Origin of the sequence: Pacificibacter maritimus, assembly GCF_003814915.1 — a bacterium.
GTDB lineage: Bacteria > Pseudomonadota > Alphaproteobacteria > Rhodobacterales > Rhodobacteraceae > Celeribacter > Celeribacter maritimus.
This window is the reverse complement of sequence record NZ_RKQK01000004.1, coordinates 171,364-229,034: the sequence shown is the minus strand read 5'-3', so window position 1 is coordinate 229,034 and position 57,671 is coordinate 171,364. Positions and strand designations below refer to the sequence as shown.

Annotated in this window: 54 protein-coding genes and 2 tRNA genes (2 of these 56 only partly in view); 25 read left to right on the top strand and 31 right to left on the bottom strand. The window is 50.6% G+C overall.

All coding sequences use genetic code 11. The features are described 5' to 3' along the window. On the top strand, positions 1–89 hold the 3' portion of the coding sequence (locus tag EDD53_RS12605; protein WP_123793786.1) for an alkane 1-monooxygenase. Its footprint begins 1,051 nt before the window's first position; only the last 89 of its 1,140 coding nucleotides appear in the window; the start codon falls outside the window, past its left edge; its stop codon occupies positions 87–89. 232 nt (positions 90–321) lie between these two features. Here the strand turns inward: EDD53_RS12605 and EDD53_RS12600 are convergent, their stop codons facing one another. The 3 genes from EDD53_RS12600 to EDD53_RS12590 all read right to left on the bottom strand — a co-directional run bounded on the left by EDD53_RS12600 (position 322) and on the right by EDD53_RS12590 (position 2,811). Further along, entirely contained in the window at positions 322–1,422 is a 1,101-nt protein-coding gene (locus EDD53_RS12600) for a site-specific DNA-methyltransferase (protein WP_123793784.1), read from the bottom strand. Positions 1,423–1,557: 135 nt separating this feature from the next. Then, a complete protein-coding gene (locus EDD53_RS12595) occupies positions 1,558–2,172 on the bottom strand; it encodes a ribonuclease HII (RefSeq protein ID WP_123793782.1) in 615 nt (204 codons plus the stop codon). Between the two features lie 123 nt (positions 2,173–2,295). Further along, positions 2,296–2,811: a hypothetical protein gene (locus EDD53_RS12590; protein WP_123793781.1), complete on the bottom strand. Its 516-nt coding sequence runs from the start codon at positions 2,809–2,811 to the stop codon at positions 2,296–2,298. Positions 2,812–2,841: 30 nt separating this feature from the next. Between EDD53_RS12590 and EDD53_RS14875 the strand changes: the two genes are divergently transcribed. From EDD53_RS14875 to EDD53_RS12580, 3 genes are read left to right on the top strand one after another with little or no spacing between them, the layout of a single operon-like run. Next, on the top strand, positions 2,842–2,991 hold the full coding sequence (locus tag EDD53_RS14875; protein ID WP_170162757.1) for a hypothetical protein: 150 nt from the start codon (positions 2,842–2,844) through the stop codon (positions 2,989–2,991). Next, complete coding sequence (locus EDD53_RS12585) at positions 2,988–3,290, top strand: hypothetical protein (RefSeq protein WP_246002388.1); 303 nt, start codon at positions 2,988–2,990, stop codon at positions 3,288–3,290. Before EDD53_RS14875 ends, EDD53_RS12585 begins: the two co-directional genes overlap by 4 nt. Next, the gene (locus EDD53_RS12580; protein ID WP_123793779.1) at positions 3,262–3,963 is read left to right on the top strand and encodes a winged helix-turn-helix domain-containing protein; all 702 of its coding nucleotides are present in this window, start codon (positions 3,262–3,264) and stop codon (positions 3,961–3,963) included. The genes EDD53_RS12585 and EDD53_RS12580 overlap by 29 nt, the downstream gene beginning before the upstream one ends. A gap of 17 nt (positions 3,964–3,980) precedes the next feature. Here EDD53_RS12580 and EDD53_RS12575 read toward each other — a convergent pair whose 3' ends face one another. From EDD53_RS12575 to glpD, 9 genes are all read right to left on the bottom strand, one after another. Next, positions 3,981–5,129 (bottom strand): iron-containing alcohol dehydrogenase, encoded by a 1,149-nt coding sequence (locus EDD53_RS12575; protein ID WP_123793777.1) that lies wholly within the window; start codon positions 5,127–5,129, stop codon positions 3,981–3,983. A gap of 4 nt (positions 5,130–5,133) precedes the next feature. Continuing rightward, on the bottom strand, positions 5,134–6,621 hold the full coding sequence (gene glpK, locus EDD53_RS12570; protein ID WP_123793775.1) for a glycerol kinase GlpK: 1,488 nt from the start codon (positions 6,619–6,621) through the stop codon (positions 5,134–5,136). 155 nt (positions 6,622–6,776) lie between these two features. Further along, positions 6,777–8,498 carry an ABC transporter substrate-binding protein gene (locus EDD53_RS12565; protein WP_123793773.1) on the bottom strand — a complete coding sequence of 574 codons (1,722 nt, stop codon included), beginning with the start codon at positions 8,496–8,498 and terminating at the stop codon, positions 6,777–6,779. 79 nt (positions 8,499–8,577) lie between these two features. Beyond that, entirely contained in the window at positions 8,578–8,850 is a 273-nt protein-coding gene (locus EDD53_RS12560; RefSeq protein WP_123793771.1) for a DUF2160 domain-containing protein, read from the bottom strand. A 15-nt stretch (positions 8,851–8,865) separates the two neighbouring features. Continuing rightward, complete coding sequence (locus EDD53_RS12555; protein WP_123793769.1) at positions 8,866–9,702, bottom strand: carbohydrate ABC transporter permease; 837 nt, start codon at positions 9,700–9,702, stop codon at positions 8,866–8,868. Between the two features lie 3 nt (positions 9,703–9,705). Beyond that, the gene (locus EDD53_RS12550; RefSeq protein ID WP_123793767.1) at positions 9,706–10,575 is read right to left on the bottom strand and encodes a carbohydrate ABC transporter permease; all 870 of its coding nucleotides are present in this window, start codon (positions 10,573–10,575) and stop codon (positions 9,706–9,708) included. After that, positions 10,575–11,651: an ABC transporter ATP-binding protein gene (locus EDD53_RS12545; RefSeq protein WP_123793765.1), complete on the bottom strand. Its 1,077-nt coding sequence runs from the start codon at positions 11,649–11,651 to the stop codon at positions 10,575–10,577. The genes EDD53_RS12550 and EDD53_RS12545 overlap by 1 nt, the downstream gene beginning before the upstream one ends. 11 nt (positions 11,652–11,662) lie before the next feature. Then, a complete protein-coding gene (locus EDD53_RS12540) occupies positions 11,663–12,751 on the bottom strand; it encodes an ABC transporter ATP-binding protein (RefSeq protein WP_123793763.1) in 1,089 nt (362 codons plus the stop codon). Positions 12,752–12,754: 3 nt separating this feature from the next. Beyond that, positions 12,755–14,350, bottom strand: coding sequence for a glycerol-3-phosphate dehydrogenase (gene glpD, locus EDD53_RS12535; RefSeq protein ID WP_123793761.1), 1,596 nt, complete (start codon positions 14,348–14,350; stop codon positions 12,755–12,757). A 259-nt stretch (positions 14,351–14,609) separates the two neighbouring features. Between glpD and EDD53_RS12530 the strand changes: the two genes are divergently transcribed. After that, positions 14,610–15,368 carry a DeoR/GlpR family DNA-binding transcription regulator gene (locus EDD53_RS12530; protein ID WP_123793759.1) on the top strand — a complete coding sequence of 253 codons (759 nt, stop codon included), beginning with the start codon at positions 14,610–14,612 and terminating at the stop codon, positions 15,366–15,368. Between the two features lie 43 nt (positions 15,369–15,411). Here EDD53_RS12530 and EDD53_RS12525 read toward each other — a convergent pair whose 3' ends face one another. The 9 genes from EDD53_RS12525 to EDD53_RS12490 form a co-directional block, all read right to left on the bottom strand. Beyond that, positions 15,412–16,419 (bottom strand): LacI family DNA-binding transcriptional regulator, encoded by a 1,008-nt coding sequence (locus EDD53_RS12525; protein ID WP_246002386.1) that lies wholly within the window; start codon positions 16,417–16,419, stop codon positions 15,412–15,414. A 163-nt stretch (positions 16,420–16,582) separates the two neighbouring features. Continuing rightward, a complete protein-coding gene (locus EDD53_RS12520) occupies positions 16,583–16,906 on the bottom strand; it encodes a hypothetical protein (RefSeq protein ID WP_123793757.1) in 324 nt (107 codons plus the stop codon). Next, a complete protein-coding gene (locus EDD53_RS12515) occupies positions 16,903–17,787 on the bottom strand; it encodes an NAD(P)-dependent oxidoreductase (RefSeq protein WP_123793756.1) in 885 nt (294 codons plus the stop codon). Before EDD53_RS12515 ends, EDD53_RS12520 begins: the two co-directional genes overlap by 4 nt. 243 nt (positions 17,788–18,030) lie before the next feature. Further along, positions 18,031–19,011, bottom strand: coding sequence for a DctP family TRAP transporter solute-binding subunit (locus EDD53_RS12510; protein WP_123793754.1), 981 nt, complete (start codon positions 19,009–19,011; stop codon positions 18,031–18,033). A gap of 20 nt (positions 19,012–19,031) precedes the next feature. Further along, positions 19,032–20,312, bottom strand: a complete 1,281-nt coding sequence (locus EDD53_RS12505; RefSeq protein ID WP_123793752.1) for a TRAP transporter large permease subunit — start codon at positions 20,310–20,312, stop codon at positions 19,032–19,034. Continuing rightward, a complete protein-coding gene (locus EDD53_RS12500; RefSeq protein ID WP_246002385.1) occupies positions 20,312–20,803 on the bottom strand; it encodes a TRAP transporter small permease in 492 nt (163 codons plus the stop codon). Before EDD53_RS12500 ends, EDD53_RS12505 begins: the two co-directional genes overlap by 1 nt. Positions 20,804–21,035: 232 nt before the next feature. After that, entirely contained in the window at positions 21,036–21,455 is a 420-nt protein-coding gene (locus EDD53_RS12495) for a GlcG/HbpS family heme-binding protein (protein WP_123793750.1), read from the bottom strand. Positions 21,456–22,056: 601 nt separating this feature from the next. Continuing rightward, positions 22,057–22,191 carry a hypothetical protein gene (locus EDD53_RS15060; RefSeq protein WP_281277955.1) on the bottom strand — a complete coding sequence of 45 codons (135 nt, stop codon included), beginning with the start codon at positions 22,189–22,191 and terminating at the stop codon, positions 22,057–22,059. A gap of 400 nt (positions 22,192–22,591) precedes the next feature. Next, positions 22,592–22,668: transfer RNA gene (locus tag EDD53_RS12490), tRNA-Arg, on the bottom strand. A 273-nt stretch (positions 22,669–22,941) separates the two neighbouring features. On the opposite strand from EDD53_RS12490, the gene EDD53_RS12485 reads away from it, so the two are divergent. The 7 genes from EDD53_RS12485 (at position 22,942) to EDD53_RS12455 (ending at position 32,796) form a co-directional block, all read left to right on the top strand. Continuing rightward, entirely contained in the window at positions 22,942–23,991 is a 1,050-nt protein-coding gene (locus tag EDD53_RS12485) for a LacI family DNA-binding transcriptional regulator (RefSeq protein ID WP_123793748.1), read from the top strand. Positions 23,992–24,115: 124 nt separating this feature from the next. After that, on the top strand, positions 24,116–25,963 hold the full coding sequence (ilvD, locus tag EDD53_RS12480) for a dihydroxy-acid dehydratase (RefSeq protein WP_123793746.1): 1,848 nt from the start codon (positions 24,116–24,118) through the stop codon (positions 25,961–25,963). 227 nt (positions 25,964–26,190) lie between these two features. Further along, positions 26,191–27,444 carry a sarcosine oxidase subunit beta family protein gene (locus EDD53_RS12475; RefSeq protein WP_123793744.1) on the top strand — a complete coding sequence of 418 codons (1,254 nt, stop codon included), beginning with the start codon at positions 26,191–26,193 and terminating at the stop codon, positions 27,442–27,444. A 10-nt stretch (positions 27,445–27,454) separates the two neighbouring features. Then, positions 27,455–27,757 (top strand): sarcosine oxidase subunit delta, encoded by a 303-nt coding sequence (locus EDD53_RS12470; protein ID WP_123793742.1) that lies wholly within the window; start codon positions 27,455–27,457, stop codon positions 27,755–27,757. Continuing rightward, entirely contained in the window at positions 27,754–30,762 is a 3,009-nt protein-coding gene (locus tag EDD53_RS12465; RefSeq protein ID WP_123793740.1) for a sarcosine oxidase subunit alpha, read from the top strand. The genes EDD53_RS12470 and EDD53_RS12465 overlap by 4 nt, the downstream gene beginning before the upstream one ends. After that, positions 30,759–31,310: a sarcosine oxidase subunit gamma gene (locus EDD53_RS12460; RefSeq protein ID WP_123793738.1), complete on the top strand. Its 552-nt coding sequence runs from the start codon at positions 30,759–30,761 to the stop codon at positions 31,308–31,310. Before EDD53_RS12465 ends, EDD53_RS12460 begins: the two co-directional genes overlap by 4 nt. Positions 31,311–31,386: 76 nt before the next feature. Beyond that, entirely contained in the window at positions 31,387–32,796 is a 1,410-nt protein-coding gene (locus EDD53_RS12455) for an L-serine ammonia-lyase (RefSeq protein ID WP_123793736.1), read from the top strand. 88 nt (positions 32,797–32,884) lie between these two features. Here EDD53_RS12455 and choV read toward each other — a convergent pair whose 3' ends face one another. From choV to choX, 3 genes are all read right to left on the bottom strand, one after another. Next, positions 32,885–33,907 (bottom strand): choline ABC transporter ATP-binding protein, encoded by a 1,023-nt coding sequence (gene choV / locus EDD53_RS12450; protein WP_123793734.1) that lies wholly within the window; start codon positions 33,905–33,907, stop codon positions 32,885–32,887. Continuing rightward, the gene (gene choW / locus EDD53_RS12445) at positions 33,904–34,737 is read right to left on the bottom strand and encodes a choline ABC transporter permease subunit (protein ID WP_123793732.1); all 834 of its coding nucleotides are present in this window, start codon (positions 34,735–34,737) and stop codon (positions 33,904–33,906) included. Before choW ends, choV begins: the two co-directional genes overlap by 4 nt. A 146-nt stretch (positions 34,738–34,883) precedes the next feature. Then, positions 34,884–35,804 (bottom strand): choline ABC transporter substrate-binding protein, encoded by a 921-nt coding sequence (gene choX, locus EDD53_RS12440; RefSeq protein ID WP_123793730.1) that lies wholly within the window; start codon positions 35,802–35,804, stop codon positions 34,884–34,886. Between the two features lie 42 nt (positions 35,805–35,846). On the opposite strand from choX, the gene betI reads away from it, so the two are divergent. The 4 genes from betI to betA are packed head-to-tail and all read left to right on the top strand — an operon-like array spanning position 35,847 to position 41,123. Further along, a complete protein-coding gene (betI, locus tag EDD53_RS12435) occupies positions 35,847–36,473 on the top strand; it encodes a transcriptional regulator BetI (protein WP_246002383.1) in 627 nt (208 codons plus the stop codon). Beyond that, entirely contained in the window at positions 36,470–37,978 is a 1,509-nt protein-coding gene (betC, locus tag EDD53_RS12430; RefSeq protein WP_123793728.1) for a choline-sulfatase, read from the top strand. Before betI ends, betC begins: the two co-directional genes overlap by 4 nt. Positions 37,979–38,010: 32 nt before the next feature. Next, positions 38,011–39,462 carry a betaine-aldehyde dehydrogenase gene (gene betB, locus EDD53_RS12425; RefSeq protein ID WP_123793726.1) on the top strand — a complete coding sequence of 484 codons (1,452 nt, stop codon included), beginning with the start codon at positions 38,011–38,013 and terminating at the stop codon, positions 39,460–39,462. Between the two features lie 11 nt (positions 39,463–39,473). Continuing rightward, entirely contained in the window at positions 39,474–41,123 is a 1,650-nt protein-coding gene (gene betA / locus EDD53_RS12420; protein ID WP_123793724.1) for a choline dehydrogenase, read from the top strand. On the opposite strand, the gene EDD53_RS12415 is transcribed toward betA, so the two are convergent. Beyond that, positions 41,120–42,148 (bottom strand): GlxA family transcriptional regulator, encoded by a 1,029-nt coding sequence (locus EDD53_RS12415; protein WP_123793722.1) that lies wholly within the window; start codon positions 42,146–42,148, stop codon positions 41,120–41,122. The two genes, betA and EDD53_RS12415, sit on opposite strands and share 4 nt — an antisense overlap. A gap of 171 nt (positions 42,149–42,319) precedes the next feature. Here EDD53_RS12415 and EDD53_RS12410 point away from each other — a divergent pair, with 171 nt between their 5' ends. Next, entirely contained in the window at positions 42,320–44,881 is a 2,562-nt protein-coding gene (locus EDD53_RS12410) for a GcvT family protein (protein WP_123793720.1), read from the top strand. A gap of 274 nt (positions 44,882–45,155) precedes the next feature. Here EDD53_RS12410 and EDD53_RS12405 read toward each other — a convergent pair whose 3' ends face one another. Continuing rightward, complete coding sequence (locus EDD53_RS12405) at positions 45,156–46,046, bottom strand: LysR family transcriptional regulator (RefSeq protein ID WP_123793718.1); 891 nt, start codon at positions 46,044–46,046, stop codon at positions 45,156–45,158. 139 nt (positions 46,047–46,185) lie between these two features. On the opposite strand from EDD53_RS12405, the gene EDD53_RS12400 reads away from it, so the two are divergent. Together EDD53_RS12400 and EDD53_RS12395 are read left to right on the top strand one after the other, a co-directional pair. Next, positions 46,186–47,424, top strand: coding sequence for an aromatic ring-hydroxylating oxygenase subunit alpha (locus EDD53_RS12400; RefSeq protein ID WP_123793716.1), 1,239 nt, complete (start codon positions 46,186–46,188; stop codon positions 47,422–47,424). Positions 47,425–47,428: 4 nt separating this feature from the next. Continuing rightward, on the top strand, positions 47,429–48,502 hold the full coding sequence (locus tag EDD53_RS12395; RefSeq protein WP_123793714.1) for an FAD-binding oxidoreductase: 1,074 nt from the start codon (positions 47,429–47,431) through the stop codon (positions 48,500–48,502). 102 nt (positions 48,503–48,604) lie between these two features. On the opposite strand, the gene EDD53_RS12390 is transcribed toward EDD53_RS12395, so the two are convergent. Continuing rightward, positions 48,605–48,680: transfer RNA gene (locus EDD53_RS12390), tRNA-Lys, on the bottom strand. Positions 48,681–48,783: 103 nt separating this feature from the next. Between EDD53_RS12390 and dapF the strand changes: the two genes are divergently transcribed. The 3 genes from dapF to EDD53_RS12375 are packed head-to-tail and all read left to right on the top strand — an operon-like array spanning position 48,784 to position 51,535. Then, on the top strand, positions 48,784–49,638 hold the full coding sequence (dapF, locus tag EDD53_RS12385) for a diaminopimelate epimerase (RefSeq protein ID WP_123793712.1): 855 nt from the start codon (positions 48,784–48,786) through the stop codon (positions 49,636–49,638). Further along, on the top strand, positions 49,635–50,897 hold the full coding sequence (gene mtaB, locus EDD53_RS12380) for a tRNA (N(6)-L-threonylcarbamoyladenosine(37)-C(2))-methylthiotransferase MtaB (RefSeq protein ID WP_123793710.1): 1,263 nt from the start codon (positions 49,635–49,637) through the stop codon (positions 50,895–50,897). The genes dapF and mtaB overlap by 4 nt, the downstream gene beginning before the upstream one ends. After that, entirely contained in the window at positions 50,894–51,535 is a 642-nt protein-coding gene (locus EDD53_RS12375; RefSeq protein WP_123793708.1) for a glutathione S-transferase, read from the top strand. Before mtaB ends, EDD53_RS12375 begins: the two co-directional genes overlap by 4 nt. A 22-nt stretch (positions 51,536–51,557) precedes the next feature. Here EDD53_RS12375 and EDD53_RS12370 read toward each other — a convergent pair whose 3' ends face one another. After that, on the bottom strand, positions 51,558–52,196 hold the full coding sequence (locus EDD53_RS12370) for an outer membrane protein (protein WP_123793937.1): 639 nt from the start codon (positions 52,194–52,196) through the stop codon (positions 51,558–51,560). 311 nt (positions 52,197–52,507) lie between these two features. Here EDD53_RS12370 and petA point away from each other — a divergent pair, with 311 nt between their 5' ends. Genes petA through EDD53_RS12355 form a run of 3 tightly spaced genes read left to right on the top strand, consistent with a single transcriptional unit; the run spans position 52,508 to position 55,217 of the window. After that, a complete protein-coding gene (gene petA / locus EDD53_RS12365; RefSeq protein ID WP_123793706.1) occupies positions 52,508–53,071 on the top strand; it encodes a ubiquinol-cytochrome c reductase iron-sulfur subunit in 564 nt (187 codons plus the stop codon). An 11-nt stretch (positions 53,072–53,082) separates the two neighbouring features. Then, the gene (gene petB / locus EDD53_RS12360) at positions 53,083–54,408 is read left to right on the top strand and encodes a cytochrome b (protein ID WP_123793704.1); all 1,326 of its coding nucleotides are present in this window, start codon (positions 53,083–53,085) and stop codon (positions 54,406–54,408) included. Between the two features lie 17 nt (positions 54,409–54,425). Continuing rightward, a complete protein-coding gene (locus EDD53_RS12355) occupies positions 54,426–55,217 on the top strand; it encodes a cytochrome c1 (protein WP_123793702.1) in 792 nt (263 codons plus the stop codon). 58 nt (positions 55,218–55,275) lie between these two features. Here the strand turns inward: EDD53_RS12355 and EDD53_RS12350 are convergent, their stop codons facing one another. The 3 genes in view from EDD53_RS12350 to EDD53_RS12340 are tightly spaced (each overlapping or abutting the next) and all read right to left on the bottom strand, a layout consistent with a single transcriptional unit that may run on beyond the window. Beyond that, complete coding sequence (locus EDD53_RS12350) at positions 55,276–55,968, bottom strand: thiamine ABC transporter ATP-binding protein (RefSeq protein ID WP_123793700.1); 693 nt, start codon at positions 55,966–55,968, stop codon at positions 55,276–55,278. Next, a complete protein-coding gene (locus EDD53_RS12345; RefSeq protein ID WP_123793698.1) occupies positions 55,961–57,505 on the bottom strand; it encodes a thiamine/thiamine pyrophosphate ABC transporter permease ThiP in 1,545 nt (514 codons plus the stop codon). Before EDD53_RS12345 ends, EDD53_RS12350 begins: the two co-directional genes overlap by 8 nt. Next, positions 57,481–57,671, bottom strand: partial view of a thiamine ABC transporter substrate-binding protein gene (locus tag EDD53_RS12340; RefSeq protein ID WP_123793697.1) — the 3' end only. Its footprint extends 784 nt past the window's final position; the window shows 191 of its 975 coding nt (coding positions 785–975); its start codon lies beyond the right edge, outside the window — the gene reads right to left on this strand; it ends in the stop codon at positions 57,481–57,483. Before EDD53_RS12340 ends, EDD53_RS12345 begins: the two co-directional genes overlap by 25 nt.

The following is a 57,671-nucleotide window of genomic DNA, read 5'->3' as shown; positions in this document are numbered from 1 at the left end:
CGTGGCGCAAGCAATATTACCCAGACATTGCGACTTTTAAAGAGTGGGAGCCCTACAAAAAGGGCACCAATCCTTTGCCCCGCCTATAATGAAAAAAGCCCCGCCATAAGGCGGGGCAAGGGGATGCCGTGGAAGTCAGACCACAGGCATCAGGCGGTAACTATTTGGCGAAAAACAGACCCTAATCCAGCCCAATAGGGCCGCGGATCGCGCGAATTATACGCGCTGTCCTTGCAGGTTGGAGTCTGTCTTGCGCTATTCTATATGCAAGCAGTTTCGGGGTGACCGCGCAGGGTCAGCCCCTGATTTTCGGGATATGTCTTAGTTCATTTCCGCGCGGATTTGTTGGCGTAACAAATCGATTGGCACGTTTTGCCCATCGCGTTTGTAAGTCCAATAGGTCCATCCATTGCAGCTTGGCGCGCCTTCAAGATGTGCGCCAACTTGGTGGATAGAGCCTTTGACATCATTCCCCACGAGCGTGCCATCAGCACGCACCTTGGCTTTGTGGCGACCATTGAGCGATGACAATTCTTCACCCGGACGCAACATGCCGCGTTCGACCAATTGGCCGAATGGAACACGTGGTTCTGCACGTTTCGAAGTCGAGACTTTCAAAGCCTCTGTATCGAATTTGCGGATGGATTTGAGACGCTTTTCAGCAACCTTACGGTATTTTTCTTCGCGTTCGATACCGATGTAATCACGCCCCAACATTTTCGCTACAGCGCCAGTGGTTCCCGTGCCAAAGAATGGATCAAGTACAACATCGCCGGGATTGGTCGTGGCAATCAAAAGGCGGTGCAACAGGCTTTGTGGTTTTTGCGTTGGATGGGCTTTATCACCATCTTCGTTTTTCAAACGCTCGCCGCCATTACAAATTGGCAAAACCCAATCTGAGCGCATTTGAATGCCTTCATTGAGGGCTTTCAAAGCTTCGTAGTTAAAGGTGTATTTTGCGCCTTCGTTTTTCGATGCCCAGATCAATGTCTCATGTGCATTCGTGAACCGTTTGCCGCGAAAATTCGGCATTGGGTTGGACTTGCGCCAGACAACATCGTTGAGCAACCAATACCCTTGGTTTTGTAATTCAGCACCAAGGCGGAAGACGTTATGGTATGATCCGATAACCCAGATAGCGCCATTTGGTTTCAAAATGCGACGCGCTGCTTTCAGCCACTCACGGGTAAAATCATCGTAGATTTTAAAGCTATCGAATTGATCCCAAGAATCATCAACCGCATCAACTTTGGAATTATCTGGGCGATGTAAATCGCCGCGCAGTTGTAAATTATAGGGGGGGTCCGCAAAAATCAGATCAACTGATTCTTCAGGAAGACTGTTCATTGCCTCGATGCAATCACCGGACATAATTGTATTGATCGGAAGCGCGGGCGCCTCCTTGCGTGTATTTTTAGTCATGCTCTGCCTCACAGAAACGCCCTTACGAGCGATACAATCGCACCATTTTTGGTGTCGTTATGTACCTTCTAAAATGAGTCAAAGGGGATTCGAGGTCAATTTCTTTATTGAATCAGAGGGTTATAAAAAAGCTTGCTACAACATATTGTGTATAGGTTTGAACGAACGTCTATGGTGAGGGGTCACACCAAATTTGCTCAAGCCTTCCATATGCAGTTTGGTGCCATAACCTGCATTTTTTTCCCATCCATAGCCGGGGTACTGTTGCGCTAAATCCACCATAAGGCGATCACGCCACGTTTTAGCAACAATCGAAGCAGCCGAAATTGAAAGCGATCGCGCATCGCCTTTTACAATTGCTTCGGCGGAAAGCCCGAAAGCCGTTGGAATTTTATTGCCATCCACTAGGACATAATCAGACGTCGTCTTAAGTCCTGCGACAGCACGCTCCATAGCACGCAAAGAAGCCTGTAAGATGTTAATTTCATCAATTTCTTCGACCGAACACGAAGCGATGGATACATCGGCAACCTCTAAGATCTGATCGTATAAAGCTTCACGTTTTTTCGAGGTCAGTTTTTTGGAATCGTTTAGACCTGCAGGGATCGAATTGGGATCAAGCCAAACCGCGGCAGCGACCACGGGGCCCGCTAAAGGCCCACGCCCCACTTCATCGACGCCACAAATTCGTTTGTGGCCGCGTGCTGCTGCAGCAGTCTCAAAGGAAAAATCAGGTGTATATTTTATCATACCTCGTAAAACCGTATGTCACCAATTAACGCAAGATAAAACAAAAGGACGGGTGGAACGCATGAACCACCCGCCAAGGAACGCGGCACATGGGGACATGAAACGCGCGTATGTCGTAAAGCTTTACCGCAGAGCGCGGCCTGAACGGCGCGAGTCGTCATAAGACACGCGATAGCCAAAGTTGTTTAGGCAACCGACATCATAGGCTTCGCTGCGCTTGTTGTTTCGTTTCAGTTTGACCGATGTCTCGCAGGCACGAGGCAAGGCGTTGGCTGCATGACGTTCACGTTGCATGCAATCTTTCAACGCAACATTTTGAGAACGCGAGCGTGAATCGCGGAAACTCACCACGCATGTATTTGGAATTTCGAAACTACTTCTACGCTCACGATGCGGACGCGCAGGTCGTGATGGATTTTCAGCGGGTCTAGATGTGGCTTTGGACTTGGACGATCCCTGTTCGATTGCCTTACCGATGACGAAAAGTGTGAGTAGGCCACCAATCGCTCGGGCGACATCAGCATCATCAGCGCGCGCAGGTGCCGCTGAAAGGCCAGAGACACCGAGTGACAGTGCCACAAGTGCAGCTGTGAATTTGGTTGTGCGACGTTTGGTCGGTTTGTTTGTGACGTTGAACATGTGAAGTCCTTTCCAAATACGTAATCCGCAATGCGTCAAAGCACTGCGACAGGTGATGGATCAGGAATGAAGCACGACAGGCCTGCCGCTCAATATCAACGGATGGTTATTGGCTATCACGGCACGCCGACTGGCGTGATATTGAATAACAATGCAGAATTGGCGAAAGTCAGCGCATGACATACAGCATCTCACCCCCCCGTATTCTTGCGATTGGGCTGGCCTTCGCGCTTATGCCCTTTGCCAGTCAAGCCGCCTGCTTTGCCGAATATAAAGCCAAGCGAGACAACCCTTTAAAACTGCATTACGGTATCGCAGAATTGGATGATGCCAGCTGCACATCTGCCGCCGCTGCCAAAGCTCTGACACCGCGCCTCAAGGCTGATGGCTGGGTGCTTTTATCCGTACTAGGCTTTGTGCAGGGTTCTGAATTGGAAGGGAAAAAAGAAAGTGCTGGAGCCTATTTCCTCCGCTACTGACGGGCAAAAATCTGGGCGCGTTTTGACGTTTGGTATTGTTGCGATTGTATTAATCTTGCTGGTGGCAGCGGGGGTGTTATTTGCGAACCTACCCGATGCAAATGCATTTAATGCACGCGTTGAAGCGATCTTTGTTGAGAACGACAACCTGACATCCAATGCCGAAATCAAGTTGCTTGAAATCTTAGCGCAATCTGGGACAGCTTTTTCAGATACCTTAACCAGTTACCGTGTGGTGATTTTCGTGCTGATGCTTTTTGCCACAGCTTTGTTGGTGGCATCACTGGTGTTTTTACTGACTATCTTAGGGTTGAACAAACGCATGTCAGAAATCGACAAGCAGGGGATACAAATCTCCAGCCTGCTGATTTCGCGAGCTGAAAACACAGTTTACTTAAACAATATGGAATTCAAACTCACTGGCGCGGCTATCGAAACGCTATGCGTTTTAGCCGAAGCGCGGCTAGATGATGACGTCCTTAGTGGTGCGGAAATCGAAGGCGTGGTCTCTGGGCGCAACGCGGTAGACTGCGATGAAGCTGCTGGCGCCACGCGGATAAAACGCCTACGCGATACTTTGGGTAACCAAATGATGAGCGAGCTTTTGGTTAAAAATATCGCACGCAAAGGCTATATGCTATCGGTCCCACGTGATGTGATTAAGATGGTTTGAGATCTTAGCCCCCTCACTTAAAGCCCGTCGTTCAACACTTTCGCCAATTCTGCCGGCGTGAGTTTAACTGGGTTTTTCAAACTGGAAGACGCAGTTGCAGCAGCCGTTGCTAAGATATCTATCCTGTCAGCCGTAATGCCCCAATGCGCCAGTCTTGGTAGACTTTGCGCATCCAGCCAAGCCTCAAGCCCAGAAAGCTTTTGTGCTGGATCAATCGGCGTGAATATATCGCTGATAATGTTTAGGCACAGTTCGATATCACGCTGGATAGCAGGCGTAGAGGCAGAGGAAGCCAAGTTTGCGGTCATGACAGGTATCAAAAGCCTGCCACACAGGGCCCCATGCGGCGCGTCGTACACACCACCAAGAACTGCAGCCAAACCGTGGACAGCCCCCAACCCACCGTTTGCTAAGGCAACGCCACTCGACAGGCTGCCCCATGCGAGTTGTGCCCATGCATCCTGCCTGTCGTCGTCTATAACCGCGCGTAGAGCAGATAAAGTGCTATGAATAGCGGGCTGCGCAAGAGCACGCGAAAAAGGCGTGGCAAACGCAGATGTATAGGCTTCGATATTTTGCACGACGGCATCTAGCCCTGCATATAAAGTAACGGATTTGGGCGCGGCGCGCATCAAAGCGGGATCAACGATTGCAACAGACGGAACCAGTCCTTGGCCGCGCAAACTGATTTTAGAATGCTTCGTCTCAGACGACAGCACCGCGTTTGCAGTCACTTCAGATCCAGTGCCAGCTGTGGTTGGCAAGACGATCAAAGGCATCTGTTCAGCATCATTATGATCGATCGTGAAGTCACGATCATCTAATGGCGCCCCCTTAAGCAAGGCCAAGCGCAGCGCCTTACCCGTATCAAGAACCGAACCACCACCACAGGCGATAATACAATCGACTTGGCGATCTTTTAGCGCAAGCCATAGAGCGTTAATCGAGTCTATACTGGGTTCACTGCCACAAATCTGTGTTTCATAGGCCAGACCGGCATGAGACAGCACCGCGCGCACAGGGGCAGACGCACGATCGGAAACGCCCTTGATCAAGACGATGTTCTGCGTTGTTACGGGCAGATTATCAAGCAAGCGTTGCGAAGCATTTTCACCGAAATGCACCTGCGTTTTGCACGAAAAAGAAAAGGGCGTGACCTGTAACATAGGATCAATACTCCAAAGTTGCTTTCACCGCGCGCCGCCAGTTCGCGTATTTGCGCGCACGCTCATCTTCGGCCATTTGGGAGTGAAACTGATGATCCAGCTCCCATTGATTTGCAAACTCTTCTTGGCCAGGCATCACTCCCACCTTCATTCCCGCAAGCCATGCAACCCCTAGCGCAGTCGTTTCTAGCACTCTGGGTCGATGCACTGGTGCGTCAATGATATCGGCCAAAAACTGCATCGCCCAATCAGAGGCACTCATGCCGCCATCCACGCGCAACACGCTATTGGGCGTGTCCTCTCGCCAATCAGCCCGCATCGCATCTAAAAGATCTCGGGTTTGATATCCCACGCTTTCCAAAGCGGCCCTTGCCAATTCATTTGGACCAGAGTTCCGCGTTAAACCAAAGACAGCCCCACGGCATTCGGGATTCCAATAGGGCGCTCCAAGCCCTGTAAATGCGGGGACCATAACCACGGATTGTTTGTCATCTGCCCCAAGCGCAAGCGGCTGAGTTTCGGAAGCATCTCGGATGATTTTCAGACCATCTCGCAACCACTGAACAACAGCCCCTGCGATAAAGATAGAGCCTTCGAGAGCATATGTCGGTTTGCCATCCAGTTGATAGGCTATGGTTGTCAACAGACGGTTTTTGGATTTCACGGGGGTATCGCCCGTGTTCAAAAGCGCAAAACAGCCAGTTCCATAGGTCGCTTTCAACATGCCTGGCTCAAAACACGCCTGACCAATGGTGGCAGCTTGTTGATCACCGGCAACGCCACTTATCGGGATTGGTTTTCCGAACAGGTCAGGGCGGCTATGGCCAAAGTCATCCGCACTGTCTTTCACCTGCGGCAGCATTTGCATTGGAATTTCAAAAAGTTCGCAAATGGTCTGACTCCAACGGCCTTTGCGAATATCATATAGCATTGTACGAGCAGCGTTTGTCGCATCGGTTACATGCGACTTTCCACCTGTGATTTTCCAAATGAGAAACGTGTCCACTGTCCCAAACAGCAATTGACCGCTTTGGGCCTTTTCGCGTGCCCCTTCAACGTTGTCGAGGATCCATTTCAATTTAGTCGCGGAAAAATATGGATCAATGAGTAAGCCCGTTCTATCGGCGAACATATCAGAGTGGCCAGCATCGCGCAGCTCTTGGCAGAAATCAGAGGTCCTGCGGTCTTGCCAAACGATAGCGTTGTGGATCGGTTCACCTGTCGTGCGGTCCCAGACGATTGTGGTTTCGCGTTGGTTGGTAATCCCGATCGAGACCACATCAGCGGCGGCAATATTTGCCCGCTCGATCACTCCACGGCAGGTTCCAGCGGTGGTGCTCCAAAGGTCACGTGGATCGTGCTCCACCCATCCCGAATTGGGATAAATCTGCGCGAACTCTTCTTGGGCCTGCGCAATGACGCGTAGTGCTTCGTCAAATAGGATAGCTCTGGTTGATGTCGTTCCTTGATCAATCGCAAGTACATATTTCATACAAAGTCTCATTCGGCAGCATTATGGGAAAGGCGGACAACCCGCCCCTTAGGCTTAGGCTTAGGCTTTGCCAGTGAATGGCAACCAAATTACGGGTTTGACCTGGATGTAGGGCGCCTGCGCGCCCCACATTTGTTAAAGGATAGGGCTTGACCCTATTCCCAAGATTTAACCAATTCATCGTAAGCGATTGTTTTTGGTTCTTCGTCTTCGTTCTCCAAAGCAGGGTAAGGTGCACCTGGCTGTGAGAACCAATGCTCAGCACTCATTTCTTCGTTCAGAACTGGGCCAAGGTCACCTTGAACACCAGCACGCTCGAGACGCTCAAGAACGCGTTCTTGATCTGCACAAAGCTGATCTAGAGCTTCTTGTGGGGTTTTCGCACCCGACATTGCATCACCGATATTCTGCCACCACAATTGCGCCAACTTTGGATAGTCAGGAACATTTGTACCTGTTGGAGACCACTGAACGCGTGCAGGCGAACGGTAGAATTCAACCAAGCCACCCAAACGAGGGGCGCGTTCAGTGAAGTGATCAGAATTGATAGTGGTGTCACGAATAAAGGTCAGACCCACATCAGATTTTTTAACATCAACGGTTTTAGACACAACAAACTGAGCGTAAAGCCAAGCCGCTTGTGCACGATCCACTGGTGTAGATTCCATCAATGTCCAAGCACCCGCATCTTGGTAACCGATCTTCTGGCCCTCTTTCCAATATGCACCATGTGGAGAAGGCGCCATACGCCATTTTGGCGTGCCGTCTTCGTTCATAACAGGCAGATCAGGCTCAACCGTTGCCGCTGTAAACGCGGTGTACCAGAACATTTGCTGAGCAACATTGCCCTGCGCCGGAATTGGTCCAGCTTCACCAAATGTCATGCCAGCCGCAGCGGGTGGAGAGTATTTGTTGAGCCATTCGATTGCTTTGGTCACAGCATATACTGCAGCAGGTGCGTTAGTCGCACCACCGCGTGCCACACAAGACCCAGTCGGTTGAGAGTTTTCGTTTACGCGAATACCCCATTCATCAACAGGTAGGCCGTTTGGCTCACCGACGTCGCCCATGCCTGCCATAGACATCCACGCGTCAGTGTAACGCCAACCCAAGGATGGATCTTTTTTGCCGTAGTCCATGTTGCCAAAGACTTCGCCTTCAACACCCAAACGCGACAGATCGCGACCAGTGAAGAATTCTGCGATGTCTTCATAGGCGGTCCAGTTTACAGGAACTCCCAAATCATAGCCGTACTTCGCTTTGAAGTCTGCTTTGTTTTGTTCGTCATTGAACCAATCATACCGGAACCAATAAAGGTTCGCGAACTGCTGTGTTGGCAATTGGTACAATTTGCCATCAGGGCCGGTCGTGAAAGAGCTGCCGATAAAGTCATCAACATCCAGCGTTGGAAGTGTCACATCCGCACCTTCACCAGCCATCCAATCGGTCAAGTTACGCACCTGCTTATAGCGCCAGTGTGTACCAATTAGATCGGAGTCATTCACATATGCATCGTAAATGTTTTCGCCAGACTGCATTTGCGTTTGCAGTTTTTCGACAACATCGCCTTCGCCAATCAAGTCATGCGTGACCTTGATGCCTGTGATGGCTTCAAACGCAGGCGCGAGAACATTTGCTTCGTATTCATGCGTTGCAATGGTTTCAGATACAACTTTGATTTCCATACCTTGGTAGGGTACGGCAGCATCAACAAAAAACTGCATTTCAGCTTCTTGATCAGCGCGAGACAGAGTCGTTACATCGCCAATCTCAGCGTCCAAGAATGCCTTAGCCGCATCCATATCAGCAAAGGCTGGAGACCCAAGCACACCAAGCGCCAGCACAATCGCCGAGCTTGATTTCAATGAAATAGTCATAATTTCCTCCCTTAAAGAAAAACTATTTGTTTCAGGTGCGCGACAAAATTGTTTTATCTGGCACGCACCACGCTCCCCTTTATGCCCAGCGGAAAACCGCAGCGGCATAAATCAGGCACACAATCAGCGCATATGGTTGATTTGCGCCAACCACTCCCAACCATGCCAAATTGATAAAGGCAGACCCGAGAAGTGTGATGAAGAGACGATCCCCACGGGTCGTCTCTGTCCTTAAGATCCCAACGCGCGGGACCTCAGGAAATTTGATTGCAAGCACGGTGAACACAACCAAGGTGCAGGCAATAATAATGAAGAAAACCGCTGTGGGCGTCGTCCATGCCATCCAGTCCATTTGATGTACCCTTCCTTAAACGCGGCCTAGGGCAAAACCCTTGGCGATGTAATTGCGAACGAAATAGATCACTAAAGCACCCGGAATAATTGTCAGAACACCAGCTGCGGCCAGCACCCCCCAATCGATCCCTGCTGCACCCTGTGTACGGGTCATGATTGCCGAAATTGGTTTTGCATCGACCGAAGTAAGCGTGCGTGAAAGCAACAATTCGACCCATGAAAACATGAAACAGAAGAACGCGGCGACACCGATTCCTGAAGCAATAAGTGGCGTGAAAATTTTGACGAAAAACTTACCAAAGCTGTAGCCGTCGATATAAGCTGTCTCATCAATTTCCTTCGGCACGCCCCGCATGAAGCCTTCCAAAATCCAAACTGCCAAGGGCACGTTGAACAGGCAGTGCGCCAAAGCGACAGCGATATGCGTGTCAAACAGACCAACAGAAGAATAAAGCTGAAAAAACGGCAAAGCGAACACGGCAGGCGGCGCCATACGATTGGTCAACAACCAAAAGAACAGGTGCTTGTCACCCATGAAATGATAGCGACTGAACGCATATGCTGCTGGTAAGGCAACTGACAAACTGATCACAGTGTTTAGCAAAACATAGATGATCGAGTTGATGTAACCTGAGTACCAAGAGGGATCTGTCAGGATCTTAATGTAGTTATCAAAAGTCAGATTGCGCGGCCACAAGGTAAATTCGTTGAGCACCTCTGTGTTGGTTTTTAAGCTCATATTGACGAGCCAATATATTGGCAGCATCAAGAACAGCAGGTAAATTGTCATTACGACAACAGACCCTTTTACCTTAAAGCGCTTTTTCGGTGTTACGGTTGCGTCAAACATGGCTCACCCACCCTTCTTGTCGAGATTGGTCATCACAGTGTAAAACACGTAAGAAATGAGCAGGATTACGAGATAGTACATGATCGAAAATGCAGCTGCGGGTCCAAGATCAAATTGTCCCAATGCCATTTTTACAAGGTCGATCGACAAAAGTGTCGTCGCATTGCCGGGCCCACCGCCTGTGACAACGAATGGCTCTGTGTAAATCATAAAGCTGTCCATAAAGCGCAATAGGATCGCGATCATTAGGACGCCCATCATCTTAGGAAGCTCGATGTAGCGAAAGATGGCCCAGCGGCTGGCTTGGTCAATTTTGGCCGCCTGATAATATGCATCAGGGATGGATTTGAGGCCCGCAAAAGCAAGAAGTGCAACAAGTGATGTCCAGTGCCAGACATCCATCACGATAATCGTCGCCCAAGCGGCAAAGGTGTCTTGAGTGTAGTTATACGAAATGCCCAGCGCGTCCAGCGTGTAGCCCAGCAAGCCGATATCCACGCGGCCAAAGATTTGCCAAATCGTGCCTACAACATTCCATGGAATAAGCAGCGGCAAAGACATGACGACCAAACAAAAGCTCGACCAAAAACCACTTTTTGGCATATTAAGTGCAACGAACACACCGAGGGGAACTTGGATCGTCAAGATGACCGCAGAGAACATCAATTGACGGCCGAGTGCGTCCCACATCCGTTCGGACTGAAGCATTTCTTCGAACCACTCAAGACCCGCCCAAAAGAACTGGTTGTTCCCAAAGGTATCTTGAACAGAATAGTTGACCACCGTCATCAAGGGGATGACGGCCGAAAATGCCACAAGTAAAAGAACAGGCAGGATCAAGAACCATGCCTTTTGGTTGACTGTTTTTTCCATTACGCGGCCTCCCCGACTTTTAGCCAATCATTCACATAAACGTTCATATGGTTCGGATCGAATGTGACGCGGTTCATATCTGCCGAAATGGGCATGTCTTCACTGGCAACGATATTGATTTCATGTCCGAACAGATCCGCACGTACAATTTTATGACGGCCAACATCTTCAACGCGACGCACGGTGACCGGAAGACCTTTGCCCTGCGTCAAAGACACGAATTCAGGGCGAATGCCGATTTCAACTTTGCCAGTCAGATCTCCATAGCCACGACCCAAATTCAACGATGAGCCATGGACGTTCGCGCGCTTACCCGACACTTGTGCAGGGATAACATTCATACCCGGAGAGCCGATGAAATAGCCAACGAATGTGTGCTCGGGCCGCTCGAATAATTCTTGCGGTGTGCCGATTTGAACCACACGACCATCGTACATCACCACAACTTTGTCAGCAAAAGTCAGCGCTTCGGTCTGATCATGGGTCACGTAAATCATTGTGTGACCGAATTCGTGATGAAGCGATTTCAACTGTGTGCGCAGCTCCCATTTCATATGAGGGTCGATCACAGTCAACGGTTCATCAAATAGCAGCGCGTTTACATCTTCACGCACCATTCCGCGCCCCAAGCTAATCTTTTGCTTGGCGTCAGCTGTCAATCCACGTGCGCGATTGTCCAGCTCAGCTTCCATGCCGATCATCTGTCCAATCTGCTGGACACGTTGCGCGATATATTTTGGATCAGCGCCACGGTTTTTCAAAGGGAACGCCAGATTATTGCGCACCGTCATCGTGTCATAGACCACGGGAAACTGGAATACCTGCGCAATGTTTCGATCCGCAGTCGAAGCATGGGTCACATCTTTGTCGTCGAACAAAATGCGCCCTTGTGACGGGTGCAACAAGCCAGAAATAATATTCAGCAAGGTCGACTTACCGCAACCAGAGGAACCCAACAATGCATAGGCTTCGCCGTCAGCCCAATTGTGGTTCAGCTCCTTAAGCGCGAAATCATCTTCGCCTTTTGGGTTCGGATAATACGAATGCGCAAGGTTATCGAGGGTGATTTTTGCCATTGTCCTTCTCCTTATGCCGCTAACGCGTAGGACGCTGGCGCAACTAGGTCGCCATTTTCATTGAATATATAAACGTGACTTGGGTCGATAAACACTTGTAGTGCAGCCCCCAATTTCAGGTCATGAACCCCGTGGATTAATCCAACCCACTTCTGTCCGTCGTGGTCGAGGTGGACGAAGGTTTCGGATCCTGTCAGCTCGGTCACGATCAGTTTGGTATCAAAGGCAAGAGCGGTTTCTGTATGCGCCTTGATTTCAACATGGTTGGGGCGGAATCCAGCAACATAGCGACCATCTGCTAGGGCCGACATAGGGCCAGTTGCATCGGTACTGCGATCATCGCCAAATGTAATCTTCGATCCTGCTTTCGAGACCTTTAAAAAGTTCATAGGCGGATCGCTGAACACGCGTGCCGTCGTGGCATCAGTCGGTTGGCGGTATACCCTTGGCGTGAGATCGAACTGACGCACGCGCCCTTCCCACAAGGCTGCAGTATTTCCACCCAGCAGTAGTGCCTCTTCAGGTTCAGTTGTTGCGTAAACAAAAATCGATCCCGCTTCTTCAAAAATCTTGGGAATTTCGACACGCAATTCTTCACGCAGTTTGTAATCAAGGTTCGCAAGCGGTTCGTCCAACAAAACCAACCCTGCATCTTTGACCAAGGCGCGCGCCAAAGCGCAGCGCTGTTGCTGACCACCCGACAACTCTAGGGGCTTGCGTTGTAACATCGGCGTCAGTTGCATCAGGTCTGCTGCCTTTAGCACAGCCGCCTTAATTTCAGACGATGATTTCCCCATAAGTTTGAGTGGCGAGGCGATGTTTTCGAAAACAGTCATCGACGGATAGTTGATGAACTGCTGATAAACCATGGCAATTTTACGGTCTTGCACGCGCATGCCTGTTACATCCTGACCTTCCCAGTGGACAGTGCCCTCTGTCGGCACATCAAGCCCAGCCATCAGCCGCATCAAAGATGTTTTACCAGACAAAGTAGGGCCAAGCAGCACGTTCATCGTGCCCTTTTCCAGTGTTAAATCGGTCGGATGAATATGCACCATCCCATCAACAGATTTCGAAACACCTTTTAATTCTAACGCCATTTCTTAGTCCTCTTCTTCGATTGCCGCAGCGGGTTGCTCCGACAGCCGCTTCACGATCCAGTCATCCAGTTTGGCGATCTGTTCATGGCTCATGCGCAGTCCAAGTTTGCTTCTGCGCCACACGATATCATCAGCGCAGCGCACATATTCATTGTCGATCAGCCACTGAACTTCGTTTTGGAACAAGTCAGCGCCGAAATTTATACCAAGCGCCTGTTCAGCCTTTGCCTCACCCAAAATTTGCGCGAGCTCTGTACCGTAAGCACGCACAAGCCGTAGCGCTAAGCGGTCCGACAAGAACGGGTATGATGCTTTTGCTTCCTTGATCAACGCACCGACACCATCGACAGGGAAATCACCGCCAGGCAAGGCAACACCTGCAGTCCACGGCTTTGCGGTCACGGGCAAAACTTTTTCGATTTCTTCCAGCGCGCTTTCAGCCAAGCAGCGGTACGTCGTGATTTTCCCACCAAAAACATTCAAAGAAGGGGCGCCGCGCGTTTCATCGAGTTTCAAAACATAGTCACGCGTTGCAGCCGAAGCCGTGCTAGCGCCGTCATCATAAAGCGGTCTCACACCTGAATATGTCCAAACCACATCATCGTTTGAAATGGGTTTAGCAAGGTAACCGTTGATGAAAGTGATCAGGTACTCCTGCTCTTGCGGTGTGCATTCTGGTTTGACGGATGCATCCGCATGATCATGATCCGTGGTGCCAATAAGTGTGTAATCAGTCTCGTAAGGAATGGCGAAAATAATGCGCCCATCAGTGCCCTGAAAGAAGTAGCACTTGTCGTGGTCAAACAGTTTTTTGGTGACAATATGACTGCCCCGCACCAAACGAACACCCGCTTGTGAATTGCTACGCAAAGTCGTGCGCAATACATCCCCAACCCAAGGGCCGCCAGCATTCACAACCATAGACGCCGTTACGATGTCTGTTTGTCCTGTTTCGGTATCTTCAATTTTTACACGCCAAATACCATCGGTGACTTCAGCGCCAACAACTTTGGAACGGGTGCGAATATCAGCTCCACGTCGCTGTGCATCACGTGCATTCAAAACAACCAATCTGGAATCTTCGACCCAGCAATCAGAGTATTCGTAAGCTTTTTCAAATTTCGGGTTTAGCTCTTTTCCCTCGAGTGTATTTCGCAAATTCAGTGAAGATGTTGGCGGCAATATTTTTCGTCCACCAAGGTTATCATAGATAAACAATCCAAGGCGAATAAGCCATGCGGGTCGACGACCCTTCATCCATGGCATCACCGCACCCAAAAGCTTCGATGTGGGCGTGGACATGTCGAATTTCATGCTTTTGTGGTAGGGCAAAACGAAACGCATTGGCCATGAAATATGCGGCATAGCCCTTAATAGGTTTTCCCGCTCACGAAGCGCTTCGCGCACCAGCCTGAATTCAAAGTACTCTAGATATCTTAGACCGCCATGAAAGAGCTTTGTTGAAGCTCCCGATGTCGCTGACCCGAGATCATTCATCTCGGCCAAGCAGACGCTTAGGCCACGCCCCGCGGCATCTCGCGCAATGCCACATCCATTGATGCCGCCGCCGATGACCAAAAGATCAAAGTCAGGTTTCATGTCTACCTCCCCGCGCAGATCTCCCAGCCTGCGCCGTCGAAAAGATTGCAAATTTTGGTGACAAAAGGAAGACATAAATGTTCGTTTTTGATCGAAACATTGTAATATACTGTTTTTATGAATTTATATTAATAAATTTCCACTATGGTTCGGCCTTGTTTGCGTCTGTGTGGCGTAATTTATCACGGAATCAATTGGGCTTTATTGTGACTTCTACGATTTTTGTAGTAAAACAATCAAAAGCGAAAAGGAGAGGTATATGGCGCAGACCATTAGAAAGCCGGAAATCATCGGGATCGCGCGACGCGAAGGTAAAGTAACCGTCGAAGGCTTAGTGGAACACTTTGGCGTAACGCCACAAACCATACGCCGCGACCTAACAGAGCTCGCGGATTCAGGTGAACTTGAGCGCGTGCATGGCGGCGCAATACTGCCATCGACGACAATGAACATCGCCTACAATGAACGGCGCGGGTTGAATCAAGCCTCGAAAGTCGACATCGCGCGTATCTGCGCCAAAACGATCCCAAATGATTGCGCCGTTTTCTTGAATATCGGCACAACAACAGAAGCCGTTGCGGCCGAATTATTAAGCCATGAAGGCCTTTTGGTGGTTACGAACAATATCAATATCGCTGGAATTTTATCCGCCAATAAACAAATTGATGTCGTCGTAACAGGCGGACAGCTGCGGCGATCTGACGGTGGACTGACTGGGGCCATCGCTAAGAATTCCATTCAACAATTTAGATTTGATCATGCGGTTATTGGTTGTTCTGCCTTGCGGCAAAACGGGGATCTGATGGATTTTGACATGCAGGAAGTCAGCGTGAGTAAGACGATTATTGAGCAAAGTGACCATGTAACACTTGTCTCTGATAGCACGAAATTCGACAGAAAAGCGCCAGCTTTCGTCGCTTCAATGCGCAGTATTTCTGCGTTTATTACCGACAAAGAATTGTCTTCGGAATGTAGGGCGCAGTGTGACGCCTTTGGAACGAAGGTAATCTACACATAGCGCTCTGCACGTAATATCTAGAGACAAAATTTTCGCCATTCCCTTAGACACTGGTGGACTGCCCGAGCCGAAGCATCGGAGTGATCAGTTTGTTTTCCACATCGGTTGGATCTTTGAGAAGTTGCAGCACCAAGTCCGCGGTGTGCAGGCCAATTTCAATAGGTTTAGGGTCGATTGTTGTCAGAGTAGGCACACAAATCTCGGCAATATCATAGGCACCAAACCCCGCGATTGCGATCTGATCAGGGACCGAAATACCACGACGTTGACATTCGGAAAGCGCCCCAAATCCCACGAGATCAGACACGCAAATAATCGCATCAGTATCAGGAAATTGCGACAGAAGGTCGGCCATAGCCAAGGCCCCTTTCAGCATCGGCTTTTGTGGCGCACCCGACCCGATCAAACGATCTGATGGCAGCCCGTGATGGGCCATCGCATCACAAAAACCCGCGCGACGATCTTGACCACGTGTGTCGCTTTCTGAGTCGCCGCCCATAAAGGCGATACGCCTGCGACCCTGACCAATCAGGTGGTCAACAAGAAAGCGCATGGTAGAGGCATTTGAAAATCCCACCACATGACCGATTGGGTTTTTTGGGGTGTCCCAAGTTTCAATCACAGGTACGCCCGCATTCGAAAGCAGGTGACGCGCGCGATCTGTATGGTGACTGCCAGTCACGACGATCGCTTCGGGACGACGACGCAAGAACTGCCCGATCAACTGCTCTTCACGATCCATGTCGTAATTCGTATGCCCCAGTAACACCTGATACCCTGCCTCACTCAGGCGCGAGGTCAATGACACCACAGTCGCCGCAAAGTTGGCATTGTTCAGTGAAGGAATTGTAACGGCAATAAAGTCACTGCGCTGGGTGCGTAGATTTGCGGCTGTCACATCAAAAACATAGCCCAGACGATCTGCAGTCTCGCGGATTTTTTCACGCGTTTCGCGTCCTACAGATGTATCCTGTTTGAACGCACGACTGACAGTCATCACAGACACGCCAGCTTCAAGCGCGACATCTTTCATCGTCGGGTTGCGTTTCATCAAGGAGCCCTTATTCGGTCAGTGCTATTCTTAGGGTTCAATCACTTCCATGCAACAATATCCTATGCCGTCAGTGGATGTAACCGCGGGACGACAAAGGAAGCTAAAGACATCAAAACCCCTAAATCGAGCCTGCGCACCGCTCCGCACGCAGGCCCCTATATCAAACCACTTTCGTTGTGATGTGGTGATGAATCCGCCCCGTAAAGAAACGTGGAAGCAGGTTTTCAGTTGCCGCTTTCGCCGCACCGCGTTCGGGCGAGGCCAAGGCGGCATCAACTGCGGCCATATCATCATAATCGATCTGCAAGATCATTGGGATCGACGGCGCGCCCTCATCTGCCTCTTCGGTGAACGACAAACGCACATCGCGCGCACCAGGGAATGATAGCCAATGAGGCAAGATTTCTGCCTTTACAGCCGCACGAAATTCTTCGTCTTGGCCTGCGTTGATTGTGCCTTCAAAGATGGCAAAACGGGTGATCATTCTGGAAGCTCCTGTTTCCCGGTGAAATATTCCATAAGGGCAGCCTGATCTTCTCCCCCCAATCCTTTGGCGGTCAGCAGTCGGTGCACTTCGGCACAGATTGCAGTCATTGGCATAGCGGTATTGGTGCGCCGTGCCAGATCTTGCGCACCATTTAAATCCTTAACCATGTTGTCGATCCGGCCCGTACGCCGGTAATCTTTTTCAACATAGCGCGGCATGTATTCTTGCAAGATCGCGCTGTCGGCCCGCCCACCTTTCAGGGCTGTCGGGATCTTGGCAGCATCTACACCAGCATCCAGCGCCAGTTGCGTGGCTTCTGCCACGGCAAGGAAGTTCAAGCCACACAAGACCTGATTGATCAACTTTGTGGTCTGACCTGCACCAACGGGCCCCATATGCGTATAATTGGTGGCGACATGCTGCAACACGTTGTGAGCGTCTGCTACGTCTTCGGCGGCACCACCCGCCATCAAAGTCAACTCGCCAATCAATGCTTTTGGCGCGCCACCCGAAAGCGGGCTGTCCACCCAGCGCAATCCTTTTTCGGCGGCTTTGTCGGCCAGTTCTTTGGTAGCCTCAGGATCAATCGACGACATATCGATAATCAAAGTGCCAGCCTTGGCGCCAGCTGCAACACCTGCCTCACCAAAAATTGCCATATCCACGATACGAGGCGCATTCAGGCTAGTGATCACATAATCGCTGGCCGCCGCTGCATCCGCTGCAGACGCCGCGGCAATCGCCCCGTGCGCCACGAGTTCCGCGACTTTTTCGCTATCGGGATCAAACACATGCAAGGTCTGTCCAGTTTGCGCTAGACGTGTGCCAATCGCACCGCCCATTGCTCCTGCCCCGATCAAAGCAATTTTAAGAGTCATAGTTTCTCCTTTTCAAAATAGGCGACCAGTCAGAGTGCTTAGCGCACAAAAGTCTGGTTGATAGCGATGTGCTTGCCTGAGAGTTTTTGCAGCTATGTGGCCACATCAGCAGACGTGGACATTCAGATCAGGCGTGTCGGTCGACGCATAAACCTGCTGTCTCGAACCTCGCTACCGAGGAATTAGAATGGCCCAGCCGACGACAAGACTGGGCCAATCCGATTTATGAAAAGACGTCAGTGTTTACATGGAGGCTTCGCGGATTGCGTTGACCAATGTATCGCCGTTTTCTTCGATGAAATTGTTCCACACGGGTGCCACCATTTCTTGGAATGCTGCACCATCAACATCACGGTTCACTTTCATGCCTTCGGCTTCAAGTTGCGCGATCATTTCATCTTCTTTCGCAATGCTCAGTTCGCGCTGCATATCGACAGCTTCGCCTGCGACATCAAGGATCACTTGCTGTTGCTCTGCTGTCAGGCCATCAAATTTTTTCAAGTTCATCGCAACAGCAAGAGGTGCGTAGGCGTGACGCGTCAAGCTGAGGTACTCTTGCACTTCGTAGAACTTGAACGACAATGTCACGCCAATCGGGTGATCTTGGCTGTCCACAACGCCGGTTTCCAAAGCTGTGTATAGCTCGGCCACAGGGATTTGCTGTGGGTTGGCCCCAAGTGCGTCGAACATATCGTTCAAGGCGATCGAGTTGTTCACGCGCATTTGCAGACCTTCAACATCTGCAGGTGTACGGATCGGGCCACGGTCGTTGGTCATGTTGCGGTAGCCGTTTTCAGGGAAACCAAGGCCTTTCAAACCATGATCTTCAAACTTGTCCAGAACGCTTTGGCCTACATCGCCGTCAAGAACTGAATAGGCAGTTTCACGAGTAGGGAACATAAATGGCAAAGTGAAAGCAGCGGATTCAGGCATCAAACCAGAGTAGTTGTTCAACCCAACCATCGCGATATCGATGATTCCCGCACGCGTACCGTCGATCATTGCGGCGTCATTGCCTAATTGGCCCTGAGGGAAAATCTGAACAGTAACTTCGCCATTGGTGCGTTCTGCAACTTGTTCTTGAAAGAACACTGAGAAATCTTGCTGCAAATCAGTTTCAGGAGCAGCATGCGCCAATTTTAGTTTCACCTCTGCCAAGCTCGCTCCCGTCGTGCCAACCAAAAATGCCGTAGCAAGCATAAGCCGCGTCATAGTATTCTTCATTTTAATCTCCTCCAAGACTATTATCCGATGAACCATTTCATCGGGGTCGTGATGATACTTGGCACCGCCACAAACAGCGCCAAAATCACCAGATACGATAGAATGAACGGGGCAACGCCGCGCACCGCTTCAGACATTTTCACACCGCCAACACCACAGACCACGTTCAACACCGTGCCAACAGGGGGCGTTATTAGGCCGATCGAACAATTGATCACAAACATCAGACCGAAATAAACTGGGTCGATGCCAGCCATTTTGACGACAGGCATCAAAAGGGGGACAAGGATCAGAATGGTAGGGGACAGATCCATAACCATGCCGACCAACAAGACCAAGATCATGATGACGGCCATCAACACACGCGGATTATCGATCAGCGGCCCAAGCATCCCTGCCAATTGTTGGGGCAATTGCGCCACGGTAATAAGCCAAGCTGCAACCATGGCGCAGCCCACAAGGAACATTACCATCGCGGTAGAACGCCCAGCGCGGATCAAAACCTTGAACATCAAGCGCAGCGACATTTCGCGATAGATCACTGTTGAGATAAAGATCGCATAAACAGCGGCGACAACGGCAGCCTCGGTCGGCGTGAAGATACCAAAGCGAATGCCACCAATAATAATGACAGGAAGCAGCAGCGCCCAAAAGCCATCGCGCAATGCTTGACGACGCTCAGCCTTGTCTGCACGCGGCATGGTTTCCAGATCTTCCTTGCGCATCAATACAGACCAAACCAACATCAAGGTTCCGCCCATAATCAAGCCAGGAACAATACCGCCAAGAAACAGGTTTTTGATCGAAATATTACCTGCAACACCGATCAAAATCAGCGGTAATGACGGCGGAATGACAGGCGCAATAATTCCGCCAGATGCCAATAGGCCAACAGAACGCCCTTCGGGGTACCCTGCCTTACGCATCATCGGATATAGGATCGACACCAATGCAGCAGCATCGGCCACTGCCGAGCCAGACAAACCCGCCAAAAGCACTGCTGTCAAAATCGCAACATAGCCCAAGCCACCCTTTTTGTGACCCACTAACGAGGTGGCCATGCGGACAATCCGCTTGGAAAGACCCCCTACAGACATCACCTCACCCGCAACCAAAAAGAATGGAATCGCAAGCAAAGGAAAACTATCGACGCCGTTGATCAGAGACTGCGCCAGAATATCTGCACTGAACAAATCCATATGCAGCATCAGTGCCATTGCGGAAAGGAGCAAAGCGAATGCAACAGGCAAACCAAGCAGGATAGAGCCGATTAAGACTCCAAGGAAAATTGCGAGTGTCATTATTTGGCCGCCCCGTTCTTCTTTTCGTCTGGCAGCAAAGCATCCGGATTAAACACCCGAATAGCTGCGATCATTGTCATCAAAATCGAGGAAATCACACCTGCCAAATATAAGAGCGCCGAAGGCAATCCTGTGAGTTGCGAGATATTGTTCCAGTTCGCGTTCATCTGCCGAAAAGCACCCCAAAACAGCATCAGTACCGACACAAGCACAACAACGTACACGCAGCGACGCAAAAAAGGCACCAGTCGCGGGAGCAATACTTCAGAGAATTCAGCAACTGCTAAATGCTCACCGCGGCGCAGTACGACCGCGGCACCCAGCATCACCAACCAAACCAACCCCAAACGGGACAGCTCCACCGATGGACGCAAGCTCGACGAAAAGCCATAGCGCAGCACTACGTTGGCAAAGACCAGAATAATCATCGCGGTTAATAGCAGCGCCATAATAACATCAACGAAACGCCAAAGCGTGTTCCACAGTTTCACACCGCATCCTCCCATACGTTTGATATCCAGCCACCTCTTCTGGATATGTTATCGTTAACATCTTGCTATCCGCCTCGTTGTTTTCTGTCAAGCAACGAATTCTTAGCAAAATAAAATGCCGATCAAAACCGCGCTTTGCCTTTGAAATTACTATGTATATTTTTGGCAACCAGAGACACTACCAAGCGCATAATATGAGGCGCGATTATACTCTTGTCACAACAACCAGCACTCAAACCGTTTGCGCACCAATCGCACCAAGGGCGGCTTGAGCCACCTCAATGTCCTGCGCGCCACTTCCAGAACCAACACCGATTCCCCCCAGTAAAACGCCTTCTACGATGATCGGCAAACCACCTTGTAAACCAGTCATTGCGCCTTGAGTTGCAGCGGCAATGGGGGCCCGTACAAGGTCGGGAAGCACATCGCTGGCTTGCCCAATAGATGCCGCAGTCAGCGCCTTGGACTTGGCGGACTTCAGGCTCAGAAATTTGGATCCTGTCATACGCATTTGCGCAACCACACACCCGCTAGCGTCAACGATAACGATGCATTGTGGTTGACCCATTTTTTCTGCCTGAGAGATCGCTGCTTCAAGCATCCGAAGCGCACCGCGGTGGGTCAGTATTTTGGTTTGTGTGACAGCATCCATCTGAGCACTTCCTTCAATTAGGTGTCGAAATTAGTTTGCATTGCTACGGTGCGCATCGATGTATCGGTTGGTCAATCACGAACCCTAAGGCCCATATGACACGAGCGATTTTGACGGATTAGTCATGAAAATGTCACCGAGACCAACAGTGCTGCTTAAAAACTTTAGAGGTATTGCTAATCAAGCGGCTGAGGTGAAAACGCAAGTCTCAAAGTATTTCTAGATCTCGTCTTTATGGGCTTCCCAGTCTGGGCGATCTTTATGGAACATCACCTCATACCCAAAATAGGTAATGCCCTCGCACCCAAAATTACCACCAATTCCGGATTTATTGCCCCCCCCGAACGGACCATTGCCATCCTATACGGAAGGCCCGTTCGCATTGATATATGCTGTAGCCTGCTTCAATCTGGTGGGCGAAGCCAACAGCACGGCCCGTGAATTCCGACCAAAGCGAGAGTTCCAACCCGTGAAAACGATCCGAGTTCTCTGGTCGCCGCGATTTTGGTTGTAGGTAACGCAAAGTGATGTGCCTGACCTCCTACGTTGCAGGCATCATACAAGGCACCTCGTCATGCAATGCGACAGCGATCTGGTTTAGTTAGTCTTCGGTTTGAAACTGCGGCACTGACACGCCATCCCACAAGGCATTCAATTGAATCTTGGCCGCGTCTGGCAAATGGTTCATCCGAGAAAGGATTGGATCATTGCCATGATCAACACGTCCCGCGGTCATCCGCTTCCGTTTCCTTAGCGCGCAGGGTTTCTTTGAGGTGATCACCCACTTCTCTAACTCGCGGGAGTTCGTCGACAAATTTTAAAGAGCAGAATGGGATCGGTGTTTTCGTGAGGGTCTTGGCGACATCCATCAAAAGTGCTGCCAAACGGCGACGTCAATTGGTCCAGGCGTTTGCCTCCAGAGACTTTGAATGAAGGCTCCGGAACCTAGTTGTTTCTTAGAAAGGGAATAGGAGACTGACTGTCAAATCAGCGTCGAAAATGCGTTACTAAATGCTGACAAGCTTTAGGATTATTCCAGAATTGTGCATTGTATTAAATCAATAAACATGCCCGATTTCTGGATTGTTCCACGAACTTTGTGCACGCTTCTGCTTTTTCGGGCATTCAGGTAATTTTGGTGACCCCGGCAGGATTCGAACCTGCAACCTGCCCCTTAGGAGGGGGCTGCTCTATCCAGTTGAGCCACGGGACCACGGGTCTGTTTTACCTAGCAATGATAAGAGTTCAAGGCGGCGAAAACTAATTTTTGTATGGGTGAAGTAAGGGGGAGCGAATTTGGCCCACCACTCCCCCTTTAAATCCGAGATCGCACTGAGACTTTAGAGAGCTTGCAGGACGATTCGGATATTTGCACGGGCAAAACATATATTCTGACCTGTTAGCGTTAACATAGCGCGATCTCTCCGCATGGACAAGGCCGATTTTCCATGTACTGTAAGCGTAACAATATTCTGGAGACCAAACCATGACTCAAGTGCCTATCCAACCCTTGCCCAAAAGGCCCTTGACCCTACGAGATGTGTCCGAAGCTTCAGGTGTTTCGGAAATGACTGTGAGCCGCGTTTTGCGAAATCGCGGAGATGTGTCAGATGCCACGCGCGAAAAGGTTCTCACCGCCGCACGTGAGTTAGGATATGTGCCTAATAAGATAGCTGGCTCACTTGCATCGTCGCGCGTCAATCTAGTGGCGGTGATCATCCCGTCGCTGTCAAACATGGTCTTTCCCGAGGTTATGACTGGTATCTCAGAAATCCTTGACGACACAGAACTGCAACCAGTTGTGGGCGTCACCCATTACAAGCCCGAACGCGAAGAAGCCGTTTTGTATGAAATGCTGTCTTGGCGTCCCTCTGGCGTTATCATCGCGGGACTTGAGCATACGGACGCCGCCAAGGCGATGCTTGGGGCAGCGGGTATTCCTATTGTCGAAATCATGGATACAGATGGGTCGGCTATTGATGCCGCTGTCGGCATTTCCCACCGCCGCGCTGGGCGCAAAATGGCGAAAGCCATTCTTGACGCTGGCTATAAGAAAATTGGCTTCCTTGGAACTAAAATGCCCCTTGATCACCGAGCCCGCAAACGGTTCGAAGGATTCACAGAAACATTGGCCAAAGCCGGTTTAGAAGTGGCAGATCAAGAATTTTATTCTGGAGGATCTGCATTGGCCAAAGGGCGCGAAATGACCGAAACTATTTTGGCACGCACACCCGACTTGGATTTCCTATACTACTCCAACGACATGATTGGCGCTGGCGGCTTGTTGCATTGTTTGGACAAAGGTATCGACGTACCTGGTGAAGTGGGATTGGCAGGTTTCAACGGAATCGAATTTTTAGATGGCCTTCCCCGCCAATTAGCCACGATGGATGCGTGTCGTGTTGAAATTGGCCGCGAAGCTGCGCGCATTATCGCCAGCCGCGCGGAATCCCCCGAAACGGGCGGCAAAGAGTTGATATCGCTAGAACCCTCGCTTGATTTCGGTGATACGTTAAAACGTCTCAAAAAACTCTAGCAAATTTGGACCACTTGCTCGTCTGGAAATTGCGGAACGAAGCGGTTATATAGCTGCCAAACAGCGCGCAGCCTAAATAGGTTCGGCGCGCTTCACCCTTTGTGAATACGAAAGTTAGCACACCATGCCTCATTATAAATCACGCCGCTCAACCCATGGTCGCAATATGGCTGGTGCGCGCGGACTATGGCGCGCAACAGGCATGAAAGATGGCGATTTTGGCAAGCCTATTATCGCTGTTGTGAATTCTTTCACGCAGTTTGTACCTGGACATGTTCACTTGAAAGATTTGGGGCAAATGGTTGCGCGCGAAATCGAAGATGCAGGTGGTGTTGCTAAAGAGTTCAACACGATTGCCGTGGATGACGGGATCGCGATGGGTCACGACGGGATGCTTTATTCGCTGCCCTCACGCGAATTGATTGCGGATTCTGTGGAATATATGGTCAACGCGCATTGTGCGGATGCGATGGTTTGTATTTCCAACTGCGACAAAATTACTCCAGGCATGATGATGGCGGCCATGCGCCTGAACATTCCTGTGATCTTTGTATCTGGTGGACCGATGGAAGCGGGCAAAGTCACCATCGACGACCTTGAGATGAACAAGGTCGATTTGGTTGACGCCATGGTTGCCGCCGCTGACGATAGCTTCACCGATGAGCAAGTTCAGCATATCGAAGAAAACGCCTGTCCGACCTGTGGATCTTGTTCAGGTATGTTCACCGCGAATTCAATGAACTGTTTGGCCGAAGCGCTTGGCCTTGCTTTGCCCGGAAATGGTTCAACTTTGGCCACGCACATCGACCGCAAACGCCTGTTCTTGGAAGCAGGTCGTAAGATCGTTGAGATCACAAAAGCGCATTACGAAGACGAAAAACCGGGCCTCTTGCCGCGTGACATTGCGAGTTTTGAAGCCTTTGAGAATGCCATGTCGCTGGATATCGCGATGGGCGGGTCAACGAATACAGTGCTGCACCTTTTGGCGATTGCTCACGAAGGTGGTGTCGATTTCACTATGGCCGACATGGACCGATTGTCGCGCAAGGTGCCGTGTCTGTGTAAGGTTGCCCCGAACACGATCAACGTCCACATGGAAGACATTCACCGCGCGGGTGGTATTTTTGGCATCTTAGGTGAATTGCACCGTGGCGGGTTGCTGCACGGCGATGTACCGACTGTGCATTCCGACACAATGGCACAGGCTATTTCCCAATGGGACATTAAGGTCGCAAATACGCCTGAAACTGATTCATTTTACCGCGCCGCCCCTGGTGGCGTGCGCACGACACAAGCATTTTCTACGAACAACCGGTACAAAGAGCTGGATTCAGATCGTGAAAACGGCGTTGTGCGCTCGGTTGAACATGCCTTTTCTAAAGATGGCGGCTTAGCTGTTTTATTCGGCAATATCGCTGAAAACGGCTGCATTGTGAAAACCGCTGGCGTTGATGAAAGCAATTTGACCTTTAACGGTAAGGCGCATGTGTTTGATAGCCAAGACGATGCGGTTGATGGCATTTTGACCCGCAAAGTTGAAGCTGGTGATGTGGTGGTCATTCGCTTTGAAGGCCCGCAGGGCGGACCTGGTATGCAGGAAATGCTGTACCCTACATCTTATTTGAAATCCAAAGGCTTAGGCAAGAAATGCGCCTTGCTTACGGATGGTCGTTTTTCAGGCGGCACGTCCGGCCTGTCTATTGGCCACGTCTCACCTGAAGCGGCTGAAGGTGGCTTGATTGGCTTGGTACAAAACGGGGATCCGATTGAAATCGATATTCCGAACCGCTCTATCAAACTTGCTATTTCTGATGCAGAGATCGCAAAGCGCCGCGAAGCTGCAGGCCCCCTTCCGTGGGGCCCCGCAAAAGATCGCCCACGCTTTGTGTCGACAGCCCTCAAAGCTTATGCAGCGTTTGCATCCTCGGCTGCTACGGGCGCGGTGCGCATACTGCCAAACGATAAAAAATAGTACTGTTTATTGAAGCGTTAGAACGCCGCTCCTATACGGGGCGGCGTTTTTTGTGGCATCACACGACACCCCAAATATCCATAGTTAAGGTGGCGCCCCGATGTCAGATTTTGGCTGTGCCAACATTGAAATGACGTTGATCTTCTTCGGTAGTGTCGCAAAAGTTCAATGAGCATGACAGATTGGGGGGTAGAGTTTCCTAGAGATCTTGTCTGTTAGGGACCGCCATGACGCGCTTCAACGCTTTTAACCTTCTTAAAAATGCTGTCTCGAGCAATAAAAACTGGACAGAGCAGTGGCCAGACAGTCAGCCCAAAGACGAATACGATGTCGTTATTGTTGGGGCTGGCGGGCATGGACTGGGCGCGGCCTACTATTTAGCCAAAGAGCACGGCATCACCAATGTCGCTGTCATCGACAAAGGTTGGCTTGGCGGTGGCAACACTGGACGCAACACGACCATTATTCGGTCAAATTACCTGTATGATGAAAGCGCTAAACTATACGATCACTCTGTCGATCTATGGGAAAACCTCAGTCAAGAGTTGAATTACAACGTCATGTATTCGCGCCGCGGTGTTTTGATGTTGGCGCATAATGTCCACGATGTTCAAAGCTTTAGTCGTCACATTCATGCGAACCGATTGAACGGCGTTGATAATCGCTGGCTCACACCTCAGGAATGTAAAGACTACTGTCCACCCTTGAGTATTTCGCAACATGCCCGCTACCCCGTTATGGGCGGCGCTTTGCAAGAACGCGCAGGTACAGCGCGCCATGATGCCGTGGCATGGGGTTACGCAAGAGGCGCAGCAGCACGGGGTGTTGATATCATCCAGAACTGTGCCGTAACGGCCATTCGTCGCCATCCTGATGGATCCGTTGCAGGTGTTGAAACCGCAAAAGGGTTTATCAAAGCCAAGAAGGTCGCCGTCTCAGCCGCGGGACATACGTCGGTGGTTATGCAAACTGCCGATGTTCGATTGCCGCTGGAAAGCTATCCTTTGCAAGCGCTCGTGTCGGAACCCGTAAAGCCGATATTCCCCTGTGTGGTCATGTCGAACGCTGTGCACGCCTATATCTCGCAGTCCGACAAAGGCGAATTGGTCATTGGCTCTGGCACAGATCAATACACGTCCTATTCGCAACGTGGCGGCCTGCCCTTGATCGAACACACCGTCGCTGCGATCACCGAAATATTTCCAATGTTCAACCGCATGCGCATGCTGCGCAAATGGGGGGGAATTGTTGATGTGACGCCCGACCGGTCTGCCATTATTTCTAAAACGCCCGTGCCAAACCTATACGTCAACTGCGGATGGGGCACTGGCGGGTTCAAAGCTACACCCGGCGCTGCCCATACATTCGCCTGGACCATCGCCAAAGATACGCCGCACCCAATCAACGCACCCTTCACGCTAGAGCGCTTCCAAACGGGCCGCTTGATTGATGAAGCAGCTGCCGCTGCTGTGGCTCACTAAGGATATATCGATGCTTTTGATCAATTGCCCCTATTGCGAAGAAACCTTGCCCGAAGCTGAATTTGTCTACGCAGGCGAGGCGCATGTCCTGCGCGCCGAAACGCCTTCGGAACTCAGTGATCAAGACTGGGCAGAGTTTTTGTTCATCCGTCAAAATGTCAAAGGCGTGCATTTCGAGCGCTGGCGTCATTTTCATGGCTGCGCGCGTTTTTTTAATGCAGCACGTGACACGGTCAGCGATAAATTTTTGATCACCTATAAAGCTGGTGAACCACGCCCCAATTTGACTGAACTCGCGGGAGATGCAACATGACCACTTACCGCGTCGCAGGCAAAGGCCGCGTTGATACAGGGCAACCCGTCACATTTACCTTTGATGGAAAACGATTTGAGGGCTGCGCAGGAGACACGGTTGCCTCTGCTTTGTTGGCAAATGGCGTGCACCTGATGGGACGCTCGTTTAAATATCACCGCCCGCGTGGACCTGTAACTGCGGGATCAGAGGAACCGAACGCTCTGATAGGCACGCGTCGTGGAGCGGGTCAATTTGAACCCAATACCCGCGCAACAGTTCAAGAGATCTGGGATGGGTTGGAGACGACTTCGCAAAACAAATTCCCCAACCTTAAATTCGACATCGGGGCGATAAATGATTTCGCCTATATGCTGTTTTCAGCAGGGTTTTATTACAAGACATTCATGTGGCCTAAAAACTTTTGGCACAAAGTCTATGAACCTTTTATTCGCAAAGCTGCGGGTCTAGGCGTGTCACCAACAGAAGAAGATCCTGACACCTATGCGTCACGCAATTTGCACTGCGATGTTTTGATTGTTGGCGCAGGCCCAACAGGTTTGGCAGCAGCGCGTGCAGCAGCGGTTGGCGGCGTAAACGTCGTTTTGATTGACGAAAATGTGGAATGTGGTGGAACACTTTTATCAAAGCCCAATGCCGAAATAAATGGGATGCCCTCTTGGGATTGGCTTGCCGCAGAACTCGTGAGCCTGCGATCCCTTGGGGTTAAAATCATGACCCGCACGACTGCAATCGGGTATTATCATCAAAATATGATCGGAATGGTTGAAAAGCTAACAGATCATCTCAGTGACCTTCCTAAAGACACGCCACGTGAACGCATGTGGCACGTGCGTGCCAAGCAAGTGATTTTGGCTCAAGGCGCATTGGAAAAACCTTTGGTGTTCCATGGCAACGACAGGCCGGGCGTCATGCTTGCTGGCTCTGCGCAAACCTATTTAAATCGTTACGGCGTGCTTGTTGGAAAACGCCCAGTTATCATTACCAGCCATGACAGCGCGTGGGACGCAGCTTTTGATCTGGCTGATGCTGGCGCAGATGTTCGCGCAATTGTAGACACGCGTGAAACTGTCGATGAAGAGTTGCAATCCCAAGCCCGAATGCGCGGTATCGGGATGAAACTCTCCCACACAGTCACAGCCACTTCGGGCCGTTTGCGTGTTTCAAGTATTCGCGTAAATCCTATTGATGATGGCAAGGCAGGAGATGGTTTAATCATCCCATGCGATGCACTTTTGATGTCCGGCGGCTGGACGCCCTCTTTGCATCTGTTTTCGCATACCAAAGGCAGTTTGACATGGAATGAGGATCAAACCACGTTTTTGCCAAAGGATACACCTGAGGATTGTACAATCGCAGGCGCCAGTCGCGGCCTTTGGGGGATAGAAAACGTGCTGATCGACGGCGCGTCAGCAGGCGTCAAAGTGGCGATGGCGCTAGGAAAAGAAAGCCAAACACGCCAGCATAAAGTTACGCATGATCGCATTGGGTCTGGGGTTTCGCAGATCGAATTGCCAACAGATAAAAGCAGCGGCAAAGCCAAAGCCTTTGTTGATTTTCAAAATGATGTCACTGCCAAAGACCTTCGTCTTGCAGTGCGCGAAGGCATGAGATCCATCGAACATGTTAAACGCTATACCACCAATGGGATGGCCACGGACCAAGGCAAGATGTCCAACATCAACGGACTGAATATCGCGGCAGATGCCTTAAACAAACCCCAGCCGCAAGTGGGATTGACCACATTCCGCCCCCCTTATACGCCCACAACATTCGGCGCCTTCGCTGGCTATCATCGCGGGGATCATTTCGAGATCACGCGCAAGACGCAGATCGACAGTTGGGCCCAAGAAAATGGTGCGGTTTTTGAACCTGTCGGCCAGTGGCGCCGCGCGCGCTATTTCCCCAAACGTGGCGAAGACATGGACACGGCAGTAGGTCGCGAGTGTCGCACAACGCGCGCGCATGTGGGGATCTTTGACGCTTCAACTTTAGGAAAAATCGAAGTGGTCGGCCCTGACGCAGTCGAATTTATGAACCGCATGTACACCAATCCGTGGACAAAACTTGCAGCAGGCCGATGCCGCTATGGTTTGCTTTTAGGGGATGACGGTTTCATCCGTGATGATGGGGTTATAGGACGCATGTCCCAAGACTGCTTTCACGTCACCACGACCACGGGCGGTGCTGCACGTGTGATGAATATGATGGAAGACTACCTGCAAACTGAGTGGCCTGATCTTGATGTCTGGCTAACCTCGACCACCGAAAATTGGTCTACGATCGCTTTAAACGGTCCAAAAGCGGCTAAGCTTCTGGCGCCACTTGTTGACGGTGTTGAACTTACCGAAGATGCCTTTCCCCACATGTCTTGCGCGGAATGTACTGTTGCAGGTATGCCAGCGCGCCTGTTCCGCGTCAGCTTCACAGGTGAAATCGGATTTGAGATCAATGTCCCCGCCCCAATGGGCCGCAAGCTTTGGGAAACCCTATGGCAAGCGGGGCAAGAGCACGGCATCACTGCATATGGCACCGAAACCATGCACGTTTTACGAGCTGAAAAGGGCTATATCATTGTCGGCCAAGACACGGATGGAACTGTCACACCCTATGACGCAGGAATGGGGTGGGCCGTTGCAAAGACCAAGAAAGACTTTGTGGGAATGCGCGGACTTATGCGTCCTGATTTGGTCGCCTCAAACAGGCGTCATCTTGTTGGACTACTGACCGAAGACGGCACCAAGTTAGAGGAAGGCGCGCAAATTGTATTTGATCCACACCAAGCCATCCCGATGACGATGGTGGGTCATGTCACATCCTCGTACCACTCAGACGCGATGGGTCGCCCTATCGCACTAGCCTTGGTGGAATGCGGTCAAAACAGGATGGGCGAAACCGTCTATATTCCCATGCCCGACCGCACTATTGCCGCAAAAATCACATCGACGGTGTTTTTCGACCCCAGCAATAGCCGTGTGAAAATCCCCTCAGGAGAGATGCTATGACGCATACTATCGCCACCTCTCCCGCTGGTTTATTGTTCGGCACACAGGGGGTGCAAATCAGCCGCATGCCTCCCAAGGCGCGCCTATCCTTACGCTCACGCAATGCCAACCTTATGGCACTTAGCAAAGCAATTGGCATCCCAGTACCCACGAAAATTGGCGCATGCGATACTAAAGGCGGCACAGAAATCTTATGCCTTGGCCCTGACGAATGGTTGGTGTTGAGCGATGTTTCTGATCACATTGCCGAGGCTTGCGAAAAATTATACGCGTCAGTCCCGCACAGCCTTGTAGACATTTCTCACCGCGAGGTGACATTCAATATATCCGGCCCGCAAGCGACCGAGCTTTTGACACTGGGTTGGCCACGTGACCCAGCGAGCCTTAGGGTTGGCGAGGGGCGGCGAACGGTCTTTGATAGCGCGACAGTGGTGCTTTGGCGCGATGCCGAAAATGCCTACCGAATGGATGTTTGGAATAGCTTTGCAGACCACCTGTTTCAATTTTTGCAGCACGGATGTCGAGAGCTCGCAGCACAAGCATATTGACCCAAGGCGCAGAGTCTTTACTCATGTAGCACTTGCGTGAGCGCCCAAGGCGCTAGCACCTACAAAAGGAATGCACATGTTTCTTTCGGTCTTCGATATCTTCAAAGTTGGCATTGGCCCGTCATCGTCACATACGATGGGGCCGATGATCGCGGCTGAGCGGTTTCTAAATGATCTCCGCAGTGGCGTTGATCGCATTCCAGGCGCTGGGGAGTTGTATGGGCTTAGCGCAACTTTGCATGGTTCACTCGCCTATACAGGCAAAGGCCATGCCACAGATCGTGCCGTCATATTGGGGTTTTGCGGCCAGCGCCCAGATACGCTGGATCCAGATCAGGCTGAAGAATTGGAACGAAATGTACGCGAGACGTCTCAGGTCACTCCCGATGGATTGCCCCCACTTAAATTTGCGCCCGACGCAGATTTGATTTTTGACTTTGGGCCACCTTTGGAAGGTCACGCCAACGGCATGGTGCTGCGCGCCCATGATCAGGCTGGCAATATCTATTATGTGCAAACCTACTATTCTATCGGGGGCGGTTTCGTCGTGACTGCTGCGGAGATGGCAGGGCAGCGCGCTTTGCCAACAGCGCCAGATAAGCGAGACACAGACAAAGTGTTTCCCTATTCATTTAGCAGCGCGAAAGACATGCTTTCGATGGGAGCCGCCGCAAATTTATCGATCGCGCAAATGAAACGGGACAATGAAACCGTTCTGCATGGCGCGGCTCTAAACGATAAAATTGATAAAATCTTGGCGACATTTGATGAATGTATTGAACGCGGCCTATCCAAAGACGGCATCTTACCTGGTGGCTTGCAGGTCAAGCGGCGCGCCAAGTCAATTTATGACAAGCTACAGTCTGAAAAGGGGCATAACCAAGCGCAACCGCATCAAGTGAATGATTGGCTGAGTGTCTATGCGATGGCCGTGAACGAAGAAAATGCAGCAGGCGGGCGTGTAGTCACATCCCCTACGAATGGTGCTGCGGGCGTTGTGCCAGCTGTTTTGCGCTACTACCGCGATCATTGCATTGGAGCGACCCAAGACGGGTGTCGCGATTTGCTTTTTGTAGCAGCGGCCATTGGTGGGATCATCAAGCACAATGCATCAATTTCTGGCGCCGAAGTAGGTTGTCAGGGTGAGGTTGGCTCCGCTGCGGCAATGGCTGCGGCGGGGCTTTGCGCGGCTCTGGGCGGGACCAATACGCAAGTTGAAAACGCGGCTGAGATCGCGCTTGAGCACCACCTCGGCATGACCTGTGATCCCGCCGCGGGACTGGTGCAAGTGCCCTGTATTGAGCGCAATGCTCTTGGTGCCATCAAAGCTGTTTCCGCTGCCTCTTTGGCGCTGCGCGGCGATGGGGACCACTTTATGCCACTCGATAATTGTATCCAAGTCATGCTGGAAACAGGGCGAGATATGAATTTGAAATACAAAGAAACATCCACTGGGGGCATTGCGGTGAATCTGCCTGAATGTTGAAAATTGCCACAGTCATGAAAACGCCTCGAACACCCATATAGGTAAATTCGAGGCGTTATACATTTTTGCAGTCAAAGTGCGGGCCGGCTTAGTTTTTCAAAGCCAACTCTTTAAGTACACTTTCTTGGCTGACCTCGCCGATAACTTTACCATTTTTGGTCACACCGACAGAGCCTTCGTATTCAACCAACAAAGCAATCAAATCTTTGATTGGCATATTGGATGACACTGTTTTGGTATATTTACCCTTTTTAACTTCGACCGCGTCTAGAGCTGTCAAAACACCCAACGGGTTCATGTGATTTACGAATTCTTGCACGTAATCATCCGCAGGGTTGGTGAAGATTTCTTTCGGAGAGCCACATTGCACAATGCGTCCGCCTTCCATGATGGCAATTCGGTCACCCAGTTTGAATGCCTCGTCCAGATCGTGACTAACGAAAATGATCGTGCGCTTTAGCTTTTGCTGCAGCTCAATCAATTCATCTTGCAAGTGATTACGGATCAAGGGATCAAGCGCCGAAAACGGTTCATCCATCAAAAGGATCGGTGCGTCTGTGGCGAATGCCCGCGCTAGACCGACACGTTGCTGCATGCCGCCTGACAGTTCAGATACTTTGCTGCCAGCCCAATCAGACAGGTTCACCAGCTCAAGTTGTGCGTCAACTTGGCGATCATAGTCTGCTTTTGGAACGCCTGCGAGCTCTAACCCAAGGCCCACATTTTCACGTACTGTACGCCAAGGCAAAAGACCAAACTGCTGAAATACCATGGCAACCCGCGATTGACGCAGGCTGCGCAAGTCGGTGGCGTTTGCGTTTGTAACGCTTACCATATCGTTACCGTTGTTGATGCGCACTTCGCCACGCACCACAGGGTTCAGGCCGTTTACCGCACGTAACAAAGTGGATTTCCCTGAGCCTGACAGACCCATGAGCACCAAAATCTCGCCCTCTTTCACATCCAACGAACAGTTATGTACCCCCAGAACTTGGTCTGTTGCATCTTGGACTTGTTTACGCGTTTTTCCCGCATCCATTTCGGGCAAGGCAGACTTAGGAATGTCACCGAATACAATGGATACATTGTCGAAAGTTACTGCAGTTTTCATTTGCGTTCGATCCTCATAACTCGGTCCAACATGATCGCCAAAACAACGATAACAAAGCCACTTTCAAACCCTAAAGATGTGTTCACTTGGTTCAACGCGCGTACAACCGGCACGCCAAGGCCATCCGCGCCCACAAGAGCGGCAACAACAACCATAGACAAAGACAACATGATAGTTTGGTTCAAGCCTGCCATGATTTGCGGCAAGGCGTAGGGCAGTTCAACTTTCCAAAGCGTTTGGCGCTTTGTGCCACCAAAGGCTTGAACCGCTTCCAACAAAGGTTCTGGCGTCGAGCTGATCCCAAGATGGGTCATGCGAATTGGCGCAGGTAGAACGAAGATCACCGTAGCCAGCAAGCCCGGCACCATACCGATACCAAAGAAAACGATGGCAGGAATCAAATATACAAATGTCGGTAGGGTCTGCATCAAATCTAAAATTGGCTGAACGATTTTGTAAACTCTTGGGCGATGCGCTGTGAAAATACCGATTGGAACGCCTATGGCCATACAGACCAAACAGGCTGACAAAACAAGTGTCAGACTTTCTGCTGTTTCTTCCCAATAGTCTTGGTTGAGGATAAACAAAAACCCGAGGGCCACGAAAAGACAAATTTTCCAACTGCGCTGCAACAACCAAGCGATAACCACAAAGCCAAGAATTGTTACAAGCGGTGGAGGGGTAAGCATAACCCAAAGAAGCGCGTCAATGATAGCTTCACCACCATCCGCAATTGTATCAAAAAACCCCTGCCCCACTTTTTGAAGCCAATCAAAAATATGGGCTGCGGTTTTGCCGATAGGAATTTTGTTCTCTGTAAGCCAGTCCATGAATAGCCTCTCTAGACGGTCTAAAGCTTGGGGTTTTGAACCTCACCAAGCACAAAATTGGTCACGCCCAGTTAGGCGCGCCCATAAGTAAAGATCATCACACCTGCCGCCACAGGGCAACAGGTGTGATTTGTGTTTGGACAGTCTTAGAGGCCCAAAGACGTTTTAACAGCTGACAAGCCTTCGTCGCCTGCAGTTGTTGTCACACCGTCAAGCCACGCATCAAGCACGGTTGGGTTGGCTGTGATCCAAGCTTTGGTTGCATCATCTGCGTCTTCACCATCGTTCAAGATCGCGCCCATGATTTCGCTTTCCATGGACATTGTGAAATCAAGTTGGGTCAAAAGCTTGCCAACATTCGGGCATTCTTGAACGAAGCCTTTGCGTGTCAACGTGTTCACCACACCTTCACCACCAAAGAATTCTTCGCCACCTGTCAGATATTTAAGGTCAAAGTTGACATTCATTGGGTGTGGTGCCCAACCCAAAAATACAACATCTTCGCCGCGGTCATAAGCTCGACGCACTTGGCTTAGCATCCCTTGCTCTGAGCTTTCTTTAACTTCGAATTCGCCCAAACCATGTGTGTTTGCTTCAGCCAAGCTGACAAGGTAATCGTTACCTTCGTTGCCTGGTTCGATACCGTAAATTGTTTCGTCAAGTTCATCTGCAAATTTCGCGATGTCTGCGAAATCTTTTAGACCTTTTTCGTAAGTATAAGCTGGGACAGCCAGTGTATAGTTCGTGCCTGTCAAGTTTACATTGATCGATTCAATGCTGCCATCTTCGAGGTACTTTTCGACAGCGCCGTTTTGCGCAGGCATCCAGTTGCCCAAGAAAACATCGACATCACTACCTGACAAAGACGCGAATGTTACAGGCACGGACAGTACGGAAACATCAACATCATAGCCGAGACCTGTCAAAAGGTGTTTGGCGATGGAAGTTGTTGTGGTGATGTCGGTCCAGCCAACATCAGAAAAGGAAACGCTTTCACATGCGGTATCAGCGAAAGCTGTTCCAGTTGTGGCGGCCAGTGCGAGAGCGATTGCAGTCGTGCGGAGCATTATATAGTTCCCTGTGTTTTTGATTGATGAGTCAATTAAAGTATGATTGACCATGTTTTACAACAGCTGAGAGATGATATGCCTAAACTTGGAATGCAACCGATTAGAAGTTCTGCCTTGATCAATGCAGTCATTGCAGAAATTGGCGAGTCAGGCACAATGGATGTCACTGTCAGCCAAATCGCGAAGCGTGCAGGCATGTCAACAGCGCTGGCACATCATTACTTTGGTAGCAAAAACAAGATGTTCGTCGCAGCGATGCGACATATCTTAACTCAGTATAGCACAGAAATGCGCAATAATTTAAATGGCGTAAAAGACCCGTTCGAACGGATCGAAGTGATCATTCAAACCAGCTTTTCTGACTTAAATATGAAACGAGAAACTGTTGCAGCCTGGTTGAATTTTTATGTATTTGCTCAAAAATCAGACGAAGTTGCGCGCCTTTTAAAAATCTACCACAAGCGCCTCGAATCAAATTTACGGTTCGAATTGCGTCAGATCGCACCCGAAAAAGCAGAATCTGTGGCTGAAGGCATCGCCGCAATCATAGACGGCGGTTATATCCGTTGGGTGTTGCGCGGTTGCGATGATGTGCCTCAACATCCTGAAAATCTAGCGATTGACTACCTTCGCTTAACCTTAGCCGACAGCAGGATACTCAGATGACAAAGCCGAATATTCTCATAATTATGGTCGATCAGCTTAACGGCACTTTGTTTCCCGATGGTCCAGCAGACTGGCTGCATGCACCACACATAAAAGCACTGGCTGCGCGTTCAACGCGATTCAAAAATGCATACACTGGGTCACCACTATGCGCACCAGGACGTGCCAGTTTTATGTCTGGTCAATTGCCATCCCACACGGGCGTTTACGACAATGCCGCAGAATTTGCCTCTGACATTCCAACTTATGCACATCACTTGCGTCGCGCTGGGTATCAAACATGCCTATCTGGCAAGATGCATTTTGTCGGTCCAGATCAAATGCATGGGTTTGAAGAGCGTCTAACGACAGATATCTACCCCGCTGACTTTGGCTGGACACCTGACTATCGCAAGCCGGGAGAACGGATCGACTGGTGGTACCATAACATGGGGTCCGTCACGGGCGCAGGTGTTGCAGAGATTTCGAACCAAATGGAATATGACGACGAAGTCGCCTATCACGCGGTTCGCAAAATCCAAGATTTATCACGTGGCAAAGATGCACGCCCGTGGTGCCTAACTGTAAGCTTTACGCACCCGCATGATCCTTATGTGACCCGGCAGAAATACTGGGATTTATACGAGGATTGTGAACACCTTTTACCCGATGTTCCAGCGATGGCTTACGAAGATCACGACACCCATTCAAAACGTATTTTTGACGCCAACGATTGGCGCAATTTCGATATCTCGGAAGACGACATCAAAAAATCTCGTCGTGCCTATTTTGCAAATATTTCATACCTCGACGATAAGGTCGGTGAAATCATGCACACGCTGGAAGCCACGCGCCAAGATGCAACAATATTGTTTGTTTCCGATCATGGCGACATGTTGGGCGAACGCGGATTGTGGTTTAAAATGACATTCTTTGAAGGCTCCGCGCGGGTGCCACTCATGGTCAGCTCTCCAACCATGACGCCTGGCTTGGTCACTGACCCAGTGTCGACAATCGATGTGACGCCGACACTTTGTGATCTCGCTGGCATTTCCATGGAAGAAGTCATGCCGTGGACGGATGGTGAAAGTATTGTGCCGCTTGGCCAAGGCGCAAAACGCACCAGCCCCGTGATGATGGAATATGCCGCTGAAGCGTCCTATGCGCCATTGATTGGGCTGCGTGTCGGCAACTACAAATACACCAATTGCGCGCTGGACACAGAACAACTGTTTAACGTGGAAGATGACCCTAACGAGCTGACCAACTTAATAGACGATCCTGCACAAGCTGATACTCTGGCGGACCTTCGAGCGAAAGCGGATGCTTTGTGGGACCTCGATCAGTTCGACGCCGCCGTGCGCAAAAGCCAAGCTCGCCGCTGGGTCGTCTACGAATCCCTGCGCAACGGCAACTACTACCCATGGGATTTCCAACCTTTGCAAAAAGCATCGGAGCGCTACATGCGCAACCACATGGACCTGAACACAGTCGAAGAAGTCGCACGCTTTCCGCGTGGCGAATAAAGTAGACCACTGAGCAAAAGGACGCACATACAATGCACGCACAACCCAAAGCCAGCCACTTTATCGGCGGACAATACGTTGACGACACAGCAGGGGACGAACTGCTTTCGACCTACCCCGCGACAGGCGAGACCATTGCCAAACTGCATTCGGCGACACCTTCGATTATCGAACAAGCGCTGAAAGCCGCAGAGGATGCGCGCGCTGATTGGGCTGCGATGACGGGATCTGAACGGGGCCGTATTTTGCGTCGAGCAGCGGATATCATCCGCGATCGGAACCGTGACCTGTCTGTTTTGGAAACACTGGACACCGGCAAACCGCTGCAAGAAACGCTTGTGGCTGATGCGGCTTCAGGCGCGGATTGTTTAGAATATTTCGGTGCGATCGCGGCAGGTCTGACAGGAGATCATATCCAACTGGGGGCGGATTTTGCCTATACCGTACGTGAACCGTTGGGTTTGTGTGTTGGCATTGGCGCTTGGAATTACCCAATTCAAATCGCCTGCTGGAAGGCCGCACCAGCATTGGCTTGCGGCAATACGATGGTCTTTAAACCATCCGAAGTTACGCCCCTTAGCGCCCTAAAACTTGCCGAAATTTTGATCGAAGCGGGCGCGCCTGCAGGTGTTTTTAATGTCGTCCAAGGCTACGGCGATGTTGGCGCGGCACTGGTCACAGACACACGCGTTGATAAAGTTTCTTTGACGGGATCGGTTCCAACAGGCCGCAAGGTTTACGCAGCCGCGGCTGAAGGCATGAAGCATGTTACAATGGAACTGGGCGGCAAGTCCCCATTGATCATTTTTGATGACTCAAACTTGGAAGATGCGGTTAGTGCTGCGATCAACGCCAATTTCTATTCTTCCGGTCAAATTTGCTCCAACGGCACGCGCGTATTTGTGCAGCGCGGCATTTTACCAGCCTTTCTCGCTCGCCTAAAAGAACGCACAGAAAAAGCGGTGATCGGCGACCCGATGGACGAGGCCACGAATTTTGGCCCCATGGTGAATCAAAACCAACTCGACATCACGCTTAGCTACATCAAAAAAGGCATCGACGAAGGCGCAACGCTTGTTATGGGCGGCAAAGCCCATGCAAACGGCGGATTGTACATCGAGCCTACGATCTTCGCGGATGTAAGTGATGACATGTCAATCGCACGGGAAGAAATCTTTGGTCCTGTTATGTCTGTCCTGACATTCGACACCGAAGATGAAGTTTTGGCACGCGCCAATGACACTGAATTTGGTCTGGCTGCTGGAGTCTTCACCAGTGATCTGACACGCGCCCACCGCGTTGTGGCTGGGTTTGAAGCTGGCACATGCTGGATCAACACCTACAATTTGACCCCGATTGAGATGCCTTTCGGGGGCGTCAAAGCATCTGGCGTTGGCAGGGAAAACGCGAAAGCCGCAATTGAGCATTATTCACAATTGAAATCCGTCTACGTGGGCATGAGCCCTGTTGAAGCCGCATTCTAGGAAGGGCCACCATGGAAGCTGATTTTGTCATCATAGGCGCAGGAAGTGCTGGTTCAGCAATGGCGTATCGCCTGTCTGAATCGGGCGCATCTGTGATTGTCATCGAACATGGCGGCACAGACATTGGCCCTTTCATTCAAATGCCTGCCGCATTGTCGTACCCGATGAATATGAGCCACTACGATTGGGGCTATCAATCCGAACCGGAGCCGAATTTGGGCAATCGCCGTTTGGCAACACCCCGCGGCAAAGTGATCGGTGGGTCATCGTCGATCAACGGGATGGTATATGTGCGCGGCCATGCGCGTGACTTTGACACTTGGGCAGAAATGGGTGCTGATGGATGGTCTTATGCCGCCGTGCTACCGTATTACAAGCGCATGGAAACATGGCATGACGGTGGGCATGGCGGCGACCCCGCGTGGCGTGGCACCGATGGTCCTCTACATGTCACCCGTGGACCGCGTAAAAATCCCCTGTTCCAAGCCTTTGTTGATGCGGGCAAACAAGCAGGCTACGAGACGACCGGCGACTACAATGGTGAAAAGCAAGAAGGCTTTGGCCCGATGGAGCAAACGGTCTACAAAGGCCGCCGTTGGTCCACTGCGAACGCCTATCTCAGGCCTGCGTTAAAACGTGAGAACTGTACATTAATCCGTGGGTTGGTCGGCAAGATCGAAATAGAAGGTGGCCGTGCGACAGGTGTACGTTTGACAGATGGCAAGGTCATTCACGCCAAACGCGAAGTTGTATTATCTGCTGGCTCTATCAACTCGCCCAAAATTTTGCTGCAATCAGGTATCGGTCCCGCAGATGAACTGACAGCACTTGGTATTGAGGTGAAAGTCGACAGGGCCGGTGTTGGGAAAAACCTGCAAGACCATCTAGAAATCTACATGCAGATTGCGTCAAAATTGCCCATCACGCTGTATAAACATTGGAATATTTTTTCCAAAGCTTGGATCGGCGCCCAGTGGCTGTTTACAAAGACTGGCTTGGGCGCGTCCAACCAGTTCGAAAGTGCTGCTTTTGTGCGGTCCAAGGCGGGGGTTGAGTATCCAGATATTCAGTACCACTTCCTACCCATCGCCGTGCGTTATGATGGACAAGCGGCAGCTGAAGGTCACGGGTTTCAAACCCATATCGGCCCCATGCGATCAAAATCACGCGGTGAAGTGACCTTAAGATCTAAAGATCCCCACGAGGCGCCTCGAATTTTCTTCAACTACATGTCGAACGAACAAGATTGGGAAGAATTCCGTACCTGCGTACGCTTGACCCGTGAAATTTTTGCGCAAGACGCCTTTGCCCCCTACGCCAAACACGAAATTCAACCCGGCGCAGATTTGCAAACAGATGAAGAGATCGACGCATTCATCCGCGAACATGCAGAAAGCGCATATCATCCCTGTGGCACATGTCGCATGGGGCGCGCCGATGATCCTATGGCCGTTGTCGACCCATTGAACCGCGTGATCGGCGTTGACGGTTTGCGCTTGGCTGATAGTTCGATTTTCCCACAAATTACCAATGGGAATTTAAACGCACCTTCAATCATGGTTGGGGAAAAAGCATCGGATCATATCCTTGGCAAAGATCCTCTGCCTGCAGCAAATGTTAAACCTTGGATTCACCCAGACTGGAAAACCGCCCAGCGCTAACCTAATTGCAACGCCGCTTGCCTTAGGACGTGCGGCGTTTGTCCAAACTGCTTTTTAAAGCTTCGACTTAGATGCGAACTGTCGCAAAAACCACAATCCAGCGCGACTTGCGCAATTGTTTTATCTGTCGATTGCACCAAATGGTGCGCAAAAGACAGTCTGATCGTCAAAAAGGCTGATTGCGGCGAGGTGTCCAGTGCCAAGCGAAAGTGCCGTTCAATCTGGCGCTTACTATGCCCCAAGCGTCGCGCTATTTCTTGCACGGTGATCGGCGTATCTATGTTTTGCTGCATGATTAAAAGCGCGCGCCGCACTAACGGATCTTTCGTCCTTAAGGTCAACGATATTCCCGGTTGAGGCATTTCACCTTGCAAGGCATCATCAATCATCATGATGTGAAGACTTTTGCTGGCCTGCGCACGCCCCACATGCTTATCCACAAGATAGGCCGCCAGATGCGCCGAGCTTGCACCACCTGAACAGGTAATGCGATCTCTATCGACAACAAAAATTTGATCCGAAACAGGGTTCAAATCCTCGAACTGATCCAAAAAGTCAGCATGATGAAACCAACTGACGCAGCAGCGATAGTCTTTTAGCAACCCCGCTTGGTGCAAGAAAAATGTGCCCGTACACACCCCGATCAAAGGCACCCCCAAATCGGAGGCACGCTGTAAATACCGAGAGTATGCCTTTCCCAAATCAGGTGTTTCATTCACCAAGCCGCCAACCACTACGATGTAATCAAACTTGCTTGGATCCCCCAAGCGTTCGTTAGGGTGCACCGACACGCCGCTGCTTGATGGCACTGCGTCCATCGTATCGGATAGAACCGTCCAATTGCACAAAATTGGCCTGCTACGATCCCCTTCATCTGCGGCCAACCGCAAAACATCAACGAAGTTCGCAAATGCACACAGAGTAAATCGCTTGGTCAAAATAAACCCAACAGATAGCCGCTGCCCGTTTGGTCGCTGACGTATTCGTCGCGGCTTAACGCCCAGAATTCTATCACCGTCACTCATTTGAAATTCAATGCCTTTGCGAATTGTAGGCTGTCGTACTGATAGCCTTAGTTTGACGCAAATATACTATACAGCGCTAAAAACCCGCAGCAATACTTAGGAGTGCGCGCAAGTATGCGACGCGCTTATACAGCCTCAGTAGAACAGTTGAATCCCAAAGGATTGCCGCGAATGTCAAAGTTCCCCGAAAAAGCAAAAGTTGTGATTGTGGGCCTTGGTGGCATCGTGGGCGCATCAGTTGCGCACCATTTGATCGAACGCGGATGGGACGACATTGTGGGTATCGACAAATCAGGTATTCCCACCGATATCGGATCGACAGCCCATGCCTCTGATTTTTGTTATGCGACCAGCCATGATTTTTTGAGCTGCTGGACGACTATGTATTCCATGGATTTCTACGAAAAACTGGGACACTACCAACGGATCGGTGGATTAGAAGTTGCCCGTGTAGGCGATGACGAGCGCATGCAAGAACTCAAGCGTCGCATCGATTCCTCCAAATCTTTTGGCACCAATGCTTCAATCATTACTGCCGCTGAAGCCAAAGAAAAATTTCCCTTGCTGGAAGAAGATCTCATCCAAGGCGCTTTATGGGATCCAGATGCGGGTCTTGTTGTGCCGCGTTCACAGACTGTCGCGGGGAAACTGGTCGATCAAGGTGAGCAAGCAGGCAAATTAAAAGCCTTTGCGAATACATCCGCGTTAGAACTTGTCACCGAAGGCAACCGAATTATCGGCGTTGTTACCACGCGCGGCACAATCTATGCGGATCATGTTGTGGTTTGTGCAGGCCTTTGGGGTCGTTTAATTGCCGAAATGGCGGGCGAAGATTTACCCGTAATGCCCGTAGATCACCCACTAACATTCTTTGGCCCATACAATGAATACGAAGGAACTGGCGTCGAAATTGGCCGACCTCTTTTGCGCGACCAAGGCAACTCAGCCTACATGCGCGACACTGGTGATCCCAAAAGTACCGAAGGTGGCCAAATCGAGTGGGGCTATTATTACGAAGACAATCCACGCCTCTGTCATCCCCGTGATATTTTAGAAAAAGAAGAAGCCCGCCTCTCCCCCTCGCAACGAGATCTTGAACTTGAAGATGTGATCGAACCGCTTGAACGCGCCATGGAATTGACTCCGATTTTGGCAGAGCTTGGCTATAACGAAAGCCACTCGTTCAATGGGTTGTTACAAACTTCTATCGATGGCGGTCCAGCCATGGGAGAAAGTCAAAAGCTACGCGGGCTTTGGTATGCTGTTGGTATTTGGGTCAAAGACGGTCCCGGCATGGGCAAACTGATCGCTGATTGGATGACCGATGGACGCACAGAAATCGACCACAACAGTGTGGATTTTGCGCGTTTTGCTGACTTTCAACTCGACGAAGATTTCATATACAGCCGATGTGAAGAAACCGCGAAGAAGATCTACAACCCACCAATTCACTCACGTGAACCCTTTGCAAGCAAACGCGGCCTACGTCGTTCGCCGTTTTATGACCGCGAAGTTGAGCTGGGCGGGCACTTCATGGAACTAGGCGGCTGGGAGCGCGCGCACGGCTATGCGGCCAACAACCATTTATTAGAAAAATACGCGGACCAAGTACCTAAACGTAAAAATGAATGGGATAGCCGCCACTTTTGGCCTGTCTCCAATGCCGAGCACCTCGAAATGACTGCCGATTGCGGCATCATCAACCTATCGCATTTTCATCTAACCGAACTCTCGGGGCCCGATCATGTCGCTTTGCTTGAATGGCTGTCGGCTGCAAAAATCGGTGGAGATCGCAACATTGGTCGCGCCGTCTATACGCATTTTTTGGATGATGAAGGTAATGTACGCGCAGACTTTACTGTCTTGCGCTATGAAGACCATTGCCGCTTAATAAATGGTGCCGATGCAGGACCGCGCGACTTGCAATATATGAAGCGTGCAGCACAGGATCGTGGGCTTGATGTCACAATCACAGACGTCACAACCCAATATGTCACAATTGGAATATGGGGGCCGAACGCGCGTTTTAATCTGTCCAAATTGGTTGAAACGCCAGATGAACTATTGTCGGATAACTTTCCATTTGGATCTTTCAAACCGCTAAAAGTCAGTGGAATACTCGTTGATGCTTTGCGAATTTCCTACGTCGGCGAACAGGGCTGGGAATTACATATGCCTTACGAAGATGGGCTGGCTGTGTGGGATGCGCTTAGGTCAACTGGAGTGATTGCAGTCGGCGTTGAAACCTATGCCAACACACGGCGATTGGAAAAATCGTTACGTTTGCAAAACGCAGATCTTTTAACCCAATATAATCTATTCGAAGCAGATTTAGCCCGACCTAAGGTTAAAGACATTGATTTTCGCGGAAAAGAGAAACACCTCGAATACAGGGCACGCGAACATCAACCGGCGATGCTGTGCACCTTGGTCATGACGGATTCAACGGACAGTTCTGGCGTCGAGCGTTTCCCTGTGGGCACAATGCCCGTGCTTAATCCCGAGACGGGAAAAACGCTGGTAGATTCGCTTGGGCGCAACTCCTACACGACGTCTGTCGCCTATGGACCGACCGTTGGTAAAAATATTGCACTTGCCTACCTGCCTTGGGAGTATTGCCAAGTCGGACGAAGGCTTAATGTATTATATTTTAACGAAACCTACCCAGTCGAAGTCGCAGGAATAGGCTATGCGCCGCTGTATGATCCAGAAAATACAAAGCCCCGCAGTTAACTTGCGAGGCCTTTAGCAGGCAGCAAGCAAGAGACGCGTTTTGCTTTTCGCAACTCAAGTCCTTATCCTTAAAGCTATGCCAATTGGCATGAATTGAACTCATGTAACATGCTTGAAATTCTGCATCGCCTAGACGTATGGCGCTTGCGGCTCTGGCCCCACCGCTCTTGCCCACAACATGGAAAACAAAGTGATTATTTTTACACCCTCTATCGCAACACTTGCTGAAAAGTCAGGCGCAATTTGAACGGATAACCAACAATCTGATCGCCGCTTAGGGGGCGCGTAATGCGCACTCATCCACCAACCAATCCGCAAAGAGAAGCGCATTGGCAGAAGCACCAGAATGAATGCGTAAGTAAAATGGCCAAAGGTCGTCGATTTCGTCGGGTACGAGACGCATAAGCCGCCCCGTTTCAAGATAGCCTTCCAGCAGATTTTGCCATCCTAAAACCGCGCCGATATGGTCTTCGGCGGCACGTACAGAAATCATATAATTGTTCAGCCAGTACTCAGGGCCAATAGGTGGGCCACTGCCCAGTTGATCAAACCATTCTGTCCAGCCAATCCACCTTTGATCACCCGCTTGCGCATGTATCAAGGGCGCATTTCTAAGGTCGGAAATATCTGTAATATCATGCTTTTCTGAGAATTTTTCTGTACCCAAAGCAAGTATTTTTCCTTTAAATAGGACCCGCGTCTCGTCATCTTCAAGGCCGGGGTCACCATAACATATGCTAAGGTCGGTTCCCATTGACCCGCCTGTTTCTTGCACGACTTGGGAAATAGAAATGTCTGGATGTTCCCCCCAAAAAGCAGCCAACCTTGGGGTCAGCCACAACCCATTGACAGCTGTGCTTGCCGCAATGGAAACACCAGTGCGGTCTTGTCTGTGGCGCAAGCGAGAAACACAGTCAGAGATGGTACTAAATCCGCGTTGCGTTGCGACGAACAATAACGCACCTGCTTCTGTCAGTTCAACGCCACGATACTTGCGTTCAAAAAGCAACTGCCCGAGATCTAGCTCGAGAGCTTTGATGCGATGGCTGACAGCTGCAGGCGTAACGTTCAATTCGGAAGACGCCCGTTTGAAACTCATGTGTCGCGCTGTCGCCTCGAAGCAAGCAAGGTCACCCAGTGACGGCAAATCATAAGATCGTTTCATAAGTACCCACGTTCATTTGCAGCGAATTTGGGCATTTATACATTAGTTATAATAATCTTAGTTGAGTTTTTTTGACATTGCCACTTAACATGAACTGTAGCCTAATTATTCTCATTACTTTGTTCACAGGGCCCAACGAATGAATGGACAGTCACAAAAGCTTGAAGTGCTTTTATCCGAGCATAAATCTGGCTACTCATTGGCACAGCCTTTTTACACATGCCCTGAAATTTTTACGGCCGACCTTGACGCTATATTTTATCAAGACTGGCTCTTTGCCTTACCTGCATGCCAACTGAACAAAGCAGGTGCTTATGAGCGGATCAAAATAGGCGCTTATGATGTCATCGTGATCCGCGGAACCGATGGCGGAATCAAAGCATTTCACAACACCTGCCGCCACCGCGGGTCGACGTTATGTTCGGCTGAAAAAGGTCGCGTTGCCAATTTAACCTGTCCTTATCATCAATGGACCTATGGGCTTGATGGGGCTTTATTGTGGGCGCGCGACATGGGAGACGATTTCGATCCCGAACAACATGCGTTGAAAACAGTGCATTGCCGCGAAGCCGCTGGGTTGGTCTATATTTGCTTAGCAGATACCCCGCCCGATTTCGATGAATTCTCGCGCAGTGTAAGCCCCTATCTTGAGGTTCATGACCTCTCAAACGCGAAGGTTGCGCACCAAACCACGATTATTGAAGAGGGTAACTGGAAGCTTGTCTGGGAAAACAACAGAGAATGCTACCATTGTGCGGGCAATCACCCTGACCTCTGCCGCACCTATCCTGAAGACCCTTCCATCACGGGCGTTAGCGCGGACGGCGTGTTTCCCGCGATGGTGGAGACGCATTTTAACCGCATGGAAGATGCGCAGATTCCCTCGCGCTTTCATATGTCTGATTGCGGTCAATTTCGCATCGCGCGCATGCCTTTGTTGGATGGGGCGCAAAGCTACACCGTCGACGGCAAAATCGCTGTGCGCAAAAGATTGGGCCGCATCCCTTATTTAGATGCGGGGACTCTTTTGTTATTTAACTACCCGTCAACGTGGAACCACTTTTTGTCGGACCACTCCATCACATTCCGCGTGACACCAATAAGCCCCACTCAGTCAGCAGTGACGACATCATGGCTGGTTCACAAAGACGCAGTCGAAGGGCAAGATTACACATTGGAAAACTTATCCCGCGTCTGGACGAACACAAACGCAGAAGACAAACGCGTGGTCGAAAACAACCAAAGTGGCATCAATTCACCTGCATACGCGCCTGGCCCATATTCGCCACTTCATGAAGATGGCGTGCTTCAGTTTGTTGACTGGTACCTCACCAAAGTGCGCGCGGCGACATCTGACAACTCGGTGGCGGCGGAGTAAGTAAATGACAAACACAGCGCAAACATCCCTAGCACCATGGACAGACGACGAGCTGCTAGAATGTGTATCTATTCTGCCTGAAACTGAGAATGTGGCTACCATCTGTTTTCAAGCCCTGTCAGGCCGCCCCTTTAACTACAAGGCGGGACAATTCATCACACTGGAAGTCCCTGTGCCTGGCGGCCCGCTCCACCGCACTTACACGATTTCCTCATCACCATCGCGCCCTCTCTCCATTACGATTACAATTAAAGCACAGTCCGATTCGATAGGTACGCGCTGGCTTATAGATACCTTGAAGCCCGGCATGACGATAAAAGCCATCGGACCTGCTGGAATTTTCACATCCGCCAACCACCCCGCTAAGAAACACCTTTTCATTTCTGCTGGATCTGGGATTACCCCCATGATGTCGATGACCACAGAAATGTATGATATTGGAAGATCACTCGACATTGTCTTTGTGAACTGTGCCCAGCGCCCATCGGACATCATTTTTCGTGAACGGCTGGAACACATGGCATCACGTGTGGAAGGCATCGATCTGAAATGGGTTGTGGAAGAAAGTGACCGTTTTGTCCCTTGGACAGGCTACAAAGGGCGCTTCAATCAACTTATTCTCGGACTGGTAGCGCCTGATTACTTGGAGCGCGAAGTGTTTTGCTGCGGCCCAGAACCCTTTATGCAGGCTGTTGGGGAAGCACTCGCAGGTCTTGGCTATGACATGGACCACTATCACCAAGAAAGCTTTGGATCGCCTGAACCCAAAGAAGATGGTGCGACAGAAATGCTGGAGAGCCTTCCGCAAGATGACGTCAAAGCACGCATCCTTTTCGATATCTCAGAGGTTGCCCAAGACTGCGCGGAGACAGAAACAATATTAAGTGTGGCGCGTGGAGCTGGTGTGGCGATTCCCTCAGGGTGCACATTTGGCGTATGCGGCACTTGTAAGATTCGCAAAACAAGCGGTGACGTACAGATGGTCCACAACGGCGGAATCACTGATGATGAGATTGAAGAAGGCTATATCTTGGCGTGTTGCTCATACCCGAAAGGCGAAATTTCTCTAGACGTTTAGCAACTTCATCCACGTGACGTTGCGCCGCCTCATATTTTATACTGCTGAAATTGAAAAGAGCGCCCAATGGGCGCTCTTTTTTGCCACACACAAGAGAAGAAGTGGTGAGCCGTGATGGGTTCGAACCATCGACCTACTGATTAAAAGTCAGTTGCTCTACCGGCTGAGCTAACGGCCCACTTCTTGGTGGTGGGGCGGATTTACAGTCGCACACTGGTAGCGTCAAGCAGAAAACTTAGATAATCTTTTAAAAGATGTCACAAAGGTCTATATGCCAACCTATGAGCACCAATCAAAACACCCCCCGCCCCCCATGTTCACCGCTTTCTTTCGTTAAAATGCACGGTTTGGGCAATGATTTCGTAATTATCGACTCGCGTGGGCGCGATGCGCAAATCACGCCTGCGCTGGCGAAATCTATTGGAGATCGCAATCGCGGGGTTGGCTTTGATCAACTGGCAGAGATTCGTTCTTCAGATTCGGCTGATGTAGATCTAGATTTTTGGAACAATGACGGCTCTCGTGCTGGCGCTTGTGGCAATGCAACGCGCTGCGTCGCCCGCCTACTTATGGACGAGACCTTAGCAGACAGCATCACCATTCGCACAGAACGCGGCCTTTTGCTGGCCAAGCGCACTGAGAACAATGAAGTTTCGGTCAATATGGGACATCCCATTTTAGACTGGGCACAGATTCCTTTGTCCCATGAAGTCGATGTCGAACACTTACCGCTCACAGGCGACCCCGTTGCTGTCGGAATGGGAAACCCTCATGCCGTGTTCTTTGTTGACGACATCACCGCCATCGATTTGGCCGTACAGGGCAGCGCGGTTGAACACGATCCAATATTCCCTGAGCGCACAAATGTTGAATTTGCTGAGATCCGCAGCCGTAGCGATATTCGAATGCGCGTTTGGGAGCGAGGGTCAGGCATTACTCTAGCCTGCGGCTCTGGCGCCTGCGCCACACTCGTGGCAGCATCTTTACGTGGACTGACGGATAAGAAAGTCAAAATGGAAGTCGATGGTGGCACGCTAACGCTTGATTGGCGAAACGACGGCGTGTGGATGACAGGTCCGACGCAACGGGTCTTTACCGCAAGTTTTGATACATCCTTTTTGGAGCCAATATCATGAGCACCAAAGCACCTATCTTTGCCACCTTGGGCTGCCGGCTAAACGCATATGAAACGGAAGCCATGAAAGAATTGGCGGCCTCGGCTGGCGTGCAAGACGCCGTGGTGATCAACACATGCGCAGTCACGGCTGAGGCTGTGCGCAAAGCCCGTCAAGAGATCAGAAAACTGAAGCGCGAAAACCCACAGGCAAAAGTTATTGTGACAGGCTGTGCGGCTCAAACGGAACCTGCGACCTTTTCCAAGATGGACGAAGTCGATGTGGTCATTGGCAACACAGAAAAAATGCAGGCCGATACATGGAATGCCATGGGGCCAAATTTCATCGGAGATACCGAGCGCGTTCAGGTTGATGACATTATGTCAGTGACTGAAACAGCGGGCCATCTGATCGACGGCTTCGGCACACGCAGCCGCGCCTATGTTCAGGTGCAAAACGGCTGTGATCACCGCTGCACGTTTTGCATTATTCCTTATGGTCGCGGCAATTCGCGCTCTGTTCCCGCAGGTGTTGTGGTCGATCAGATTAAGCGGCTCGTGGATCAGGGATACAACGAAGTCGTTCTCACGGGAGTCGATCTTACCTCATGGGGCGCTGATTTACCTGCCACGCCGCACTTGGGTGATTTGGTGATGCGCATATTGAAATTGGTGCCTGATTTGCCGCGTTTACGCATATCAAGTATCGATTCGATTGAGGCTGATGACGCGTTGATGCAGGCAATTGCGACGGAAAAACGCCTGATGCCGCATCTGCATTTATCTTTGCAGCATGGTGACGATCTGATTCTTAAACGTATGGCACGGCGTCACCTGCGTGATGACGCGATCAGGTTTTGTGAAGAGGCTAAAAAACTACGCCCCGAGATGACCTTCGGCGCCGATATCATTGCCGGCTTTCCAACAGAAACAGACGCCCATTTCGAGAATTCGTTGAAGTTGGTCAAAGACTGCGATCTGACTTGGTTGCATGTCTTTCCCTACTCCAAACGCGAAGGAACGCCAGCTGCAAAAATTCCAACGCAGGTGAACGGAACCGTGATCAAAGCGCGGGCGGCAAGACTGCGGGCGGCCGGCAACGCTCAGGTTCAAAAGCATTTACAATCTCAAGTTGGCCGCACCCACGCCATCTTGATGGAAAATCCTAACATGGGCCGCACAGAGCAATTCACTGAAGTCTCTTTTGCTTCCGCGCAAACAGAAGGCACATTGGTAACGGCCAGCATTCTGGGGCACGAAGATGGCCGATTAATCGCATGAACCAACCTTTAGAGACGCCAATTCTTTATAACTTTCGGCGCTGCCCCTACGCGATGCGTGCGCGCTTGGCACTGCATGTTGCTGGCATCAAGGTCGAAGTCCGTGAGATTATGCTGCGCTCAAAGCCCGACCACATGCTTGAGATTTCTCCCAAAGGTACCGTGCCAGTTTTATGGCTTGGAGATCGGGTGATCGACGAAAGCCGTGATATAATGGAGTGGGCGCTGGCGCAAAATGATCCAGACGACTGGTGTAACATGCCACATCAAGGCGAAGATTGGATCAAGCAGATTGAAGGTCCATTCAAGTCGGCTCTGGATAAATATAAGTATGCAACGCGGTATGAAAATGTTGACGCGACCAAAGAACGAGATCGCGCCCGAGACATCTTGATGCACGCTGAAACTCTATTGTGCCACTCCAAATGGCTATTTGGCGACCTCCCTTGCTTGGCTGATATGGCGACCATCACATTCGTTCGCCAGTATGCAAATGTCGACCGCGATTGGTTTGACGCGCAACCATGGGCGAACCTCCGAGCTTGGCTGGATCAGTTTTTAGCCTCAGATCGCTTTGCCGCAATCATGTTGAAATACCCACTTTGGCAACCAAGCAATCCAATTCTCCACTTTCCTTAAAAAGCATAGGGATTGGGATGCTCTAGAAAGAATAACTAAAGCCGACATTCACGGCATTCGTAATGACATTCGTTTCGATCGTACCACCATTATCAAGATCAACCTTATTCATAGAATAGGTACCTTGGTATTCGGCAAACATGGCCCAGGTGTCATTGATGCCGTAGCTGGCACCTGCAATCGCGCGTACCGCTGGGCCAGTCACTTGATATCCGAATGTGTGCGTTCCGCCTGTGGTCTTGATATCCACATGTGGCATCGCAAAACCGAGACCTGCCCCAACATAGGGTGTGATTTTTTCGCCCCAAGCGCTTGGCCAGCGGCGCATTGCATTAATAGTGATGATGTTCAAGCCATCGGTAAATTCAAATTTTTCATATCCGTTCTCCGCACGCGTCGAATCATCCGCTAGCACTTTTGCATGGGTGAATTCACCGCCCCAACCCCAGTTGTCGGACCGCCAGCGAATAGCACGCGCCCCGTAATATGCAGGGGCATCGAAGCTTTTTCCGTCCCAGCCAGCCGTGAATTCATCTGACCAATTTGCCTCTGGGTCATCGCCAGACACACCTGAATGCGGCGCTGTTTGATATCCTCCGTAGACAGAAATTTGTGTTTCGGGATTAGCAAAACTTGGCTGAGACAGCACGATTGGCGTCATTAGGGCGAGATAAAAGGGCTTTAGCATGGGGGCGGTCCAAACATTTTGAGTGATCAGATTAATACTTCAACACTTTAGTTAGGGTGCGGACCTTCGTTTTTTAGGGGTGTTTTAGTTCCCCTATGCATAAGGATATGTGTTTTTACGCACTCGAAACTGTGCCCCCGCGACAACGCGCCCCACTTGCGACGTAATGCACGCTGGACGTGGGGGCCGTCCAACGCTAAAAGCGCCTCAGCAAGGCTGCGGGAAACCGTCGCCTTCTTATGCATTGGCCGGATGACCGGCTTTGAGACAATGGAGAATTGCTCGTGTCCCACGCAGACGAACACGAAGGCAACCGCCGCGATTTTCTGTACTACGCCACAGCAGGCGCAGGTGCAGTCGCGACAGGTGCCGCAGTATGGCCACTGGTCAATCAAATGAACCCCTCCGCTGACGTGAAGGCTTTGGCCTCTATTCGCGTTGATGTGAGCGATGTTGAAGTTGGCACACAGCTAACAGTTAAATGGCGCGGTAAACCCGTGTTCATTCGTCGCCGCACCCAAGAAGAGATCGACGAAGCGCGCGCTGTTGATTTGTCTACTTTGATCGACGGAAACGCGGAAAACGATAACGTCGCAGCTGGCTCAGATGCCTCTGACGAAAACCGTACGCTCGACGAAAACGGCGAATGGTTGGTTATGATGGGTGTTTGCACTCACCTTGGTTGTGTGCCTCTCGGTGATGGCGCTGGCGACTTTGGTGGTTGGTTCTGCCCTTGTCATGGCTCTCACTACGATACAGCTGGCCGCATCCGTAAGGGTCCAGCACCACGCAACTTGCCTGTTCCAGTCGCCGCCTTTGATGGCGCCACTGAAATCGTTTTGGGCTGAGGGAGGAACTGATGTCTGGTATTCCGCACGACCATTACGAACCAAAAACTGGTATCGAAAAATGGATCAATGGCCGTCTTCCTATTTTGGGCCTTGTTCACACAACGCTCACAGCGCCGACGCCTAAAAACCTGAACTGGATGTGGATTTGGGGCATTGTGCTTGCATTCTGTCTGGCTCTGCAAATTGTCACTGGCATTGTTCTGGTGATGCATTACACGCCACACGTCGACTTAGCATTTGCTTCAGTTGAACACATCATGCGTGACGTAAATGGCGGTCACATGATCCGCTACTTGCACGCAAACGGCGCGTCTTTGTTCTTTATTGCTGTGTATCTGCACATTTTCCGTGGCCTTTACTACGGCTCATACAAAGCGCCTCGCGAAGTGACATGGATCATCGGCATGCTCATCTACCTCTTGATGATGGCAACGGGTTTCTTGGGCTACGTTTTGCCTTGGGGTCAAATGTCATTCTGGGGCGCCACTGTGATTACAGGTCTGTTTGGTGCGATCCCATTTGTGGGCGAAGCCTTGCAAACATTCCTTTTGGGCGGGCCTGCCGTTGATAACGCAACTTTGAACCGCTTCTTCTCGCTGCACTACTTGCTGCCTTTCGTGATCGCTGGCCTTGTAATTCTTCACATTTGGGCTTTCCACCACACAGGCAACAACAACCCTACAGGTGTTGAAGTACGTCGCGGATCTGTCAAAGAAGCGAAAAAAGATACGCTGCCATTCTGGCCATACTTTGTGATCAAAGATCTCTTCGCGCTAGGCGTTGTTTTGGTGGTTTTCTTTGCCGTAGTTGGCTTCATGCCAAACTACTTGGGTCACCCAGACAACTACATCCCAGCCAATCCCTTGGCGACACCTGCACACATTGTGCCTGAATGGTACTACTTGCCATTCTACGCGATCTTGCGTGCCTTCACTGCTGACGTTTGGGCGGTTCAATTCGTTTCCTTCATCACAGGCGGCATTGTTGACGCGAAGTTCTTTGGTGTTCTAGCGATGTTTGGTGCAATCTTTGTTATGGCACTTGCGCCTTGGCTAGACACATCATCTGTTCGTTCAGGTAAATACCGCCCGATGTTCAAATGGTGGTTTGCATTGCTTGCAATCGACTTCATGGTTTTGATGTGGGTTGGTGCACGCGATACAGAATTCCCACATGATTGGATTTCATTGATCGGCGCGACATATTGGTTCGTTTACTTCTTAGTGATCTTGCCACTGCTCGGCGTATTCGAAAAACCACTGCCAACTCCAGCAACCATCGAAGATGACTTCGTGGCTCACTATCCTGGCGCTGCCAAAGACTCGGCAGAGTGAGAAAGGACTTAGGAATTATGTTTAAGAAACTTACTCTCTCAGCACTTGCTGCACTGGCGCTTAGCGCTGGTGGAGCAATGGCGGCAGGCAGCGATGGTCACGTTCATGACGTTGATTTTGTATTCGAAGGCCCATTCGGTAAATTCGACGAAAATCAACTTCAGCGCGGCCTTCAGATCTACACTGAAGTGTGTTCAGCCTGTCACGGCCTTCAGCATGTGCCGATCCGCACCCTCGCAGACGAGGGCGGACCACACATGCCAGAAGATCAGGTGCGTGCTTATGCGGCACAATTCGACATCTATGATGAAGAGCTAGAAGATGATCGCCCACGCAAATCGTCGGATTTCTTTCCAAGCTCATCTTTGTCAAACGCGCCAGATCTGTCTTTGATGGCAAAAGCGCGTGCTGGTTTCCATGGCCCGATGGGTACAGGGATCAGCCAGTTCGTTAATGGCATCGGTGGACCCGAATATATCGTCTCTTTGCTCACTGGCTACACTGGTGAAGAAAAAGTTCAAGCTGGCACAACATTCTACGAAAACACCGCTTTCCCAGGCGGCTGGATCGCTATGGCGCCCCCGCTGTACGGTGAAGATGTTGAATTCGCAGATGGTCATTCAAACGAGTTGCACCATGAAGCAGAAGACGTGACTGCATTCTTGATGTGGACAGCAGAGCCAAAAATGATGGCACGCAAGCAAGCTGGATTTGTTGCTGTCACGATGCTGATCCTGCTGACTGTTCTATTGTACCTCACAAACAAGAAATTGTGGGCACCACACAAAGGTAAAAAATTCGACCTATAAGCGTCAGAATTTAACCCATTGAAAAAGGCGCTCTTTAGGGGCGCCTTTTTTGTACTTATTATCCAAGGTAATCGGTAAAACCACTAGGTGGAGATGCTAAAAATTCTGACAACGGCTGCGGCGGCAAACAAACACCAGCCTCTACCCAGATCACATCGTCAGCGATACGTTCAACATCTTTAAAGTCGTGACTCACCATCAAAAGCGTCGCTGACGTACGCTCAGCGATATCACGCGCCAAGTCAGCCATCTCCAAACGCATAGCTGGGCCAAGTGCAGAAAAGGGTTCATCCATCAATATCAGAGGCTTCCTTTGAACCAATAAGCGCGCCAAAGCCACACGACTTTGCTGACCACCAGACAATTCAGAGGGGCGGCGCGCACCAAGCCCTGCCAAACCGACAGCATCCAGCGCAGTATTTACACGATCGACCTCTGCCTTTCGTAGCTTCAAACGCGCCGCAATACCCAGCCCGACATTCTGAAAGGCCGTCATATGTGGAAATAGATTGTTGTCTTGAAAAACCATAGCGACATTGCGCTGACTGGGCGGGACATCGCTAATGTCGGCGTCATGCCAAGTAAGGCGACCACTTGTGAGGGTTTGAAAACCACCCAATATAGATAGAAGGGTACTTTTTCCGGCTCCTGAAGGCCCCATAACGGCAACGCAGCGCCCATCCCCAATCGTAAGATTTGCACGCAACTCAAAGTCGTCTTGACGTAAGTATACATCGGTTAGGTTAAGCATTGGCACGCCCGCCTCGGTCAAAAATATAAAATAATCCAAGGCTAAGCAACAGCAGCAACAAAGCTGCCGCCGCAGCTTGATCCATGCGGTAAGCGCCCATCAAGCGATAAATTTGCAAGGGCAGTGTTGCGCCGTCAGGCCGGGCAAACAGCGTCACAACTCCCAAATCACCCATAGATAAAGCAGCTGCCAAGCCTGCAGAAAACCCCAACGGGGCTCTAATGCGCGGCAAAACAACTAACCGTAACCTCGCCCACCCCACAAGACCAAGACTATCCGATAAAGGCCCAAAACGCGCCTCAGTTGCTCGAACTGCTGGCCCGATTGCTCTTAGAACAAAGGGCAAAGACATCACCGCATTCACCAGCGCGGTGATGAGCAACGCTACATTCGCGGGATCGATAAACGGAAAGACGCAGATAAACAGCCCTGTACCCATCACCAAAGGCGACGCAGCAACGCTTAGCATACCAACCCCTTCCAGCCATCGAAATTTTAACGCTGCAAGCGCCAAAGCCAGCGAAAACACGATCGCGAGCACAGCGGATCCAAGCGCCGTGACAAGCGAGCGCCCAGCCGCCAACCACACGGTTTCAGGCAGCAAGAAAAAGCTCTGGCTTCCTTGAATAACAATCGCACTTAACGGCAAAAGTAAAAATAGAGTTGCAAGAGTTATCCATAAAAAATCGAGCATTCTAATATCGACGCGACTGATATTAAACCGTTGCACAACCCTATCATGCCCAGCCATGATTGCCTGCGGTAGATGCAGCCACAGCGACAATACGGCGGCGACGCCACAAATTACAAACTGTATACTCGCCAGTAAGGCAGCTTTTCCGATGTCAAAATCGAACTTGAACGCTTGGTAGATTGCCAATTCTACCGTGGTTGCTTTCGGCCCTCCGCCAAATGTCAAAGCCACAGCAAAACTTGTGGTGCAAATCAAAAATATGATCGCAAAAATTCCTGAAATCAGCCCCCGCAGCATCGGCCATTCGATGTGGTAAAAACTATCATGCGATGAGAAATTCAGCGTTTCTCCTAAGCGAAATTGCTCTGCGGGTATTGCAGCCCAACCTTGCAACAAAAGGCGCGTTGCAAGAGGTAAATTGAAAAACACATGCGCCAGTAAAACACCATGGAAACCATAGATTGAAATAGGCTCTAATCCAGCCCAGATCAACACTTGCGAAAAGATACCTCCACGACCAAAAACGGCTGTAAGCCCTAGAATTGCGACAATAACAGGTAAAATAAACGGCGCACCGAGGAGAGTGATTAACGCTTTGCGTCCCCAAAACTTGCGTCGCGCCAGCGCACGTGCAACGGGGATAGCGAAAGCGATAGACAATGCGGCAGACCAAAAAGCCTGAACAACTGTGAAACGCACGGCGGCCCAATCAAAAGGATCAAGTGCGCTAAAACCGTCAGCCCGAAGGCCGACAGAAAGCAAGGTTCCAAGGCTAAAGAAAGTCACTAATCCAGCGACAATCAGTCCTGGCCAAGTCGTTATTGCGAGAATGCGGTGCGCCATTCAGCGATCGCCTCATCCCGAAGTTCGGCCGCTTCATCTTCATTCAAAAAGATGGCCTTATCTGGATAGTTCAAGTCAGAGAATTCAGTCGGCCACTGATCCTTGGGCAAAGCAGCAGGATAAGACCAGTTCGATGTGGCAATCAGGCTTTGGAATTTTTCATCCA

What these genes read in the sequence shown, in the direction of transcription:
- choX (WP_123793730.1), bottom strand. Translation starts at nt 35,804, where the DNA reads ATGCTCCGCACGACTGCAATCGCTCTCGCACTGGCCGCCACAACTGGA.
- EDD53_RS12595 (WP_123793782.1), bottom strand. Translation starts at nt 2,172, where the DNA reads ATGATAAAATATACACCTGATTTTTCCTTTGAGACTGCTGCAGCAGCA.
- EDD53_RS12455 (WP_123793736.1), top strand. Translation starts at nt 31,387, where the DNA reads ATGTTTCTTTCGGTCTTCGATATCTTCAAAGTTGGCATTGGCCCGTCA.
- EDD53_RS12515 (WP_123793756.1), bottom strand. Translation starts at nt 17,787, where the DNA reads ATGACTCTTAAAATTGCTTTGATCGGGGCAGGAGCAATGGGCGGTGCG.
- EDD53_RS12475 (WP_123793744.1), top strand. Translation starts at nt 26,191, where the DNA reads ATGACGCGCTTCAACGCTTTTAACCTTCTTAAAAATGCTGTCTCGAGC.
- betI (WP_246002383.1), top strand. Translation starts at nt 35,847, where the DNA reads ATGATTGACCATGTTTTACAACAGCTGAGAGATGATATGCCTAAACTT.
- EDD53_RS12525 (WP_246002386.1), bottom strand. Translation starts at nt 16,419, where the DNA reads ATGAAACGCAACCCGACGATGAAAGATGTCGCGCTTGAAGCTGGCGTG.
- EDD53_RS12400 (WP_123793716.1), top strand. Translation starts at nt 46,186, where the DNA reads ATGAATGGACAGTCACAAAAGCTTGAAGTGCTTTTATCCGAGCATAAA.
- EDD53_RS12405 (WP_123793718.1), bottom strand. Translation starts at nt 46,046, where the DNA reads ATGAAACGATCTTATGATTTGCCGTCACTGGGTGACCTTGCTTGCTTC.
- glpD (WP_123793761.1), bottom strand. Translation starts at nt 14,350, where the DNA reads ATGAAACCTGACTTTGATCTTTTGGTCATCGGCGGCGGCATCAATGGA.
- EDD53_RS12350 (WP_123793700.1), bottom strand. Translation starts at nt 55,968, where the DNA reads ATGCTTAACCTAACCGATGTATACTTACGTCAAGACGACTTTGAGTTG.
- EDD53_RS14875 (WP_170162757.1), top strand. Translation starts at nt 2,842, where the DNA reads ATGCGTCAAAGCACTGCGACAGGTGATGGATCAGGAATGAAGCACGAC.
- EDD53_RS12520 (WP_123793757.1), bottom strand. Translation starts at nt 16,906, where the DNA reads ATGATCACCCGTTTTGCCATCTTTGAAGGCACAATCAACGCAGGCCAA.
- EDD53_RS12355 (WP_123793702.1), top strand. Translation starts at nt 54,426, where the DNA reads ATGTTTAAGAAACTTACTCTCTCAGCACTTGCTGCACTGGCGCTTAGC.
- betB (WP_123793726.1), top strand. Translation starts at nt 38,011, where the DNA reads ATGCACGCACAACCCAAAGCCAGCCACTTTATCGGCGGACAATACGTT.
- ilvD (WP_123793746.1), top strand. Translation starts at nt 24,116, where the DNA reads ATGCCTCATTATAAATCACGCCGCTCAACCCATGGTCGCAATATGGCT.
- EDD53_RS12370 (WP_123793937.1), bottom strand. Translation starts at nt 52,196, where the DNA reads ATGACGCCAATCGTGCTGTCTCAGCCAAGTTTTGCTAATCCCGAAACA.
- EDD53_RS12550 (WP_123793767.1), bottom strand. Translation starts at nt 10,575, where the DNA reads ATGGAAAAAACAGTCAACCAAAAGGCATGGTTCTTGATCCTGCCTGTT.
- choV (WP_123793734.1), bottom strand. Translation starts at nt 33,907, where the DNA reads ATGAAAACTGCAGTAACTTTCGACAATGTATCCATTGTATTCGGTGAC.
- betA (WP_123793724.1), top strand. Translation starts at nt 39,474, where the DNA reads ATGGAAGCTGATTTTGTCATCATAGGCGCAGGAAGTGCTGGTTCAGCA.
- EDD53_RS12590 (WP_123793781.1), bottom strand. Translation starts at nt 2,811, where the DNA reads ATGTTCAACGTCACAAACAAACCGACCAAACGTCGCACAACCAAATTC.
- EDD53_RS12510 (WP_123793754.1), bottom strand. Translation starts at nt 19,011, where the DNA reads ATGAAGAATACTATGACGCGGCTTATGCTTGCTACGGCATTTTTGGTT.
- EDD53_RS12465 (WP_123793740.1), top strand. Translation starts at nt 27,754, where the DNA reads ATGACCACTTACCGCGTCGCAGGCAAAGGCCGCGTTGATACAGGGCAA.
- EDD53_RS12415 (WP_123793722.1), bottom strand. Translation starts at nt 42,148, where the DNA reads ATGAGTGACGGTGATAGAATTCTGGGCGTTAAGCCGCGACGAATACGT.
- betC (WP_123793728.1), top strand. Translation starts at nt 36,470, where the DNA reads ATGACAAAGCCGAATATTCTCATAATTATGGTCGATCAGCTTAACGGC.
- EDD53_RS12375 (WP_123793708.1), top strand. Translation starts at nt 50,894, where the DNA reads ATGAACCAACCTTTAGAGACGCCAATTCTTTATAACTTTCGGCGCTGC.
- EDD53_RS12460 (WP_123793738.1), top strand. Translation starts at nt 30,759, where the DNA reads ATGACGCATACTATCGCCACCTCTCCCGCTGGTTTATTGTTCGGCACA.
- choW (WP_123793732.1), bottom strand. Translation starts at nt 34,737, where the DNA reads ATGGACTGGCTTACAGAGAACAAAATTCCTATCGGCAAAACCGCAGCC.
- EDD53_RS12485 (WP_123793748.1), top strand. Translation starts at nt 22,942, where the DNA reads ATGACTCAAGTGCCTATCCAACCCTTGCCCAAAAGGCCCTTGACCCTA.
- EDD53_RS12560 (WP_123793771.1), bottom strand. Translation starts at nt 8,850, where the DNA reads ATGGACTGGATGGCATGGACGACGCCCACAGCGGTTTTCTTCATTATT.
- EDD53_RS12505 (WP_123793752.1), bottom strand. Translation starts at nt 20,312, where the DNA reads ATGACACTCGCAATTTTCCTTGGAGTCTTAATCGGCTCTATCCTGCTT.
- EDD53_RS12410 (WP_123793720.1), top strand. Translation starts at nt 42,320, where the DNA reads ATGTCAAAGTTCCCCGAAAAAGCAAAAGTTGTGATTGTGGGCCTTGGT.
- EDD53_RS12555 (WP_123793769.1), bottom strand. Translation starts at nt 9,702, where the DNA reads ATGTTTGACGCAACCGTAACACCGAAAAAGCGCTTTAAGGTAAAAGGG.
- EDD53_RS12565 (WP_123793773.1), bottom strand. Translation starts at nt 8,498, where the DNA reads ATGACTATTTCATTGAAATCAAGCTCGGCGATTGTGCTGGCGCTTGGT.
- mtaB (WP_123793710.1), top strand. Translation starts at nt 49,635, where the DNA reads ATGAGCACCAAAGCACCTATCTTTGCCACCTTGGGCTGCCGGCTAAAC.
- EDD53_RS12600 (WP_123793784.1), bottom strand. Translation starts at nt 1,422, where the DNA reads ATGACTAAAAATACACGCAAGGAGGCGCCCGCGCTTCCGATCAATACA.
- EDD53_RS15060 (WP_281277955.1), bottom strand. Translation starts at nt 22,191, where the DNA reads ATGACCGCGGGACGTGTTGATCATGGCAATGATCCAATCCTTTCTCGG.
- EDD53_RS12345 (WP_123793698.1), bottom strand. Translation starts at nt 57,505, where the DNA reads ATGGCGCACCGCATTCTCGCAATAACGACTTGGCCAGGACTGATTGTC.
- EDD53_RS12395 (WP_123793714.1), top strand. Translation starts at nt 47,429, where the DNA reads ATGACAAACACAGCGCAAACATCCCTAGCACCATGGACAGACGACGAG.
- EDD53_RS12530 (WP_123793759.1), top strand. Translation starts at nt 14,610, where the DNA reads ATGGCGCAGACCATTAGAAAGCCGGAAATCATCGGGATCGCGCGACGC.
- glpK (WP_123793775.1), bottom strand. Translation starts at nt 6,621, where the DNA reads ATGAAATATGTACTTGCGATTGATCAAGGAACGACATCAACCAGAGCT.
- EDD53_RS12470 (WP_123793742.1), top strand. Translation starts at nt 27,455, where the DNA reads ATGCTTTTGATCAATTGCCCCTATTGCGAAGAAACCTTGCCCGAAGCT.
- EDD53_RS12575 (WP_123793777.1), bottom strand. Translation starts at nt 5,129, where the DNA reads ATGTTACAGGTCACGCCCTTTTCTTTTTCGTGCAAAACGCAGGTGCAT.
- dapF (WP_123793712.1), top strand. Translation starts at nt 48,784, where the DNA reads ATGAGCACCAATCAAAACACCCCCCGCCCCCCATGTTCACCGCTTTCT.
- EDD53_RS12545 (WP_123793765.1), bottom strand. Translation starts at nt 11,651, where the DNA reads ATGGCAAAAATCACCCTCGATAACCTTGCGCATTCGTATTATCCGAAC.
- EDD53_RS12585 (WP_246002388.1), top strand. Translation starts at nt 2,988, where the DNA reads ATGACATACAGCATCTCACCCCCCCGTATTCTTGCGATTGGGCTGGCC.
- petB (WP_123793704.1), top strand. Translation starts at nt 53,083, where the DNA reads ATGTCTGGTATTCCGCACGACCATTACGAACCAAAAACTGGTATCGAA.
- EDD53_RS12495 (WP_123793750.1), bottom strand. Translation starts at nt 21,455, where the DNA reads ATGGATGCTGTCACACAAACCAAAATACTGACCCACCGCGGTGCGCTT.
- EDD53_RS12540 (WP_123793763.1), bottom strand. Translation starts at nt 12,751, where the DNA reads ATGGCGTTAGAATTAAAAGGTGTTTCGAAATCTGTTGATGGGATGGTG.